The sequence below is a fragment of the Pseudarthrobacter phenanthrenivorans genome, from assembly GCF_000813845.1.
In the GTDB taxonomy this organism is placed as follows: Bacteria; Actinomycetota; Actinomycetes; order Actinomycetales; family Micrococcaceae; genus Arthrobacter; species Arthrobacter phenanthrenivorans_B.
Map to the genome: position 1 here is coordinate 53845 of NZ_JWTB01000013.1, position 50851 is coordinate 104695.

Genomic DNA, 50851 nt, shown 5'->3' on the forward strand with positions numbered 1-50851 from the left:
ACCTACCTGGTGCCCGGAACCACTGTCCTGATCTCCTGGCTGCTGCTCGGTGAAATCCCCACAGCCTGGGGACTCGTGGGTGGCCTAGTGTGCCTGGTGGGAGTAGGACTGACCCGGCGGAGGATCCGGGGCTGACGCTGCCGTGTGGGGCTAAAGTCGGAGTATGCCAGCCAGCCTGCCGCCGGGCCTGCCGATCATCCCCTCCGGGCCGGATGGGCCTGCCGCTAAGAAACCTGTGCCCTCCCAGGGAACATCCCGCTTCACCATGTCCCCGGACGACTTTGAGGCGGCCGTCCAGGATGCCCTGGACAGCATCCCGGACAGCCTGGCCCAGGCCATGGACAACGTGGCGGTCTTTATCGACGACGACTACACGCCAGGCCCCCGGGAAGACCCGGACACCGTGCTTTTGGGGTTGTATGAGGAGGTTCCCCTGACCGAACGCGATTCGTGGTGGGACGCCGGCTCCCTGCCGGACCGGATCACCATCTTCCGCGAACCCATCCTGGAAATCTGCGCCTCGCGGGACGACGTCATCCACGAGGTCGCTGTCACGATAGTGCACGAAATCGCGCATCATTTCGGCATCCCGGATGACCGGCTGCACGAGCTGGGCTGGGGCTAGCCTGTAGCCATGGGACACGACCATAGCCACGGAATCACCGGTACCAGGCGGCACCGGAAACGCCTCGTGGCCGTCCTGGGCATCACGCTTGGTGTGGTTGTCATCCAGACGGTGGGCGCAATACTTTCCGGATCGCTGTCGCTGCTGGCAGATGCCGGCCACATGCTGTCCGATGCCGCCGGCGTCACCATCGCCCTCATGGCGGCCTGGATCGCGGGACGCCCGGCGAGCGACCAGCGGACCTACGGCTTCCAGCGCGCCGAAGTGCTGGCGGCGCTGGCCAATGCCCTGATCCTGATCGTGATCTCCGCGGTGATCTTTACCGAGGCGGTCCGCCGGTTCAGCGCACCGCCGCTGGTGCAAACGGACATCATGCTGTTTGCCGCCATCCTGGGTGCCGCGGCCAACCTCGCCTCGCTCCTGGTCCTGCGAACGGCGCAGGAGGAAAGCCTCAACATCCGGGGCGCCTACCTGGAAGTCCTTGGCGACCTCCTGGGCTCCCTTGCCGTGATCGCCGCAGCGGCAGTCATCAAGCTCACGGGTTTCCAGGCGGCGGACACGATCGCCTCGGTCCTGATCGCCCTGATGATCCTGCCCCGGGCCTGGAGCCTGCTGCGCGACGTGGTGGACGTCCTGCTGGAAGCCACCCCCAAAGGGGTGGAGGTGCAGATGATCCGCGAACACATCCTGTCAGTGGCGGGCGTGACCGACGTACACGACATCCATATCTGGACCATCACCTCGGGTGTTCCCGTCTTTTCCGCCCACGTTGTGGTGGATGACGGCGTCCTCAACGCCCGTGGCGCGGACCAGCTGCTGGACAAGCTCATCAGCTGCCTGGGCTCCCACTTTGACACCGACCACTGCACCTTCCAGCTGGAACCGGCAAGCCACTCCGAGCATGAAGCCAACCAGCATGCCTGAATCCGACACGCGCCGGTCAGTTCCCACGAAAATGACACAGTTGTGGTTTATGTTATTGATGTGACTGCTGTTGCTTATGTGCATAACGTCACGTAACCTCGGACTGCTGGCGAGCAGCTGAGGGGCACCGTCGTGCCACATCCAGAACCTCACTCCCAGCCCGAATGTTGCGAGGTCTCTGCAGATGGCTTTATCCGGATCCGGCCGCAGGACGGCCGTGCTGTGCGCCGCCGTCGTCCTTTTTGCTTCCGTTGCCACGCCTGCTGCCGCTGTCCCGGTGGCATCCTCGCCGCTGGCCGTTCCGGCGTCGCCTGAGATCCCATCGCCTGAAGACATCGCGGCAGCGAAGGCCAGCGAGTCCGCAACAGCGGACCAGGTGGCCTCCATCGAGCGCATCCTGGCTGATGCCTCCGCAGCCCAGCAGGCGGCATTCGCGGTGGCCATGCAGGCCAACAACTCTTACAGCGAAGCCCTGGTGGAGCTTCAGCAGCGCACCGACGCGGCTTCTGTCGCGGCCGCGAAGGCTTCGGCGGCCCGCGGACAGCAGGACAAGACCCGGAAGAAGGTGGGACAGCTTGCCGGGGATCTCTACCGCAACGGCGGCCTGAACCCCACCCTTGGAAGCCTGGCGGGCGGGGGCGACAGCCTGCAGCAGGCGGCCACCCTCGAGGCACTTTCTGCCAGCCGGAGCCGGGCATTTGAAGCGGCCGACGCCGCGGCCACCGCCTACCGTTCCCTGACCGCGGCCGCCGACGATGCCACAAAGGCCGCCGACGATGCGGCGAAGACCGCGGAACAGCGGAAGTCCGAGGCAGAACAGGCGAACGCCGCCCAGCTGAAGGCCGTCGCGGATGCCAAGGCGCAGCGGACCGTGCTGGTGGACCAGCTGGCACAGCTGCGCAACACCACCGTGGCGCTGGAATCGGCCCGCGTGGATGCGTTGGACCGGCAGCGCGAAGAGGCCCGCCTGGCCGCGCTGTCCGCCGCCGCCGACAAGGCGGCCCAGGACAAGGCGGCCCAGGACAAGGCGGCACAGGACAGCGCTGCCCGTGGGAATGCCGCTCAGGACCAGGCATCCCAAAACCAGCGGCCCGCGGCACCCGCCCCTGTCGCGCCGGCCCCGGCGGCACCTGCTCCCGCGCCTGCTGCACCCGCTCCGGCACCGGCACCGGCACCCGCTCCGGCCCCTGCACCCGCCCCCGCTCCGGCTCCGGCTCCGGCTCCGGCTCCAGTTATTCCTGCCCCGGCTCCCGGTCCGGTGGAGCCCGCTCCGGCGCCCACGCCTCCACCCGCGACCGGGGCAGGCACGTATGAGGCCGCCATTTCCGTCGCCATGGGCAAGGTGGGCGCGCCGTACTTCTACCAGTGGGGCGGCACCGGGCCGTACGGTTTTGACTGCTCCGGCCTGGTCCAGAATGCGTTCGCCGCAGCCGGGAAGTACCTGCCGCGCACTGCCTCGCAGCAGTATGCCGCCGCCCCGGTCCACGTCCCCATTTCGCAGGCCCGCCGCGGCGACCTGCTGGTCTGGGGTTCGGCGCCGAACTTCTACCATGTGGCCATCTACCTCGGTAACGGCCAGGTGGTCCAGGCACTGAATCCGCAGGAAGGGATTACGGTCTCCACCATCAGCTCCATGGTCGGCATGGACCTGTGGCCCTACGCGGCACGGTTCTAATCAGCCCCGCATCAGCCCGGCCGGTTCCAGGCACCCATGCTGGGGCCGCCGTCGTCAGCTCAGGATGTCCTTGGTGACGAACCGGCCATAAGCGAGCGCCCCGAACACCGCCACGTAGCCTGCCTGGAGCAGGGCATTGCTGGCGAAGGAATCCCAGACCAGGGGCTGGCGCAGCATGTCCCCGAAGCCAAGCCAGTAGTGGCTGAAGAGCCAGGGGTGCAGCCACTCCAGCTGGGGAAGCTGGTCCAGGACCTGCGAAACCACGGAGACGACCACGGTGGCAGCCATCGCCCCCACCGGGACCACGGTCAGCGTGGACAGGAACAGCCCGATCGCCGACAAGCCCGCAAGGGACACGGCCAGGTAGCCGGCGATCAGCACGATGCGCAGGGCCGCCTCCCACGGTTGGACCACCCCGCCCGAAAGCAGGGTCACCGGACCAACCGGGAACAACGCCGCGCCGATGGCTGCGCCGGCGGCGCCCACGGTCAACGGGGCAACAATGCAGAACGCCAGGGCGCCGGCGTACTTGACCAGGAGCAGGCGCACCCGGCCGGCCGGGGCCACCAGGAGGTAGCGGAGGGTCCCCAGGCCCGCCTCCCCGGCAATGGTGTCCCCCGCGACCACGCCCACCGCGAGTGGCATGAACAACGGAACGGAGACCAGCATTGCGGTAAAGGCCACGAACAGGCCATTCTGCGTGATCCGGTCCAGGAACGCCGGCCCCCGGCCCGGCGGCACCGTGGAAGAGACCCGCACGGCGATGGCAATAAGCACCGGAATGGCGGCCAGCGCCACCAGCAGCGCCCAGGTCCGGCGGCGCCCGAAGAGGACCTTGAGTTCCGAACCCAGCAGGGACAGCCCGGACGTTCGCGGCGCGGCGGCCGGCTGGGCGGTTCCGGCTGCTCCGGCTGCTCCGGGCAGCCCGGCGGGGACACTACTGGGCAACGTCGAATCCTTCCCCGGTGAGGGCAACAAAGCGGTCTTCAAGGCTTTCACGTTCGACGGCGAAGCCCCGGACCCGGACGCCGGCCTGGACCAGGTGCGCCACAACATCCTCGGGAAGCACCGCTTGTTGCCCGGCAGCGGCCGCCAGCGCGGCGACCAGCGTTTCGCCGTCCGGCTGCGGGCGCGCCTGCCCGGTGTGGCCCGGTTCCAGTGCCAGCCCGAGCCCGGCCAGGACCTGCCGGGCCACGCCGGCGTCGGGCGTGAGCAGCCTGAGGCGGGCGCTGCCGGCCTGCCGCAACTCGGCCAGCGGCCCCTGTGCCACGAGCTTTCCGGCGCTCATGACTGCCGCATGGCTGCACATCTGGTCCACCTCCGCCAGCAGGTGGCTCGAGACAAAGATGGTGGTGCCCTCGCCGGCCAAGGACCGGACCAGGTTCCGGACTTCCCGGGTGCCCTGCGGGTCCAGCCCGTTGGTGGGTTCATCCAGCACCAGCAGGTCCCGTGGCGACAGCAGGGCGTTGGCAATGCCCAGCCTCTGCTTCATGCCCAGGGAGTACGCGTGCACCCGCTTGCCTGCCGCATGCTCCAGTCCGACGCGTTCCAGGGCCCGATCAACCCTGGCCTTGCGGGTGGAGGGGACGGTGTGCGGGCCGGCGGCGTCAAGCCGGTGCAGATTCGCCGCGCCCGATAGGAAAGGGTAGAAGGCCGGCCCCTCCACCAGGGCGCCCACGCGGGGCAGGACGTCATGCAGCTTCTCCGGCATCTCCTGCCCCAGCAGCCGGACCGTTCCGGCGGACGCGGCGGCCAGGCCCAGCAGCATACGGATGGTGGTGGTCTTTCCGGAGCCGTTGGGCCCCAGGAAGCCGAAGACCGTTCCGTGCGGCACGGCCAGGTCTACGCCGTCGACGGCGGCCTGCCGGCCAAAGTGCTTGCTGAGGCCCCGGGTTTCGATGGCCAGGGCGGCGTTGCCCGGGCCGGCCCCGGCTTCCCCCGCACTCCCCCGTTCAGCCACTGGCTTGAGCCGCCATTTACTGGGCCGCTGCTGCTGCCGACTGCAGTTTCTCCGCCGGCACCATCCCCGCGAAGACCCGGCCGTCGTCGGTGATCAGGACGTTGAGCAGGGCGGTCGAAAGCAGCCGTCCGCCTGGCACGGCGACGGCAGCCTGGGCCAGCAGCGGGTCCTGCAGCAGCTGCCCGGCGGCCGACGCTGATCCACGCGGCGTGCCCACCACGGTCTCCCAGCCGGTTCCGGTCACGGAAACGTCCGGATGGTGGTCCATGGCGGCCGGGTCATGGCCCGGAACGGGCTGGTGCGGTTTGTCAGGGACCGGGAGTTCCTTGATGGTGCTGCCCGGCGGCGGGGTGAAGCTGAAGACCGACGCGTCCGGGGCGTCCAGCGAGAGGCTGGTGAACCTGGAGACGAAAGCGGGCCCGCCCGCACCGCGGGCGGTGACCTGGACGGACAGGGGCAGGCCGTTTTCACCGTCGACGGCGATGGCCACCTTGCCCACCAGGGTTGCGTCCGTGCGGGGCTCAATCAGCAGGTTATAGGCGGCCCGCCCGGCCACCGAAACATCCGGGCCAACGGAAACGGCGGTACTGGCGTCGACCTTGGCCAGCAGTTGCCGGGCCAGTTCGTCCGGGCTGTGCATGCCCGGTTCACCCTGCCGGTCCCGGGAATGGGGCGGGTCCTGCGTGTCCGCCGGCAGCGCCAGGTGCGCAGCGGTGTTGTCCTTTGAGGAATAGAACCAGACGTCGCTGCCATGGCGGACGATGTCCCGTTCGGCCAGCTGATCCATCACCTGCACCCGGGCGTTGTCCTTGCCGTCGAGGTAGATCCGCGCCGTGTGCTTGCCTGTCAGCAGTTCAATGGCGGATGCCACGCTGCCCGCGGAGGCAGGCGCCGACGGCTTTCCGGCGGCCGGCAGCTCCGGCAGCCCGAGATCCGCGGACTGCTCAATGGTCCCCGAGAGTCTGTCCACCTTGTGGCTGGCCACCAGTTCCAGGACCTGGGCGGGAGTCTTGGCGGGCAGTGGGTTGCTGGCCCCCGCCGGCAGGGACCCAACCAGCGCGCCGGCGGCGATGACCACCGGAGCCGCGACGGCGGGCAGCCATCCCAGCCATGGCCTGCGGCCTGGTGTGCTGGTTCGTTGCACCTGAAAATGGTGGAAGCGTCCGCTGGAATCCAGCCTGTTGGAGCCCATAGGTAAAGACTACGCCCGTGCAGCCGGGTCTGCGTCCGCGGGCACTTTTCCATCCCCGGCGCCCGGATGGTGCGGCACAACGGTGCCCGCACCGCCGTCGACCGTTATTGTCTGCCCGGTCTCTATCGCGATGGTGGCGTCCGGGACTCCGACAACGGCCGGAATGCCGTACTCCCTGGCCACGACCGCACCGTGCGAGTTGGCCCCGCCCATTTCCATGACCAGGCCGCCGGCGGTCAGGAACAACGGTGTCCAGCCGGGGTCCGTTGACGGGGCTACCAGGATCTCCCCCGGTTCGAGGCGGGCGCCGACGGGATCCCGGATGACCCGCGCAGCCGCCGTGACCGTTCCTGCCGATGCAGGGCTCCCGGCAAGGGTTCCTTCCGGGACATGCCCGACGGCGGTGCGCACCGCCTCGGGTTCGGTACCGTCAGAGAGCAGCACCCGGGGGATGTGGCGGCGTCCGAGCTCACGCTCATATTCCTCCCGCCGCTCCGCCACGCGTGCCCGCAGGTCCAGGGCGTGGCCGTCACCGGCACCGTTCGCGGTCAAGGCCTGGCGCGTCTCGGCGAAATCCAGGAAGAACACGTCATCCCGCCGTTCGATGCTGCCCGCGCGGGCAAGTTCCCCGCCCACCATCAGCAGCTGCCGGCGGACTTCCGCCAGCCCGTTAACCAGGTGGTATTTGGGCAGTTCCCTCAGGCCGGCGTACAGCCGCGCGCGGCGGAGGGCGGCCCGCACCAGGAGTCCGCGGAGCCTGCCGTGCGCGGCAGCGCGGGCAACCAGGAGGTCGACCTGCGCTTCCGCGTCCTCGGCGGCCCTGCTGAACTGGATGTCGGGGGCGAGGGCAGGGTTGTCCAGCCGCAGGTAGTTTGCCAGGATGCCCAGGATATGGGCCGGCTCCTCCGACCATCGGGGCTGCCCGACGTCGATCTCCGCCACCGCCCGGTGGCCGTACCGGTCCAGGAACCGGGTCAGCCCGGCCTCCAGGCGCGCCGGCAACTGGCCGGCCTCGAAAGCCACCGCCAGGCCGGAGGGGTCGCCGGCCAGCAGCGCTGTCCGCGACTGGGCGTCGTCCCTGATCGATTCGGCCAACTGCCACAGTTCCAGGTCCATCTGGGTGGTGATGTTGTTGGGCAGGCCGCGGATCACGGGCTGCAATTCATTCCACGCATTACTGCCCAGGAGTTTTCCCGCTGCCGCCAGCATGGCGAAACCCAGGGCTGGAAGGGGCAGGATGGCCGGGACAATCTGGAACAGCCGCGAGCCCAGCAGGGATTCGGCATGGTCAAGACGGGCCAGGGGGCCGGCCGGGGCAGCCGGTGCCAGGGATGCCTCGAATTCCCGTGTGAAACGGTCCATCCTGCGGAGGGCCGCGGCGGGACGGACCAGCGCCACTATCAGGGCAGCGGGGACCTTGGCCCGGGCCGCCACCGGCACGACATGGCGGAGCAGACCGAACGGCGTCCTGGTGGTGACCGAAAACGCGGGATCGTCGAAGAGTTGGCGCATGACGGCGGCCGTCCGCGCTTCCATGACGTCGAACACCCTGGGAACGAACCGGCGGCCTATGGCACTGCGGAGGGGGGTGGTGAAATCGATGTAGATCCGTTGCCCCGCCTCTGCGTACGGTGATGGTCCGCGCCGGGGATCGGGGACCGGGAAGCCGGCGGCCGTGGCCACCGACGAGGCGATGAGGCGAACGGCCGCGAGGCCCATGGGCGTGAGTGGCCGGGTGAGCCCCTGGGCCAGGCTGAAGCAGAGGTATGCCCTGGTGCCGGAAACGGGATACCTGCCCGGCGGGACGGTGCCTGCGGCGCCGTTGCTTTTTGGGACGGGGTACAGCGTGGTGATCGGCCTGGACTGGGTGAGCCACATGGTGCCCGCGGGGTCGATGGCCCATTCGAGGTCCTGCGGAGCGCCGAAATGCGCTTCCGCCTGCAGGCCCAGCCGGGCCAGGGCCGCCACCTGCACGTCTGTGAGGCAGGCGGCGCCGCCCCCTTGTCCCCCGCGAAGGGGTGCCGTTACCTCCCGGGTTTCTGTTCCGCCGCCGGGCAGTGGCCGCACCTCCATGCCTGTACCGCCGGTTTTCCGTTCCAGGACCCTGCCGGTCAGCCCATCCACCACGAAATGGTCCGGATTGACCGTCCCCGAGACCACGGCTTCCCCGAGGCCCCGGGCGGCATCGATCACCACCTGCCGCCGCCTGCCGGTCAGGGGATTCGCCGTAAACATCACGCCCGCGGTCTCCGCTTCAACCAGCCGCTGGACCACCACCGCAAGCGCCACGCCTGCCGGTGCGATGCCCAGGGTTGCCCGGTAGGCGGTGGCCCGGTCTGTCCAGAGCGACGCCCAGCAGCGCCGGACCGCGTCAAGGACCGCGGGAACCCCCACCACGTTCAGGTAGGTGTCCTGCTGGCCGGCGAAGCTGGCGAACAGCAGGTCCTCCGCGGTGGCCGAGGAGCGGACCGCCACCGGGACGCCGGGGCCCAGGGCCGTGTAGGCCTGTTCCACCGCGGTCGCCACTGGCCCGGGTATCGGGGCTGCCAGGATCGCGGCCCGTGCCGTTGCCGCAAGTTCGTTGAGCCGGCCGGGTTCCAGGGCGGGACCGCCGGCGGCGAGGGCGGCGCTGGCCTCGGCAAGCCCGGGAAGGAGGGAACCCGGGACGCCGACGGACTGCCGGTAGGCGTCCGTGGAGAGGCAGAAACCGCCGGGGACCGGCAGCCCGGCGGACAGCAGTTCACCGAGGTTGGCTGCCTTGCCGCCCACCAGTGGGAGCATCGCGGCGTCGAGCCGGCGCAGATCCAGGACCAGGCCGGTTTCCGTGCCGGCGGCTTCTGATGCAGATCCCTGCCGTTCCATGTCCCGGGCGCCTTATGTCCTGTCTGCCTTGGCCGGCCGGCGGGTCAGGCGGCGTCGCCGAGGATCGGGCCGAACCGCGCCCGGTCGGCCAGGCGGGGGTCCTCCCGGTCCGGGACCACCATGACGGGGCCCTTGGCATGGTGGAGAACGCCGTCGGAGGTTGACCCCAGGAGCATCCCGGTGAAGCCGCCCCGGCCCCGGGTGCCCACCACGACGAGTTCCACGTGCCGGCTTTCCTCGACGAGCACGTCCACGGGGGATCCGTCCTTGAGCTCGTAGTCGGCCTGCAAGTGGGGATAGTGGCTGCGGAGCCAGGCCATGCCGGCGTCCAGGGTCACCCGGATGTCCTCGAACAGGGCTTTCCGGTCCATGGGCGCAGGGACCCATGCCAGGGAGCCGCTGTACTGCGGCACTGCGCAGACCACACGAAGCGCCGCGCCCAGCCGTTGCGCCTGGTCGGCTGCTTCCAGGACCGCGACCCGCGCCTGCTCAGAGCCGTCCACGCCAACCACCACCACGTTCTCCACCGACCGGTGGCCGGATTTGGCCTGCTCCGCCCTGATCCGGCGGTCCTCGATGGTCTCGCCCAGCCGGTCCGAGCAGAACAGGGGCACGGTCACGGTGGGGCATTTCGCGTGGGCGGGCAGGGCACTGCTCACCGATCCCAGGAGCCGGCCGACAAAGCCGCCGCGGCCGCGCGTACCGACCACCAGGAGCTCAGCGGTTTCGGAGATCTCCAGCAGGACTCCGGCGGCGTCGCCGTTCTCGACAGAGGAAGTGACGTCGACGTCGTAGGTGGCAACCTTTTCCAGGGCCTGCCGGACGATCGCCTCTGCACCTTCGCGGATGACGGAATCATCAACGGTTGCATAGCCGCCGTCGAGGCCGGACGCGGCAAAGATCGGCACGGAGTAGGCGGTGACGATATGGAGCGGACGGCCGCGGCGCTGGGCTTCCCGCGCAGCCCACACCAGGGCGCACTGGCCGTGTTCCGAGCCGTCGACACCAACCACGATGCCCTGCGGACCGGCAGGCGCATCACCGCCGTCCCATGCCGGGTCGGGGTGCAACTCTCGTGAGCCCATGGGGGCCGCCTCCTCGCGATACGCCTGATGTTGCGGCTATTCTGCCAGAAAACGGGCTGCTCCCCGTGCACCCCGGCCACCGGCGTTACGGCCAGGAAGCACCATCTTCCGTTTTCAACTATTCTCCGTCCACCAGGCCTTAGCAAGCCTGTTCAACGCCCTCCCGCCGCGGTTATCCACAGGCACTTCCGGGGGCAGCGGAAACCGCGTTCAGGCGCTCCGGAATGTTTTCTTCTTTGGGCTATCCACGGCCGCATTTGTTCTGTAGTCTTCAGGACATTGTTGGTCCGGGACGCCGACTGCATCTTCCTGCAAGGACGCTCCCGGGCCATGCTCTGCGTCCGTTCCTGGGGTAACGGGACGCGGGCCCGGCGAGGACGCCGGCACCTGCCAAAAGCTCCGAAGGAGGGAAAACTGTAGTGTCACGCATGCCTGGGGATGCCGGAACCGAACAGACCACCACTGTCATCATTGGCACCGGCCTGTCCGGACTCGCCGTGGCCGCGGAATTGCGCCGCTACGGGGTGGACTCCATCGTGGTGGACGGGCTGGACGTCCTTGGCGCCGGCCAGCCCGCGAACACGTCGTCGCTGCAGCGCTGCGACGCGGCTGACAGCGGCAGCCTCCGGGAACGGAACGAAATCCTGCGCCACCTGCGCAATTACGCGGCAAGCCACAGCGTTGACGTCCGCAACACCACGCGGGCCGTCCAGCTGACCATGCTGGAAGGCCCGGGTCGCGACGCCGCACCGCAATGGCAGGTGCACACCCCCACAGGCATCCTGGTGGCCGACCATATTGTCCTCACCCGGTGCGCGCACAGCCAGCTGCGCCGGATGCTGAACGACTTCGGCATCGCCGTCGGGCGGAACGTGGCCGCGGCCATGCGGGCCATCGGCATCTACCTGGTGGGAGTGGGCGAGCTGATCACTCCCTCGCCCAAGGAAGTGCTGCGCCAGGCCAAAACCGTGGGCCAGGCGATCTCCGCGAAGGTCAACCCGGACAGGCCTTACCCCTCCATCACGGCTTTCCCGGCAACGGGAAGCCTGGCGGCCCTGGGCTGCTGACGGACGTCCCGCTGCCCGGCGCCGGCCTGGACCAGGCAGGTCCTCGCCGCGGCTGCTATTCCCCGTCGTTGTCTGTGGTTTCCCCGTCGCCCGTCAGGCGGCGGCGCGCCAGGACGGCAAGTGCCACGAGCAGCCCCACGGCGACGGCAGCAAAGATCACGATGCTCCACTGGAAGGGCTGGCCCGCGTTGGCCGGCTCGCCCGGCTCCTCCGTCACCCCGGGCTTTGCCGTACCGATGCCCGGAACTGCGGCGGCCGGCGTCGAACTTACCGTCGACGATGTTCCGGGAGTGGAGGTTCCTGACGGACTGGCGCCGGCCGCGCCGGAGGCAGCGGTGAAAGTGAACGTGCCCTCAATGGGATGCGAGTCGGCGCTGACCACCCGCCAGGTCACCGTGTATCCGCCGGCAGGTCCGCCTGGACGCAGCTTCTGCGTGGCAACCGCGTCCACGATCTGCACGGCACCATCTGCCCACTCGGTGCCGGCGGCATCCTTGACGGAGAACGAGGAGCCGATCCCCAACGGCGTGTTGCTGAAAGTCACCGAGACCTCGGCCGGCGGGGCCGGCACGGTGGCACCCTGGGCTGGGCTGGTGGACTCCGCAGCATCATGGGCCGACGCCGGACCGGCCAGGCCCAGGACCACGGCTGCAAGGACAAAGGAACCGAGCACAAGGCGCGGCAACTGGCGGCGGACTGGGCGCATATCTGGGCTGCTCCTCGTGTTGGATTCCTTACAGACTAGGCGATTTTGCCCGCCCCGGACCTGCTCTCCCCTTAGGATGCAGGTATTCCCACACACTTCCCCGGAGGACTAATGCTTAAGCAAGGCTCTGCCCTGGACCGGTATTTCAGGGTCACCGAGCGCGGTTCCAACCTGTCCCGCGAGATCCGCGGCGGGTTCGCCACGTTCTTCGCCATGAGCTACATCGTGGTGCTGAACCCGCTGATCCTGTCCGGTCCGGACTCGAACGGAACCACGCTGGGCTTCACTGCGGTGGCCGCCGTGACCGCGTTCGTGGCAGGCATCCTGACCATCCTCATGGGGGCGTGGGGGCGGCATCCGTTCGCCCTGGCCACCGGCCTTGGCGTGAACGCCTTCGTGGCCGTCACCGTGGCAACCAATCCCGGGCTCACCTGGCCGGACATGATGGGCCTGGTGGTCCTCTCCGGCGTCACCATGCTGATCCTGGTCCTTACCGGGTTCCGGACCGCGGTGTTCAAGGCCGTGCCGGACGGGCTCAAGACGGCGATCGTGGTCGGCATCGGCCTATTCATCGCACTCATCGGACTGGTGAACGCAGGCTTCGTGCGCCGCATCCCGGACGTCGCCGGTACCACCGTCCCCGTGGGCCTGGGCTTCGAAGGCAAACTGCTCGGCTGGCCCACCGCCGTGTTCGTGTTCGGCCTGATCCTGACCATCGCCCTGGTGGTGCGCAAGGTCAAGGGCGCCATCCTGATCGGCATCATCACCTCAACCGTGCTGGCCGTCATCCTGGAGATGACCCTGCACATCGGCCCCAGCTTCGACGGCAAGAACTTCAACCCCCAGGGCTGGTCACTGGTGGCACCAGCGTTCTCCGGCTGGGCCGCGCCCGACCTGTCCCTGATCGGCAAAGCCAATCCCTTCGGCGCCTTTGAACACCTCGGCTTCGTGGCGGCCACGCTGCTGGCCTTCGTGATCCTGTTGAGCATCTTCTTCGACGCCATGGGCACCATGGTGGGCCTGGCCAACGAGGCCGGCACGGTGGACGAACACGGCAACATTCCCGACGTCGACCGCGTCCTGCAGGTCGACGCCCTCGGAGCCATCATCGGCGGCGGCGCCTCGGTGTCCTCCAACCAGATCTACGTCGAGGCCGGCGCCGGCATCGGCGAGGGCGCCCGGACCGGTGTGGCATCGATCGTCACCGGCCTGCTGTTCCTGGTGGCCATGTTCTTCACCCCGCTGATCAACCTGGTCCCGTTCGAGGCCGTGGCCCCCGCACTGGTGGTGGTGGGCTTCATGATGGTGTCCCAGGTGGGCAAGATCGACTGGCAGGACTGGGGCATCGCCATTCCGGCATTCCTCACCTTCACCCTGATGCCGTTCACGTACTCCATTGCCAACGGCCTGGGCGCCGGATTCATCGCCTACGTCCTGATCCGCACCGTCCAGGGGCGCATCAAGGACATCCACCCCTTGATGTGGGCCGTGGCGGCGGCGTTCCTGCTGTTCTTCGCCATTGGACCGATCGAGGCCGCGCTGGGCATGTAGCTACACCGGGGTGTTCGGCGCGAGTCCTTCGTCGCCGGACACCGCCAGCGCCTTCCTTTGCCGCAGCCGGTCAAGCCGGTTCATCAGCGGCGAGGTGGTGGCCCCGTGGATCACGATCGACAGGGCCACCACCAGCCCCACGAAGGACCACAGCCACTTCGCCTGGCCCGCGAAGTGGCCTTCGCCCAGCGCGAAGGCCAGGTAGAAGATCGAGCCGATGCCGCGGATCCCGAAGAAGGACAGGGCGATCCGTTCCCGGGGCCCGGTCTTCCCGCCCAGCAGGCCCAGCCAGCCGGCGAGCGGACGGACCACGAGCAGGAACGCCAGCGCCACCAGCAGTTCCGCCAGTCCCACGCCGGCCAGCAGCCCCCTGGCGATGGCCCCGCCGAGCAGGACCAGGATGACCACCGTCAGGAGCCGCTCGAGCTGCTCCACATAGGAGTGCAGGACCCGGTGGTACCCGTGGCTGCGTTCTGCGGCACGGATGGTCACGGCGCACACGAACACCGCAACGAACCCGTAGCCTTCCACCATCTCGGTGAGCCCGTAGGCCAGGAACGTTGCCGCAAGGGCCACGAACCCCTCCGAGTGGTTGGAAAGGCGCAGGCTCTCGCGCCGCGCCGAGAAGAACAGCGCAGCCAGCAACTTTCCGGTCAGGAAACCCAGCAGCAGCCCCAGGGCGAGGCGCCACAGCACGTCCATCCCGAACCACCCGGCCAACCAGCCGGACGACGAATCGCCCGCGGCGCTGATGGCGATGGCCAGGTACACGAACGGGAAAGCCAAACCGTCGTTGAGGCCGGCTTCCGAGGTGAGGCCGAACCGCACCTCGTCTTCCTTGTCGGTGCTGCCATCCTCATCCGCGGGTTCGCCCACCTGCACCTCGGAGGCCAGGACAGGGTCCGTGGGGGCCAGGCTGGAGGCCACCAGCAGCGCCGCCCCAAGGCCAAGGCCCAGGAACCACATCCCCAGCAGGGTCAGCCCCAGGATGCACAGCGGCATGGCAATGCCGAGCAACCGCCAGGTGGTTGACCAGCGCTTGCGGCCCACCGGCCGGTCCAGGGCCAGTCCGGCACCCATCAGCGAGATGATCACGCAGATCTCGGCAAGATGCATCACGAAGTCGGTGTGCTCCACCGGATTGGGGTCCGGCAGCGACGGAATCAGCGCGAATGCCCCCATCCCCGCGCCAAGGAAGACCATGGGCATGGACAGGGGCATGTCGCGCAGGAGCTTGGGCAGGACTGCGGCGGAGAACACCGCCAACCCGGCTGCGGCAAAGAGGATATCGGGGGCTTCGAACATGGGTGGCCCTCCAGCCTGGGTGGTTGGTGGTCCGCGGGCAGGTCACGCTGCTGCCCTGCGGATCGGTCTCACCATAACCCCTACCCAGCCCGGCTGCCCTTTCCCGCACGCCGGCCCCGGCGCGGGGTTCTTGGATCCCGGACAGCACGACGGCGGCGGCGCTGGTTTTCCTGTCCGGCATGCGGTGAGCTTGAGGCATGTCCCTCCAGCTCCCCGCCGTCGACGTCCCGCCCCAGCCCTGGACCGGAAGGGACGACGGCGACGGGCCCGGCCACCGCCGCTGGTGGCAGGCCGTGAACGCCGCCGGTGCGCCGGCCGTGGGCGGAACGGCAGCCGCAGCAGACACGGCAACAAGCACGGCCGCTTCTGTCCGGAAGCTGGCCGTGCTGCTCGGTTTTGCCAGCGACGAGGGAGTGCGCCGCAATAAGGGGCGCACCGGGGCGGCCGCCGCGCCGGCGGCCCTGCGGAAGGCGCTGGGCCCCTTGGCTTTCCACCTGGACCGGGCGGTGGCTGACGCCGGCGACGTCGCGGTGTCCGGCGGAGACCTGGAGGCCGGCCAGGAACGGCTCGGCCAGGCGCTCGCAGCGCTGCTGGCTGCCGGGCACCGGACCGTCGTCCTGGGCGGCGGCCACGAAACCGCATACGCCAGCTACCTGGGCGTCAGCGCCTCCCCCGCGGTCCGCAGCGGGCAGCGCCTGGGTGTTTTGAACCTTGACGCCCACTTCGATCTCCGGGACGAGCCAGTGCCCAGCTCGGGCACCCCGTTCCTGCAGATGGCGCGGGCGGAAGCGGATGCCGGGCGGGAATTCCGGTACGCCGTCCTGGGCATCTCCGAGCCGAACAACACCCGGGTCCTGTTCGACACTGCCGGCACGCTGGGTGTCCGTTACCTGCTGGACGAGGAATGCGACGCCGACCGGGCCCGGGACTTCGTGGCCGGCTTCCTGGCGGATATTGACGTGCTCTACCTGACCATCGACCTGGACGTCCTGCCCGCCGCGGTGGCCCCGGGAGTCAGCGCACCCGCAGCCTACGGCGTGCCGCTGCCGGTCATTTCCGCCGTGTGCCGGCAGGTGGCGCAAAGCGGCAAGCTAATGCACGTTGACGTTGCGGAACTGAACCCGGAGTTCGACGTCGATGGCCGGACCGCCAAAACCGCTGCCCGGCTGGTGGACACCCTGCTGCGCTGACCGGCACTGCTGAAGAGCCTTACGCACCCTTCAGCACATACCGCCGTTCTGGCCGCCCCACCCCGTACTTGAGCCGCACATCCAGTGTCCCTTCGTCGTGCAGGTACTCGAGGTAGCGGCGGGCACTGACGCGGGAGGTACCCAGTGCCTCCGCGACTTCGGCCGCGGACACATCGCCCGGAGCAGCATTGAGGGCCGCCTCCACCAGCTTCAGGGTTTCGATGCTGCAGCCCTTAGGCAGCGGCCGCTCCGAACGGTCCAGGCCGAAGACCCGGTTCACGTCCGATTGCTCCGCCACGTCCTTGGCGGCATCCAGGCCCTGGTAGGCACTGCGGTAGTGTTCCAGCCGTTCCTGCAGGTCCGTCTGCGAAAAGGGCTTGATCAGGTAGTGGACAATGCCGCCCCGGAGCGCCCTCCGCACGGTCTCCACCTCGCGGGCGGCACTGATCACCAGCACGTCCAGTTCCGGCGCCACCGCCCGCAGCCGCTGCATCAGGTCCAGGCCGTTGATGTCCGGCAGGTGGATGTCCAGCAGGACCAGGTCCGGCTGAAGCCGTTCCGTTTCGGCCACCGCCTGCGCGCCGGTATGCGCCGCGCCCACCACGGAAAAGCCCGGTGTGCGCTGGATGAAGCCGGCATGCACCTTGGCCACCATGAAGTCGTCGTCGACGATCAGGACCTTGATCATGGCTGGGCACTCCCTCGTTTCAGCACGGCGGTAAAGACAGCCCCATTATCGTTGGCCACCGCCAGATCCCCGCCACTGCGGCGGCAGACCACCCGGGACAGCGCCAGCCCAAAGCCGCGGCTGCCCGCCGGCCCCGGTTCCTTGGTGGTGAATCCCTGGCGGAAGATGTGGTCGGTGGCGCCGCCGGGGATGCCCGGGCCGTTGTCGCGGACCGTCACCACAACGTCGTCCCCCGCTTTGCCCTCCACCAGCACGCTGACGGCTGCCTGCGGAAGCCCCGTGACGGCGTCGAACGCGTTGTCCACCAGGTTCCCCACCACGGTGGTGAGGTCCCGGGACAACCCGTCATCAACCCTGTCCAGCACGGAGGCCGGGTCCAGCTGCAGGGCCGCACCCCGTTCCGTGGCGAGGCTCGACTTGGCGATCAGCAGGGCGGCGAGCGCGGGGTCCTTGATCCGGCCGGTCACCTCATCGTTGAGCCGTGTCCTGTCCACGGTGGCGCCGTTGACGAACTGGACCACGGAATCGTATTCGCCGATCTGGATCAGGCCGGAGATGACGTGCAGCTGGTTCGCGAACTCATGCGCCTGGGCGCGGAGGGTGTCCGTGGCCGTGCGGGTGGTGCCCAGTTCCTGCTCGAGCTCTGAAAGTTCGGTGCGGTCGCGGAGGGTGGTCACCGAGCCGATGACCTTGCCGCGGGACTGGATCGGCACCCGGTTCATCACCACCAGCCTGTCGCCCACCAGCACCAGCTGGTCCGGTCCGGGCTGCTCGCGCGTGAGGACCTGCTTCAGGGCGGGCTCGACGGCGAGGCCCGCCACGCGCTTGCCCACACAGTCAGGCGGCAGGCCCAGCAGGGCACGGGCACTGTGGTTGGCCACCGTAATGCGGTCATGCAGGTCCAGTGCAACCACGCCCTCCTTGAGTCCGTGCAGCATGGCTTCCCGGTTCTCCACCAGGCTGGTGATTTCGCTGGGTTCCATGCCCAGGGTCTGCCGCTTGACCCGGCGCGAGAGCAGCAGGGAGCCGGCGATCCCCAACACGCTGGCGACGCCCAGGTAGGTGAGGAGGTTGGGGACGGCGTCGCCGAGCCGCTCCAGCACGGTGGGGTAGTTCCGGCTGATGGAGGCGATCCCGATCATGCGTCCGGTGTCGTCAAGGACGGGGACATGGGCGGACAGCAGCGGGGCCGGACTGCCGCCCACCACCCCCGTCCAGGCCCGGCCTTCCATCACCCTGCTGGGCCCGAGCTCCAGCGGCTCGCCCACCATGCTGGGGTCCGAGGACGCCACCACGGTCCGGTCCACCCTCGCCAGCGCCACCCGCGATGAGCCGGAGACGATCCGCACTGACTCCGCCACGGACGGCAGCACGGCCCCGCCGCGCGGTTCAGCATCCGGCAGGAGTTCGCGCACCACGGGATTGCCGCCCAGGGCCTCCGCCGCGGAGAGGGCACGGCGGCCCTCCGTCCGTTCGAAGGCCGCGGCGGACTGGGCCAGCGAGATGGCCACCACGCCCACCAGGACGGCCAGGACGATGAGCAACTGCAGCAGAAGGTACTGCCCCGCAAGGGACATTCCTCGTCGTCGAGTCACGATGGTCTTCCTGGTGTTGGGGTGCAGGCCGGGCTGCGGCGGTTTTGGCCGGCTGCCACTGCGCGCACAAGGATGGGACGCAAGGCCGGGGTGGTACGGGGAACTATATCCCAAAGCCTCCAGCGGGGCCGTTGTGGGGTTTTCGAAACGTGAACGCAATGAACACAACTTTCTCTGCGTACACAAGAGTGATCGCCGTCACGGCCGCCCCTAGCATCGGAACCACAAGGCACCGGAACCACACGTCAGCCGGTGCTGGTCGGATTTGTTTTTGAGAGAAGAGGAACACATGCGCCAGATCCGCGCATTGCGAGTTGCCGCCGTCGCCGCCGGCATCGCCCTGATGGCCACCGGCTGCGGTGCCACCGGCAAGAGCTCCACGGGTTCGGAAAGCTCCGGCGCTGCTGCCGGACCCATCACCGGCCTGCAGATCATGGTCCCCAACACCCCGGGCGGCGGCTACGACACCACCGCCCGCGCCGCTGCGAAGGTCCTCGACGACGAGAAGATCTCCACCAACACCGAGGTCTTCAACCTCGCAGGTGCCGGCGGCACGGTGGGCCTGGCCCGCGTGGTCAATGAAAAAGGCAACGGCGACCTCGCCATGCTGATGGGCCTGGGCGTTGTGGGTGCCAGCTACACCAACAAGTCAGAGTCGAAGCTGACCGACACCACGCCGCTGGCCCGCCTCATCGAGGAGCCCGGCGCCATCATGGTCAGCAAGGACTCCCCGTACAAGACCATCGATGACCTGGTGAAGGCGTGGAAGGCCGATCCCGGCTCCATCGCCGTAGGCGGCGGCTCCTCCCCCGGCGGCCCTGACCACCTGCTGCCCATGCAGCTGGCAGGCGCCGTGGGCATCGACGCCACCAAGGTCAACTACGTTGCCTACGACGGCGGCGGCGACCTCCTGCCCGCGATCCTCGGCAACAAGCTCGGTTTTGCCGCCTCCGGTGCCGGCGAGTACCTGAAGCAGATCGAATCCGGTGAGGTCCGCGTGCTGGCCACCAGCGGCGAGAAGCGCCTGGACGGCGTGGATGCGCCCACGCTGAAGGAATCCAACATCGACCTGGTCTTCACCAACTGGCGCGGCGTTGTGGCCCCTCCGGGCATCAGCGACAAGGACAAGGCTGCCCTGATCGCGGCACTGGAAAAGATGCACGGCACGGACGGCTGGAAGGAAGCGCTGAAGACCCACAGCTGGACCGATGCCTTCATCACCGGTGACCAGTTCAAGTCCTTCCTGACCGAGCAGGACAAGCGCGTGGCGGATGTCCTCACCAAGCTTGGGCTGGCGTGACCTCCCTGACCACAGGTCTCAAAGGCCGCTCCGAGCTGGGAGTTGCACTCCTGCTCGGGGCGGCCGGCGTCATGGTCTTCCTGGACGCCAACGGCCTGGCAACCCCGTATTCGAAGTCCGATCCGGTCGGACCCAAAACCGTTCCGTTCATCGTGGCCGGAATGCTCGTGGTCTGCGCCGTACTGCTGGCCATCAACGTGCTGCGCGGCGGCAAGGGTGAAGCTGAAGGCGGCGAGGACGTTGACCTCACGCACCCCGCCGACTGGAAGACCGTCCTGCCACTGGCCGGGGCCTTCATCCTGAACATCCTGCTGATCGACTGGGCCGGCTGGGTGATCTCCGGAACCGTCCTGTTCTGGGGCAGCGTCCTGGCTCTCGGCAGCCGCCGCTACGTCCGGGACGGCCTGATCTCCGTCGCCCTGTCCCTGCTGACCTTCTACGGCTTCTACCTCGGCCTGGGCATCGCACTGCCGGCCGGCCTCCTGGAAGGAATCCTCTAAATGGACGTCTGGTCCTCCCTGATGGACGGCTTCGCCACCGCCCTCACCCCCATGAATTTCCTCTACGCCGTGATCGGCGTCATCCTGGGCACCGCCGTCGGTGTCCTGCCCGGCCTTGGCCCGGCCATGACGGTCGCCCTGCTGCTTCCCGTCACCTATGCCCTGGAACCCACCAGCGCCTTCATCATGTTCGCCGGCATCTACTACGGCGGCATGTACGGAGGCTCCACCACGTCCATCCTCCTGAACACCCCCGGTGAATCCTCCTCGGTGGTCACCGCCATTGAGGGCAACAAGATGGCCAAGGCGGGGCGGGCGGCGCAGGCGCTTGCGACGGCGGCCATCGGCTCCTTCGTCGCCGGCACCATAGGCACGGCGCTGCTGGCCGTCTGCGCACCGATCGTCGTGAAGTTCGCCGTCAGCCTCGGCGCGCCCAGCTACTTCGCCATCATGGTCCTTGCCCTGCTGGCCGTGACCGCCGTGCTGGGGTCCTCCCGGTTGCGCGGTTTCGCGTCCCTGGGCCTCGGCCTGGCGATTGGCCTGGTGGGCATGGACTCGGTCACCGGCCAGCGCCGCCTCACCTTCGGCCAGCCGCTCCTGGCGGACGGCCTGGACATCGTCGTGGTGGCCGTGGCCATCTTCGCGGTGGGCGAAGCACTCTGGGTTGCAGCACACCTGCGCCGCACTCCCCTGCATGCCATTCCCGTGGGCCAGCCCTGGATGGGCAAGTCCGACTGGAAGCGCTCCTGGAAGCCGTGGCTGCGCGGCACGGCCTTCGGCTTCCCGTTTGGCGCGCTGCCCGCCGGTGGAGCCGAGATCCCCACGTTCCTCTCCTATGTGACGGAAAAGCGCCTCAGCAAGCACCCCGAAGAGTTCGGCAAGGGCGCCATCGAAGGCGTGGCCGGGCCGGAAGCAGCCAACAACGCTGCGGCCGCCGGCACGCTGACCCCGATGCTGGCCCTGGGACTGCCCACCAACGCCACCGCGGCCGTGATGCTTGCCGCCTTCACCTCGTACGGCATCCAGCCGGGTCCGCAGCTCTTCGAGAGCCAGGGACCCCTGGTGTGGGCGCTGATTGCCAGCCTGTTCATCGGCAACTTCCTGCTCCTGATCATCAACCTGCCGCTGGCGCCCCTGTGGGCCAAGCTGCTGCAGCTGCCCCGGCCCTACCTGTACGCGGGCATCCTGTTCTTCGCGACGCTGGGCGCCTACTCGGTGAACCTGCAGGCGTTCGACCTGGTGATCCTGCTGATCCTCGGCGCGCTCGGGTTCATGATGCGGCGCTTCGGACTCCCCGTGCTGCCGTTGATCCTCGGCGTCATCCTGGGACCGCGGATCGAGGGCCAGCTCCGCAAGACCCTCCAGCTGAGCGCGGGCGACCCGGCCGGGCTCCTGGGCGAGCCGATCGCCGTCGGCATTTACGTCATCATTGGCCTCATCCTGCTCTGGCCCTTTGCCTACAGGCTGTTCCGCCGGAACCGTCCGGAGCGCAAGCCGCTGGTTCCGGCCAATTCCGGCGCGGCGGACTACAGTGACTGAACAGCCGCCCCACTCATCTCCAGCAGAACAGGAAACAACATGACCGTCGTTGTGGGATACGTCCCGACCCCCGAGGGCGAAGCTGCCCTGACGCAGGCCATCGCTGAAGCACGGAAGAGCAACAGCACCCTGGTATTGATCAACTCCTCCAAGGGCGAAGCCGCCGTGGACAGCCGGTTTGCGCCGGAGGGTGAAATCCAGGACATCGAGCAGCGGCTGGCAGGCCAGGGCATCCAGTACCAGATCAAGCGCCCGGTCCGCGGCCACGACGCCGCCGCGGAGGTCCTGGACGCTGCCGAGGAGCACAACGCCGACCTGATCGTGATCGGCCTGCGCCGCCGCACCCCGGTGGGCAAGCTCATAATGGGCAGCACGTCCCAGCGCATCCTGCTGGAGGCGGACTGCCCGGTGCTGGCAGTAAAGGCCGGCTAGGCGCGGGGAGTGCCTGATGCTGCAGCGGCCGCCGGCGCCCGGAACAGTTCCTGGCGCTGGCGGCCCAGGCCTTCCACTTCCACCTCCACCACGTCGCCCGGCTGGAGGTAGGGGAACCGGCCGCTGAGGGCCACACCCTGCGGAGTGCCAGTGAGGATCACGTCGCCCGGTTCCAGCCGCATGTACTGGCTGCAGTGGTGGACCAGTGTGGGCGCATCAAAGATGAGTTCGGACGACGACGAATCCTGGCGCGGTTCACCGTTGACCCAGCTGCGCAGCGGAAGGGCGCCGCCGTCGATATCCTGCGCCGGAACCAGCCACGGGCCCAGCGGCGTTGACCCCGGGAGCGACTTCCCCTTGGTCCACTGGCCCGCAGCACCGGGCAACTGGTATTCACGCTCGGAGAGATCGTTCGCCGTGACGTATCCGGCGATGCAGGCCGCGGCGTCGCCAACGGAATCCAGGTAGCTGGCCTCCCGGCCGATCACGATGCCCAGTTCCACTTCCCAGTCGTACCGGGTGGACCGCGGCGGGAGCGGAGCGGGGTCATAGGGCCCGGTGACCGTATTGCTCGGTTTGAGGAAGACCACCGGAATGGTGGGCGGCTCGGCGCCGGATTCCGCCGCATGTGCGGCATAGTTCATTCCGATGCCCACCACGGTGCCGGGCCTGGCCACCGGCGAACCTACACGCAGTCCCGCGGCCTCCTCCAGCAGCGGCAACGCCCCTATCGCCAGGGCCTCCCGGACCTTCGCCAGGCCGCCGGCGGCAAGGAACCGGCTGTCAATGTCATTGGTCAGGGGCAGCAGGCTGAAGCAACGGGATGCACCCCCTGCCGCATCAACCAGCACTGCCGGCTGCTCCCTGCCGGGTTCGCCCAGGCGCATGATCTTCATACCGAATACTCCTCCAGCTGTACTAAGGGGGCCGCACGACCAAGGGGCGGGCGCGGACCCGAGGGGCCCCTTCCATGGTGGTCGATTCCCTGCGGAGCCGCGAACGGACGGTTTGTGACTGCCCGCCAAGCCCGCAAATAGGGCAGTCATCTGACATCCGGCAGGAGCAGTCGGTAGAATAACGGAGCCATCCTGGCACGAAACACAGAAAGTTCAGTACATGACTACAGCCACTTTGGAGCGGATCCCCGCCGCTGCCGGGGCCACCGAGGGGCCGTCCCCGCGGTCCATCGACCTTGAGTTCTCCAGCGCCAGCGAGGTCCACGCGGGGCTGGAAGGGGCGGTCGCAGAACTGATCGCGGTAGCAGCAAAAGACGCCACCTGCGGCATCCTGGTCACCAGGCTGCACCCGGGACGCTACACGGTAGCCCTGGATGAATCGGTACCGTTCGGCGAGACCTACGAGTCCATCGCCGCCTGACCGCCACCGGCCGGCCAGCCGTCCGCCCTTGGACGCGACAACGGCCGGCGCCGCCAACAGAAAACCCCGCACGCCATAAAGGCAATGCGGGGTTTTGTGTTGCCGCAGCAGGGCTCCTAGGCGCGGCGGACCTGAACGCCGTCGGACTTCAGGAAGAGCTGCTTCTCGGCGGGGCCTGACGGACCGGCCGGAACCAGCCACAGGACGTTCCCGCTCTGGGACACCTCTTCCACCTCCCCGGCAGCCACCACATGCGCATGCTTGATGATCTCGACCCGGTCCCCGGCCTGGAGGGCTTTCCAGTTGGACACCGCAGCGGAATGGGCATTGCGCCTCGACAGGACTGCCCCACGTGCTTTCATTTGAACTTCTACCCCTTTGTATCGTTCTGCCGCCACAGCTTCATTGATGTGACTTTCACTACATCTTCAGTTCTACTACAGTCCCGGCGCCGCGGTGGGCCGCGGCGCCGGAAATTCCGTCCTTTGGACAGAAGAACCGCAGCAACTGAAGATTCTTCGGTGTCAGGCGAGGGGCCCGACGGCGGATTCCGCCGCCCGGCGCACGTCACCCGAGGCAACCAGCCGGTCCGCCGCTTCCAGTTCCGGAGACAGGAAACGGTCCGTCCCCGGCCCGTCCACCACACCGCGGAGGGCAGCCACGACGGCGGCCCCGGCCGGGCCGGGCGTCAGCGCGCCGCCTGAGAGCTGGGTGCGGATGTCCAGGGCCCGCGCAGAGGTCACCAGTTCGATGGCCAGGACCCGGCGGAGGTTCTCCACCGCCTTGCGCAGCTTCCGCGCAGCGTGCCAGCCCATGGACACATGGTCCTCCTGCATGGCCGAGCTGGGAATCGAGTCCACGGACGCGGGAACGGCGAGCCGCTTGTTGTCCGACACCAGGCCGGCCTGGGTGTACTGGGCGATCATCAGGCCGGAGTCCACCCCGGGGTCTGCTGCCAGGAACGCGGGCAGGCCGTGGGAACGGGCGGGGTCCAGCATCCGGTCGGTCCGGCGTTCGGCGATGGAGCTGAGGTCGGCGACGGCGATGGCCAGGTAGTCCAGCACGTAAGCCACCGGAGCGCCGTGGAAGTTGCCGTTGGAGCTGACCCGGCCGTCGGGAAGGACCACGGGGTTGTCGATGGCGGCCGCCAGTTCCCGGGTCGCCACCAGCTCGGCGTGGTCAACGGTGTCGCGGACCGCGCCGGCAACCTGCGGGGCGCAGCGCAGCGAGTACGCATCCTGGACCCGGGAATCCCCTACCCGGTGCGACGCGACAATGGGCGAATCCGACAGCACGCGCAGCATGTTGTCGGCACTGGCCGCCTGGCCGGGGTGGGGACGAAGTGCGGCGTGCAGTTCGGGGAGGAACACCTGGTCCGTCCCCAGCAGTGCCTCGACGCTGAGCGCGGCGGTGATATCCGCCGTCGCCAGCAGCTGGCGGAGGTCGGCAATGGCCATCAGGAGCATGCCCAGCATGCCCTCCGTGCCGTTGACCAGCGCAAGCCCTTCCTTCTCAGCGAGGATGACCGGCTCGATGCCGTGCGCTGCCAGCAGCTCGGCGACAGGCCGCTCTCCCCGCCCGCCGTATGTGACGCCGTCGGGCCCTTCCGCCTCTCCCTCGCCCATCAGGACCAGGGCGCAGTGCGACAAGGGGGCAAGGTCACCCGAGCAGCCCAGCGACCCGAACTCGCGGACCACCGGGGTGATGCCGGCGTTGAGGACATCCACCATGGTCTGCAGGACCACGGGGCGGACGCCGGTGCGGCCGGAGGCCAGGGTCTTGGCGCGCAGGAACATGATGCCGCGCACCACTTCCCGCTCCACGGCCGGCCCCATGCCCGCGGCGTGGCTGCGGATCAGGGACTTCTGCAGCTGCGTGCGCAGTTCGTTGGGGATATGGCGGTTGGCCAGGGCACCGAAGCCGGTGGAGATGCCGTAGGCGGGGGTGTCGCTGGCGGCAAGGTCATCGATATGGGCCCGGACCTTGGCGACGGTCTCCAGGGCGTCCGGAGCGATGGCCACGGTGGCGCCGTGGCGCGCGACGGCGAGCACGTCCTCCGCAGTGACGCCGACGGAGCCGAGGGTGACGGTCAGCGGTTCGTGGGTTGTTTCGTGGGTTACGAGAGTCATGGAAGTTCCTTGTTGTATTCCCATCGACTGCTCCGTACTTGTCGTTTTCAGGGTTCTAAACGACAAGTACGGAGCAATCGATGTGGGGAGCCTGGGTTAGCGGGCCTGGGCGGGGTTCTCTTGCATGGGGATGCGGACGCCGCGTTCCTTCGCGACCTCAAGGGCACGGTCGTAGCCGGCGTCGGCGTGGCGGATAACGCCCATGCCGGGGTCGTTGGTCAGCAGGCGTTCGAGCTTCTGGGCGGCGAGATCGGTGCCGTCGGCGACGGAGACCTGGCCGGCGTGGATGGAGCGGCCGATGCCCACGCCGCCGCCGTGGTGCAGGGATACCCAGGTGGCGCCGGAGGCAGTGTTGAGCAGGGCGTTCAGCAACGGCCAGTCGGCGATGGCGTCGGAGCCGTCCGCCATGGCTTCGGTTTCACGGTACGGGGAGGCGACGGAGCCCGAGTCCAGGTGGTCACGGCCGATCACGATCGGGGCCTTGACCTTGCCCTCCTTGACGAGCTGGTTGAAGAGCAGCCCGGCCTTGGCACGTTCGCCGTAGCCCAGCCAGCAGATGCGGGCGGGCAGGCCCTCGAACTCGACGCGCTCCTGGGCGGCGTCGATCCACCGGTGCAGGTGCTTGTTCTCGGGGAAGAGTTCCTTGATGGCTTCGTCCGTGACGCGGATGTCTTCGGGATCGCCGGACAGGGCCACCCAGCGGAACGGGCCCAGGCCTTCGCAGAAGAGCGGGCGGATGTAGGCCGGAACGAAGCCGGGGAACTCGAAGGCGCGTTCGTAGCCGCCCTTGCGGGCCTCGTCGCGGATGGAGTTGCCGTAATCGAAGACTTCGGCGCCGGCGTCCTGGAATTCCACCATGGCCTGCACGTGCCGGGCCATGGAGGCCTGCGACTTCTTGGTGAAGCCTTCCGGGTCCGCCTCGGCTTCACGGTGCCACTCGTCCACCGAGATGCCCTCGGGCAGGTAGGACAGGGGGTCGTGGGCGGAGGTCTGGTCGGTGACGATGTCCACGGTGAGTTCACCGGCCTTATGGCGGCGGAGGATCTCGGGGAAGACTTCGGCCGCGTTGCCCACGTAGCCCACGGACCAGCCGCGGCGCTCCTCCTTGGCCTTGAGCACCTTGGCGATGGCGGCGTCGAGGTCGGTTTCCACCTCGTCCAGGTAGCGCTTGCCGGCGCGGCGGCGCAGGCGGGTCTCGTCGACATCGACAATCAGGCAGGCGCCATCGTTCAGGGTGACGGCGAGCGGCTGGGCGCCGCCCATGCCGCCGCAGCCGCCGGTCAGGGTCAGTGTGCCGGCGAGGGTGCCGTTCTCGTCGCCCGTGAGCTTGCGGGCGATGGCGGCGAAGGTTTCGAAGGTACCCTGCAGGATGCCCTGGGTGCCGATGTAGATCCAGGAGCCGGCGGTCATCTGGCCGTACATCATCAGGCCCTCGGCCTCGAGCCGGCGGAACTCGGGCCAGTTTGCCCAGTCGCCGACGAGGTTGGAGTTGGCCAGCAGGACCCGGGGCGCCCATTCGTTGGTGCGGAAGATGCCGACCGGCTTGCCGGACTGGACCAGCAGCGTCTCATCCTTTTCCATGGTTTCCAGGGTGCGGATGATGGCGTCGAACGCGGCCCAGGAGCGGACGGCGCGGCCGGTGCCGCCGTAGACCACCAGGTCGTCCGGGCGTTCGGCGACCTCGGGGTCCAGGTTGTTCATCAGCATGCGCAGCGGCGCTTCGGTCTGCCAGGACTTGGCGGTGAGCTCGGTGCCGCGGGCTGCTTTGACCGGGCGGGCACCGGTGGTGAAATCGGCGGGTGCCATGATGGGCTCCTTCGTGTGGTGTCTGTTGGAGGAAAGAAGTTCTGTATCAACTAAAGCCCTTGGCGGACGGGCTTCACAGGGGTTTTGCCGGGGTGCTGTCCGGTATTCCAGACGTGCCCGGCTTGCCAGGTTGCTCTATCACTTACGGCTCCCATTCCAGGGTTTTAGCAGCCGTAAGTGATGGGGCAACGATGGTTATTTGACCGGCCGCCCGTGGATGCGGACGGAGAGTTCGTCAGCCACCTTCTGGACGCGGGCAGCCAGCACAGGCCACTCCTCCGAGGGCAGCTTGTCCTCGAGGAAAGTGACTGCGACGGCGGCCGTGGGCCAGCCCAGGTGGTCGGTCACAGCGGCGGCGATGGAACCAAAGCCCGGCGTCACCTCGCCGTGTTCGGTGGCATACCCGCGCTGGCGCACCTGGTCCAGGTGCGAGGACAGCGCCGAGTACTTCATGATCGCGCCTTCCACCTCGTGCCGGGCCGTAAAGGCGGCGGCGTTCGGGTACAGCGCCCGCACCTGGGACTTGGGCAGGGCGGCCAGGATGGCGCGGCCGCTGGCGGTGAGGTGGCTGGGAAGCCGGACTCCGACGTCGGTTACCAGGGAGGGGCGGTTCTTGGCCCGCTCCTCGACGATGTACAGGACATCGCGGCCGTGGAGGACGGCAAGGTGGGCACTCTCCCCAATTGCGTCCACGAGCGAGGCAAGCAGCGGCCGGCCCAGCCGGGACAGCGGTTCCTGCCGCGAGTAGGCGGAACTGAGTTCGAAGGCGCTGATGCCCAGCCCGTAGCGCTGTTCCTCGTGCAGATGGAGGACGAATCCATTGGCCTCCATGACGCCCAGCAGGTGGTAGACGCTGGACCGGGGCAGGTCCAGGCTGGAAGCGATCTGGGAGGCGGCCATCGGCCCCCTGCGGGAGGCCAGCAGCTTGAGGATGCGCAGGGTGTTCTCAGCGGCAGGAACTTTTGACGACGCCTTGACGGACGCGCGGGGCGTCCGGGGTTCGGCACCTGCTGGATCGGTGCCGCGCGTTTCGGCGCTTAGTGCAGTGCTCATGGGTTCGAAGGGTCTTTCTGGTTGGCTCTGTCCGGAATCCCGTACTTAAGCTTGCGCCCTCGGCGCCCACAATCGCTGCTCCCCCAAGCCCAAGGTGTCTCGAATCCCAGACGCGCGGCGGTCCTGTCGGCCGACCCTCGGCGACATATCAGTCAGCCGCAGTGTTCCGGCCCCCATTGCCGATAAGTGCCATGTCGCAGACAGTCTGAGATGAAAGACACCAAGGCGCCGTGAGCCTCATCACGGTGCCGTGGAAAATGGTCTGCTGGTTAGCGGCTCCCCTCCCAATGACGAGAAGGTATTTCCATGCAACCAGCTCCAACCCCCACCCGGACCGACAGTCCGGCGGACCGGCAGAAGCCGGCCGACGCCGTCGGACGCGTCCTCAACCGCGGCCTGAACGTGCGGCACATCCGCTTCATGGCACTGGGCTCCGCGATCGGCACGGGCCTCTTCTATGGCTCCGCGTCCGCGATCCAGAAGGCTGGCCCCGCCGTCCTGCTGGCTTACATCATCGGCGGCGCCGCGGTGTTCATGGTCATGCGGGCCCTCGGCGAGATGGCAGTGCGGCATCCGGTCTCCGGTTCCTTCAGCCAATACGCGGGCCGCTACCTCGGCCCCCTGGCCGGCTTCGTGACCGGATGGACGTACGTGTTCGAGATGGCCATCGTGGCCATTGCCGATGTCACTGCCTTCAGTATCTACATGGGCTTCTGGTTCCCCCAGGTGGACCGCTGGATCTGGGTCCTCGTCGTGATCTGTTTCCTGGCCGCGCTGAACCTCCTGAGCGTCAAGGTCTTCGGCGAGCTGGAGTTCTGGTTCTCGCTGATCAAGGTCGCGGCCATCATCGCCATGATCGCCGGCGGCGCAGCCATCATTGCCTTCGGCTTCCAGGCCGGCGATTCAAGCGTGGCGCCCGGACTGGGCAACCTGGTGGAGCACGGCGGCCTGTTCCCCAACGGGTTCGAAGGCCTCCTGGCCTCCTTTGCTGTGGTGATGTTTGCCTTCGGCGGGATCGAAACCCTGGGCATCACGGCCGGCGAAGCCGCAGACCCCAAGAAGGTCATCCCCAAAGCCGTCAACACTGTCCCCGTCCGCGTCCTGCTGTTCTATGTCCTGACCCTGGGCGTGCTCATGAGCCTCTTCCCCTGGAACGAGGTGGGCAGCAACGGCAGCCCGTTCGTGCAGATCTTCAGCAGCCTCGGCATCCCGGCCGCACCGCACATCCTGAACGCCGTGGTGATCACGGCCGCGCTCTCCGCCATCAACAGCGACATCTTCGGTGCGGGCCGCATCCTCTTCGGGCTGTCCAACCAGGGCCACGCCCCCGCCGCGTTCGGCAAGGTTTCCCGGCACGGGGTTCCGTGGATGACCGTGGTGATGATGGCCGGAATCCTGCTGGTGGGCGTGGTCCTCAACGCCGTGATTCCGGAAGACGTGTTCCTGGTGATTGCCTCGATCGCCACCTTTGCCACGGTCTGGGTGTGGGTCATGATCCTGGCCTCCCACGTGGCAATGAAGCGCGAAATCGCGCGCAAGGGCCTGCCGGCGTCGGAATTCCCGTCTCCGTGGTGGCCGGCAGCGTCCGTCCTCACCATCGCCTTCATGGCGCTGGTGATCGCGGTCCTCGGCGCCTTCGAGGACACCCGGATCGCCCTGTACGTCGGGGCGGTGTGGCTGGGCCTGCTGGTCCTGGCGTACCGCCTGTGGGTCAAGGGTGATGGACGACGGCGGGCCCACCTTGAGGATGAAACCTCGCCGCTGCCCGTGGTCGCCCCCGGCCCGGGCAGCTAGGCCGAAAACACCCGGCGCCGGACACCAGTTCGCGGGGCTAAAATCAGCCATGGTTCCCGTGTCCAGCCTGGTGGCATTCGCCGTGGCATCCGTCGTCCTGATCGCCGTCCCCGGCCCCAGCGTGCTGTTCGTCATTGGGCGTTCCCTTGCGCTGGGGTGGCGGGGCGGCGTCCTCACGGTCCTCGGAAATGCGACCGGCCAGCTGGTCCAGGTCATCGCCGTGGCCCTCGGCGTGGGCGTGGTGGTGGCTGAATCCGTGGTCCTGTTCAGCATCGTGAAGTTTGCAGGTGCCGCCTACCTGGTCTTCCTGGGGATCCGGACCATCCTCCGACGGGGGCATGCTGCCCGCCAGCCCGCGCCGGCTCCGCCCTCCAGCCGCTGGACTTTGGTCCGGCAGGGGGCGCTGGTGGGCGCCACCAACCCCAAGTCGGTGGTGTTCTTCGTGGCAATCCTGCCCCAGTTCGTCGACTACCACGCCGGCAACATTCCGTTCCAGCTGGCCCTGCTCGGTGCGGTCTTCCTGCTGATCGCGCTGGTCTCGGACAGCCTGTGGGCCATCGCGGCGGGGTGGGCCCGGCTGTGGTTCGTCCGTTCGCCCCGGCGCGTCCCGGCGGTGGAGGCCGTGGGCGGGGCCATGATGATCGGCCTCGGCGGAACCCTGGCGTTGGCGGGATCGAAATCCTGAGACAGCGGCTGCAGAACAGGAGGTGCCCGGACCCCAGGGGACCGGGCACTTCCTTAAGTCCGTCCTGTCAGGCCCCGGCAGCGGCTGACCGAACCGCCTGGCCGAGGGGCGTCGTCGGCCGGCCAATCAGCCGGCGAAGGTCCCCGCTGCTGACCAGCAGGTCACCCCGGGCAATGCCGAGGTCCGAATCCGCCAGGATCTCCGCGAAAGCGCCCGGCACGCCCACTCCGGTGAGCAGCCCGGCGTACTCCCTGGCCGGCAGGTCGTTGTAGCTGATGTCCCGGCCGGTGGCGGCACTGATTTCAGCCGCGAGGTCCGCCATGCTGAACGCGTCGTCACCGCCCAGTTCGTAGACTTTGCCGGCCTGTCCATCCGCAACGAGGACGGCGGCCGCAGCGTGGGCGTAGTCGGACCGCGCGGCCCCGCTGACCCTGCCCTCCCCGGCGCTGCCCGCCAGTGCGCCCTGGGCCAGGGTGCCCGGCAGCTGCTCTGTGTAATTCTCCAGGTACCAGCCGTTGCGCAGCAGGACAAAAGGAACACCGGACTCCCGCAGCAGCGCCTCGGTGGCCTTGTGCTCATCCGCCAGCTTCATACCGGTGGTATCGGCATTGGCAATGCTGGTGTAGGCCAGCAGCTCCACGCCCTCGGCTTTGGCAGCTTCGATCACGGTGCGGTGCTGCTCCACCCGCTTGCCCACTTCGCTGCCGGAGATCAGCAGCACCCGCCGGGCGCCTTTGAGCGCTGCGGCCACGGAGACGGCGTCGGCATAGTCCATCTGCTTCACCTGCACCCCTTGGGCGGCGAGGTCTGCCAGCTTTTCAACCGACCGGCCGGCAGCCACGATCTCCGCCGCGGGGACGCCCCGCTCCAGGAGGGCTTCCAGGACATGGCGGCCCAACTGGCCGGTGGCGCCCGTAACAACAATGCTCACGATGATTCCTTTCGGGTTTTTGCTCTGTCACGGGCATAACCCAGGACGGGTCACCATGCTTCCCGAAAGTTAGTACGCACTTTGAGGTAAGGTACTGACCTTTAGGTAAGCTTGACGGTATGGAAGCCCCTGCACATGCCGCTCCCCTCCCCCAGGCCTTTGCCGACGGCGTGTTCCCGTCCGGGTGCCCCAGCCGGACGCTGCTTGACCACATCACCAGCAAATGGGGTGTCCTGATCCTGCTTTCACTCTCCGAAGGGGAACAGCGGTGGAGCGACCTGCGGCGGCGGGCCGAGGGCATCAGCGAGAAGATGCTGGCACAAACGCTGAAGACCCTGGAGCGGGACGGCCTGGTGAGCAGGAAGGCCCAGGCTGTGATTCCGCCGCGCGTGGACTACAGCCTGACGGACCGGGGGTATGAATTGAGCACATTGCTGGTGCCGCTGGTCGCCTGGGCCTTCGAGAACGCGGAGGAGATCATCAACGGCAAGTAGCGCCTGCACCAAAGACAGGTACCTGTTACTGGTGTGGCTGGTGTGAATAGCGCATAGCGTGTGCGTACGGTGGCGGCCGGAATGGGAGGACGATCCTCCGCTGGGAGCATTCCGCCAACCAGCACCGTTAGCAGGCGGCAGGACGCCGCTTGGAGGAGTTGGTCTTATGGCCAAGGGCTACGCACAGGATCTTTCCGGCATGGGCCGGCCCATCAGCCTCGGCGCTTTCCTGGCCAAGGCATGGGGCGGGGTGGCAGGGGCTTTGGGGCCCCGCTGCCCTTACCGCGTGGGTGACACCGTCATAGGCGACGACCCCTTCAGCGGCAGGCGCGAAGGGGTCGTCGTATGGCAGGACCGGCGGTCGGTGGGCGTGAAGACCGCGTACGGCATCTTCTTCTTCGACCACCGCCTGGTCAGGCCCCTGGATTAGCGCCAGGCGTGGCCGGCGTCAGCGCGCGGACCAGCCGCCGTCCATCGTGTAGCTGGCACCGGTGACCATGCCGGCGTCCGGTGAAGCGAGCCAGGCGACCAGGGACGCCACCTCCTCCGGTTCCACCAGGCGCTTGATGGCCGCTTCGGTCAGCATCACCTTGGCCAGGACCTCGGATTCTGGAATTCCGTGCACCTTTGCCTGGTCGGCCAACTGGCTTTCCACCAGGGGCGTCCGCACGTAGCCGGGGTTGATGCAGTTGGACGTGACACCATGTTCCCCGCCTTCGAGCGCGGTCACCTTGCTCAGCCCTTCCAAACCGTGCTTCGCGGAAACATACGCGCTCTTGAACGGCGAGGCGCGGAGGCCGTGCACGGAGGAGACGTTGATGATGCGGCCGAACTTGTTGGCGTACATGTGGGGCAGTGCGGCACGGATGAGCAGGAACGGCGCCTCCAGCATCAGGGTGATGAGCCTGCGGAAATCGGCGGGGTCGAAATCCTGGATCGGGCTGATGCGCTGGATCCCGGCGTTGTTGACCAGGATGTCGCAGTCCAGGCCCAGGCCGGCCAGCGCCTCAGTGTCCAGCAGGTCCACGCCCCAGGCTGTGCCGTGCACCTCCCCGGCGAGCTTCTCCGCGGCAGAGGCGTCGACGTCGGCCACCACCACTTTCGCGCCCTGGGCGGCAAGTGCGCGCACGCACGCGGCTCCAATGCCGCTGGCGCCGCCGGTGACCAGTGCCTTGCGTCCATTCAACGTGTTGTCCATTGCGGTTCTCCTTCTGCGCTTATGGGGTCCAGGGGTTCCATCACTGCCTGGTCAGCGCTGCCCGGCCAGCAGCCCTTCGCGGGCCGCATCCTCCCGGTCCACGTCTTCCAGGGCCACGCCCTTGGTTTCCCGCAGGCTCAGGACGGCGACGGCGGTGATGGCACACGCGACCACCAGGTAGATGGCGGTGGGCACCCACGACCCCGTGTCCTTCAGCCATTGGGTGGCCAGCAGCGGTGCCAGTGAACCGGCAAAGATGGAGGTCACCTGCGAGCCGAGGGACGCTCCGGAGTACCGCATGCGGGTGGGGAACATCTCGGCCATGATGGCGGGCTGCCCGGCGTACATGAGGCCGTGCAGGCACAGCCCGATGGTCACGGCCAGGACGATGACCACGGCGTTCCGGGTATCGAACATCGGGAAGGCGAAGAACGGCCAAGTGGCACCGAGGATGGCGCCGGCCAGATACACGGGCTTGCGGCCAATCCGGTCAGCCAGGCGGCCGTACTGCGGAATGATGGCGAAGTGGATGACGTGGGCGATCAGCAGCGCCAGCAGGAGTGACGAGGTGTCGTACTTATGCACGCTCTTGAGGTACACAATCGCGAAGCTGACCACCAGGTAGTACATGATGTTTTCCGCGAACCGCAGCCCCATGGCCTGGAAGATGCCCTTGGGGTACTTGCGCAGGACCTCGAAGACGCCGTAGCTGACGGCCTGTTCCTTCTCCACCAGTTCCTTGGCTTCGAGGAAGATGGGCGACTCGCTGACGTTGGTGCGGATGTAGTAGCCCACGAAGACGATCACGGCGGAAAGCCAGAACGCCACGCGCCAGCCCCAGCCGAGGAACGCCTCGCTGCTGAGGGTGGTGGACATGATGTACAGCACCAGGTGGCCAGGAGGTTGCCCACCGGAACGGCGGCCTGGGGCCAGCTGGACCAGAAGGCGCGGGTCTTGTTGGGGCTGTGTTCGGCCACGAGGAGCACGGCGCCGCCCCATTCGCCGCCCAGCGCGAAGCCCTGGATGAAGCGCAGGGCCACCAGCAGGGCGGGGGCCAGGTAGCCGATGTCGGCGAAGCCGGGCAGGCAGCCCATCAGGAACGTGGAGATGCCGATGATCACGATGGTGAGCTGCAGGGTGGGCTTGCGGCCCAGTTTGTCGCCGATCTGGCCGAACACGATGCCGCCCAGCGGGCGGGCGATGAAGCCCACGGCGTAGGTGAGGAAGGCCTGGATGATCCCGTCCAGCTCGTTGCCGGTGGAAGGGAAAAAGTATTTGCCGAAGACCAGGGTGGCGGCGGTGGCGTACAGGAAGAACTCGTACCACTCCACCACCGTTCCCACCATGGACGCGGCAACAATCCTCTTCAGTCCTGATCCTTCGGGTGCATGCCCGGCGTTGTTGGCCGGGCGCTGCTCTACGCTCATGGTTTCTCCTAGTGTCCACATTGACACGTGCTGTGATCCCCAGCACAAGTGACTCAGATGAGTATTACTGCACAAATCCTGCACTTCAATGCCCAAAGGGGCACCAAGTGTGTGCACAATTGCAGACATGAATGCGAACCCCGATGACCTCCTGGTCCTCCTGGCGGTGTCACGCTCGGCGAAGTTCACGACGGCGGCCCAGGCGCTGGGCATGAACCACACCACGGTCTCGCGCCGGATCGCCGCGCTGGAAAAGGCGCTGGGCGGCAGGGTCCTGTCCCGGGCAGCGGGCGGCTGGGAACTGACCGAGCTGGGTGCACGGGCCGTGCGGGCGGCCGAACAGGTCGAGGCCGTCATGGGCACCCTGGGCCCGGCCGGCCAGGCACCGGACCCCGTCGCGGGCGTGGTCCGGATGACCGCGACGGACGGGTTCAGCGCCTACATTGCCGCCCCGGCGGTGGCGCGGCTGCGGCGGGACCATCCCGGCCTCAGTGTCGAAGTGGTGACCATGACCCGGCGGGCGCTGCAGCAGCGGTCCGGGCTGGACATCGAGGTGGTGGTGGGCGAGCCGCAGGTGCACCGGGCGGAGGCCATCCGGCTCGGCGAATACCGGCTGGGAATGTACGCCTCCCGCGCCTACCTCGCGGAGCACGGGACACCGGCCACCGTGGCCGAACTGAACGCCCACCCGCTGGTCTACTTCGTGGATTCGATGCTGCAGGTCGATGACCTGGACGCACCGCGCCGGCTGGTTCCGGCGATGCGGGACGGGCTGACCTCCACCAATGTGTTCGTCCATGTGGAGGCCACCCGGGCAGGCGCAGGCGTCGGGTTCCTGCCGTGCTTCATGGCGGACCTCCACGACGACCTGGTCCGGCTGCTGCCCGACGAAATTGGTGAACTGCTTCCCTACTGGATGGTCCTGCGCCCGGACTCGCTGCGCCGCCCGGCCGTTGCCGCCGTCGTGCAGGCCCTGCGGGACCGGATGGCCGAACACCGCGGCGCACTCCTGGGCAAGGGTTAGCCCATCGATTGCTGAGTAAATGCCGTTTTGACCGCTGAAAACGACGATTACTCAGCAATCGATGGGGGTGAATCGTGGCGGACCGGGGTGCCGGCCGCGAACGCCCGGACCTGCGCATCATCCCAGAGGTGTGCCGGGACGGCGCCGCCGAGGAGCCTGCGGCGCAGCTGGGGGTCGTCGGCAAAGGGCACGTCGCTGCCGGCCATCACCATGTTCCCGTACCGGCGGCCCTTGAGCATGGCGGGATCGGCGATGATGACCGTGTGCTTGAAGCTTGCCGCGATGGTGGCCGCGTCTTCCCGGGCATTCTTCAGGTCCGGGGCATCACCGGAGTTCGCCACATAGAGGCCTCCCGGGGCCAGGACCCGTTTGACGTGCTGGTTGAATTCCGCCGTGGTGAGCGGCCGCGGGGTCAGGGCGCCGGCGAAGACGTCGCGGATGATGAAGTCCCGGGTCTGGGCGGTAAGGGTCTCCGTGACGGCCCGGGCCTCGCCCACCCGGATGCGCAGCAGCGGCGCCTTGGGCAGGTCGAACCAGCCGCGGACGTATTCGGCGAGCTTCCCGTCCAGTTCCACCACCACCTGGCGGGCATCCGGGTAGGCGGCGGCGAGGTACCGGGCCATTGAGCAGGCCCCGCCACCCAAATGCAGTCCGCGCAGCTTGTGTTCCTGCGGCCCGCGCAGCTTGGCGGAGGACTGGTCCCGCGGCGGCCAGCGGGACTCGATGAGTGCCGCCATCCAGCGCATGTACTCGAAGTCCAGGAACAGTGGATCGGCAAGGTCGATGTGCGAGCTCATCACGCCGTTGATTTTCAGGAGCCAGCCGGTGGAGTTGTCCTGGTCCGCGATCAGCTCGCAGTCGCCGGTGTCGATGTAGTAGACGCCCTCCACCGGGCCGTCGACAGCTGCCCCCTTGGGGACCTCCACCACGCCTGCGACCGCCCGCATGCTGTTCCTGGCCCCCGACCGTCCGCGTTTTGCCATTACCCGTGCCACGCCTCAGTCATGCTTCAACCTTAGTTGGTTGGGACTGCCCCTTTCAGTTGGTTGGCACTGCCCCTTCGCCGTCCCGGATGCGCTTGACCACGGCAGTGGTGGACCGTTCAGCCACGTAGTCAAGGATGGCCACGCGGCCGCCGTACTCCTCCACGGCGGGGGTCTCCTCCAGCATCTCCGGGGTGTAGTCCCCGCCTTTGGCATATACCTCAGGGCGGAGCCGCCGGATCAGTGGCGTTGCCGTGGGGGTGTCAAACACGGTGACGTAATCCACGCAGCTCAGGGCGGCCACCACCGCCGCCCGGTCTGCCATGGAATTGATGGGCCTGCCGGCGCCCTTGAGCCGGCGCACCGAGTCATCGCTGTTCAGCGCCACCACCAGGATGTCCCCAAGCTGCTTGGCCTGGTTGAGGTACCGGGTGTGGCCGCTGTGCAGGACGTCGAAGCATCCGTTTGTCAGCACGATCCGCTGCCCTTGGGCGCGGTGCATTTCCATCTGCCGCTCCAGTTCCTCTTCAGTGAGGGCAGTGTCCGCGAAGGCCTCCAGGTACCGGCTGAGCTGGGCTGTACTGCAGACGGACGTGCCCGGCTGGTGCACCACCACATCCGCTGCCGATTGGGCCAGGTCCAGGCTGGCGGTCAGCGGCAGCCCGGCAGCGCGGGCCAGCGTCAGGGCCGCGACGAACGTGTCACCTGCCCCGGACGCCTGTTTCTCGGCAGCCGGCCGTGCCCACGTCCGGTGCCGCACGCCGTCGGGCGTCAACAGCACGGTGCCGTCACGGTCCAGGGTAACCACTACGGCGCGCGCTCCGGTGGCCGCCAGCAACGCCGCCGACTCCGCCCCAACGGCGTCCACCCGTTCCTGGCCGTCGGGCAGTTTGTGGTCCAGCAGCCGCGCGGTTTCCTGGGCGTTCGGGGTCACCAGGTCAGGCTGCAGGGCGGCCCAGGGCCGCGGATCGTGCGCGTCAACCACCACCAGCGGGCGCTCCCCGGCGTCACGGCGGCTGCCGAGGGCGTCGGCGAGCGCCGTCCGGACGGGCTCCGCGAGCACGCCGGTGCCGTAGTCGCAGACCAGGACGGCGTCCCGGCCGGCGACGGCGGCACGCACCGAGGCGGCGAGCGCATCGAGGGCGTCGGCCGGGACGGTCTTGGCGGCGTCATCGAGGCGCAGCATCACCTGGCCGCCGCTGCTGATCCGGATCTTGGTGGTGGTGACCATGTCCGGGTGGGTCTGCAGGTCCCGGACGTCGATGGCCGCGGCGGCAAGCTGGGTGCGCAGGTCCCCGCCGGCGTCGTCGGAGCCGATGATTCCGGCCACCGACACTTTCGCGCCCAGGGCGGCGAGGTTCATCGCAGTGTTGGCCGCGCCGCCGGGGACCGATTCACGGGACTGGATATCCACCACCGGGGCCGGGGCTTCCCGGCAGAGCCGTTCAATGCTGCCGCTCCACCAGCCATCCAGCATCACATCCCCGATCACCAGGATGGACAGCTGTTCCGCTGCCAGCCGGCCCGGCAGCCAGTCGGACAATGCCCGCTGGGTGGAGAGGTCGATCGGTTCCCGGGAGGCGCTCATGGCAGGTCCTGCCCACCGCTGCCGTCCACTGGTCCGGCGGCGGAGCCCGCGCGCGCCGGCGGTGCGCTGATGTGCACCACCTTGACCTGCGTGAACTCGTCCAGCAGCTCGGGACCATAACCGAAACCTGCACCGCTTTCGCCGCGCGGCTGGGCTGCGCCTCCGGGGGCGCCGCCGAAGACCGCGTTGACCTTGACGGTTCCCACCGGCAGCGCCGCCACGGCCTGCTGGATGTGGGCGATGTTGCTGCTCAGGACGGTAGCGGCAAGCCCGTACCTGCCGCTGCAGGCAAGGCGCAGGCCGTCGTCGAACGAGTCCACTACCTGCACCGGGGCCACGGGCCCGAACGTTTCCTCCGTCATGACCTGCATCCCGTCGGTGCAGTCGAGCAGGACGGTGGCGGGGTAGAACGAGCCCGGCCCGTCCGGCAGGGCGCCGCCTTCCACCGCCCGCGCCCCCTGCTTCAGGGCTTCTGCCACCTGCGCGTGCACGGCGTCGCGCATCCGCAGGTCCACCAGCGGCGCAACCGTGCCCTTGCTGTTCCGAAGGGCGGCCTCGGCTTCGAGGGCCTTGCAGAATTCGGCGGCGATGTCGCGATGGACGTAGATGCGCTCCACGGCCGTGCAGATCTGGCCGCTGTTGCTGAAGGCACCTACGGCGGCTTGTTCGGCAGCCCATCCCGGATCCACGTCGCGGTCCACCAGGAGGGGGTCATTGCCGCCGTTTTCCCTGATCACATGGGCGCCGGTCAGGGCCCCGGCGCCGGCAATCCGGGCCCCGGAGGCGCTGGACCCCACGTGGGCGATCACATCGACCTCCGCCTGAGACAACGCGGCCCCCACCGCGGCGCCGCCGGAGACGGTCAGGAAGACGCCGGGTGGAAAGGCAGGTGCCAGGACCTCGCCCAGCGCCTCCCCCAGCCGGGGGCAGCGCTCGCTCGGTTTATGGATAACGGTGTTGCCGGTGACCAGGGCCGCGCCGATCAAGCCGCAGGCCACGGCAACGGGGTCGTTCCACGGGGTCAGCAGGACCGCCACGCCGCGCGGCTCAGCCAGCGTGTAGTCGGTGGCGAGCCGGTTGCCGCGGAGGCTATGGCCGCGGTGGACGGGCCCCAGCTCTGCGTACTGCTCGAGGGTGGAAACGGCGGCACCGATTCCTGCCAGTGCCTCGTCCTCCGGGCGGCCGGTTTCGCTGGCGTTCAGCCCGGCGAGTTCCCGGGCGGCCGCGTCGAGGGCCTTGGCGGCAGCCCGGAGTGCGGCGCCGCGCTCCGCGGGAGCCGTTGCTGCCCAGGCGGGTGCCGCCCTGCGGGCTACGCGGACGGCATCCTGCACGGCGTCCGGTTCCGCTTCGGGCACGGTCCAGAGCACTTCACCGGTCCGCGGGTCCTGGATGGTGATGCCGGAACCGTCGGTTGTCCCGGTGCCTGCGGCTGTTTCGGTGACTGTGGTGGGCATGGTGTTCCTCCCGCCTTTCAGGGCTGGTGTGTCAGTGCTGGTGGTCCTGCTGCGGCCACCAGGAGTGGCCGGCGCTTCCGGTTTAGGGCCAGGAGCCCTCTTCCTCGTGGCAGATCAGCATTTCGCGGACCTCGCAGCCGGTGGGCTGGTTCAGGGCGAACAGAATGGCCTGCGCCGTGTTGGCGGGGTCGTTGAGCCTGGAATCGTCCTGCGGCTTGTACTGCTCGGTACGGTCGTCGAAGAAGCGGGTCTTCATGCCGCCGGGGATCATGGTGGTCACGCCGATTTCGCCGCCCGTTTCCGCGGCCAGCGCGTGGCTGAATCCCACCACGCCGAACTTGGAGGCGCAGTAGGCGGTGGCGTCGGCAACGGCGCGCTTGCCCAGGGTGGACGCGACGGTCACCACGCGGCCGTGGGTTTCCTTGAGGTAGGGCAGGGCTGCGCGCACTACGGACACGGTGCCCATGAGGTTGACCCCGATGACCTTTTCCCACTCCGTGGCTTCGACGTCGGCCAGTTTGCCGCAGCGGTCGATGCCGGCCGCGGTGACCACGGCATCGAGGCCGCCCAGGGTGTCAGCAGCCTCGCGGACCGCATGCTCCACGGCTGCGCGGTCCGCGACGTCCACCTCAAAGGCTTTCACGCCGGAGACGCTGCTGATGTCGCGGTCCAGCACCACCGGGGTGCCGCCGGAGCGGAGGACGGCCTCGACGACGGCGGCGCCCAGTCCGGAGGCGCCTCCCGTCACCAGGACGCGGCCGGGCGTGGTGGAGGCAGGTGCAGTTGATTCTGCGGTCATTGGTGTTCCTTTCAGTGGGGAGAACAAGTCAGGGTCACAGGCGGGGTCAGCTCACCTTGGCGAGCGCATCCGCGAGGCCGGTGGTGGAACGGGCGGGGTGGAACGGGACGGTGAGGCAGCGGCCGCCCCAGCTTTCCACGAGGTCTGCTTCGGGCAGGCGGGCGCCCTTGTAGTCCCCGCCCTTGACCCAGATGTCGGGCCGCAGGCGATCCAGGGCGGCTTCGGGCGTGTCCTCGTCAAAGACCATGACCGCGTCCACGCATTCCATAGCCAGGAGCAGTTCGGCCCTGTCGTGCTGGCCGATGATGGGCCGCTCGGGTCCTTTCAGGCGCCGCACGGAGTCGTCGGAGTTGAGGCAGACGATCAGGCAGTCGCCCAGTTCCCTGGCGGCGGCGAGGGACCGGATGTGACCGGCATGGATCAGGTCGAAGCAGCCGCCGGTGGCCACCACTTTTCCGCCGCTTTCGCGGATCGCGCGGGCCAGCAGCAGCGGTTCGGTAGTGGTGCGGGGCCGCAAGGCCGGTCCAGGCTTGCGGCCTTCGGCGGCGTCAGCACTGCCGGCATCGGGCAGGGCCGAGACTCCCCCGGCGGCGAGGAAATCTGCGGCGTCGTGTACCGCGAGGGCGGCAGCGTCCGGCAGGTCGCGTCCTGCGAGCAAGTGCACCGCCAGGCTGGCTGCCAGGCGGTCGCCGGCTCCGCAGGGGTCCCCCGCCTCCACCCGCGGGGCCGGGACGGACGTGGCGGATGCGCCGCCCTGCTGCAGCAGGACAGCTCCCTCTTCGCCCCTGGTGACCATGACGGCCTGGCTGCGCCACCGCTCCAGCAGGATGCCGGCAATGGCAGCGGGGTCTGCGGAGGGTAAATTTCCGGCGGACTGGACAGCCTTCGTGGCCTCGGAAATATTCGGTGTCACCACGGCAACCCCGGGCACGGGTTCCGGGCCGGAAGGGTGCGGGTCCCAGATGACGGGCACCTGGCGGGCGAGCCGCGCCAGCAGGTCCCGCAGGTGCGGGTTGGCTGCCAGGCCCCGGCCGTAATCGGCAACGATGACCACCCCGGCCTGCTCGACGGCGCGGAGCATCGCCGGACTCACCTCGGGGACGGGCGTCTTTTCGCAGCCCTGGTCGAAACGGACCACGGGGTGGGAGCCTGCGCGGACCCGGGTCTTCACCGGCGAGGGGTGGCCGCTGCTGCCCGCCACAAGACGCACTCCGGCGAGCTGCCTGCGCAACTGGCTGCCGGCGTCGTCATCCCCGATGACTGTTACCAGCGTGACCGGCCAGCCGTCCTGCGCCAGCATCCGCGCCACCAGGCCCGCTCCGCCGGCGCGGCGGCGCACGCCGGACACGTCGACCACGGGGACGGGGGCGTCCGGGCTGAGCCGGGTGGCTTCACCGAAGAGGTCGACGTCGAGCATCACGTCGCCCACCACAACGATCCTCATGGCCGGCCGCCGTTCGCGAGCCCCGGGACAAGGGACGGGGTGTGCCGGGCGACCTCAAGGTCGAAGGCGCGGCACACCGCGTGCAGGGCGATCAGGTGCCCCTCCTGGGCGTTGGCGTTCAGGGCGTCGATCATGACGGCCTCGTCGCAGGCGTCGGAGAGCGGGTTGGGACCCGTGCCGGTGAGCGCCCAGGTGGTGACGTTGAGCCGGGCGGCCGCTTCCGCGGCGCGCAGCAGGTTGGGGCTTTTGCCGCTGGTGGACAGCAGCATGAGCACGTCACCGGAGCGGCCGTGGGCCCGCACCTGCCGGGCGAAGACGTCGTCGTAGCCGTAGTCGTTGGCAATGGCTGTCACGGCGGACGATTCTGCGTGCAGCGAGATGGCGGAGAACGGGACCCGCTCGGAATCGAACCGGCCCACCAGCTCAGCCGTCAGGTGCTGGGCTTCGGCGGCCGACCCGCCGTTGCCGGCAGCAAGGAGCCGCTGGCCGCGCAGCAGGCGCTGGGCCAGCTCCACGCCCCAGGCGGCGAGCCGGCCGGACTGGCTGCGCAGGCTGTCCAGGGCCGGCAGCACGTTGTCCAGGTGGGTCCGGACGGCATCGGCACTGGCCTTATCAACGAAGGTGGCGCCCGGGAGCACGGCCGGCAGTGCCGGCGGAGTGGTCAGGGTGCGCAGGTCTGCTTCGCGCAGGGACCATTCGGCAGTCACAGTGCTGCTCCTTCCATGGGTACAACACCCGCCGGGACGCCGGCGATGGCGAGCTGGTAGGCCTTCTCGGTTTCCGCGGCCACCCGGTCCCAGGAGTAGCGGGTGCGGGCACGGCGCTCGCCGGCCTGGCCAAGTTTCTTCCTCAGGGTGGGGTTTTCGAGCAGCAGAGACAGCGCGGACGCGATGGCCTCCGGGTCCCGGGGCGGCACGTGCAGGCCGGTGGCGTGGTCCACCACCGTGTCCCGCAGCCCGCCAACGGCGGCTGCGACCACCGGCACTCCGCAGGCCGTGGCCTCCAGCGGCACGATGCCGAAGGGCTCGTACCATGGGGCGCACACCACTACGTCGGCGCTGCGGAAGATGCCGGGCATTTCGGCCCGCGACACCTGCCCCTGCAGCGTGACGTGGCTGTCCACGCCAAGTTCCGCGGCAAGGCCCAGGAGGCGGCGGATTTCCGGGTCGGCATGCATTTCGGCCGAGTCGGCGCCGCCGCCCACGATCAGGAGTTCGACGTCGTCGATCCCTGCCGCCTTGAGGTAGGGAAGAGCGCGGATCACCAGGTCCACGCCCTTGCGCGGAACCAGGCGGCCCACGGAGAGGATGCGGTAGCGGCGCCTCCGTGGCGCCACCGGCCCGTCGGGCGAGAAGAAGCCCAGGTCCACGCCGCAGGGCGCGATGGAGATCTTGCCGGTGGCGATGCCCATGGCCTTGAGTTCGAAGACCTCGTCGGAGCAGGTGGCGATGATCCGGTCGGCTGCCCGCCCTACGCCCGGTTCCAGCCAGCGGCGCGCTTCCGGGCTGGTGTCCTCCGCGCCCTGGTGCCTGCGCTTGACGGTCCCCAGCGCGTGGAAGGTCTGGAGCATGGGCACCCGGTAGCCGGTGTCGGTGCGCCGGGCGGCGTCCAGGGCAGCGAGGCCGGACATCCAGAAGTGGCCGTGCACCACGTCCGGGGGCTGCTGTCCCCAGTCCCTGGCCACGCCGTCGGCGAGTTCCCCCATATAGGGCAGCAGTTCGTCCTTTGGCACATGCCGGGCGGGGCCGGCGTCCACATGGACCACCTCGAAGCGGCGTCCCACCCTGACCCGTTCGGGAAGCTCCGTTGCGTCCCTGCGGGTGTAGACGGTGACGTGGTGGCCGCGCTTGGCGAGGGCCTCGGAGAGCGCCGCGACATGCACGTTCTGCCCGCCGGCATCCACCCCGCCCAAGGCTGCCAGCGGACTGGCGTGCTCAGAAATCATGGCGATTTTCATGGAGTCTTCCTCTCCCGCGCCGGAACGAGGATCCGCTCGTCCGGCCGTTCGTTGACGGAGTGCCGGGGCCTGGTGCGCAGATCTGCCAGCAACTCATCCCAGCGGTCCTGGAACCTGCCCAGGCCATAACGCTCCAGCGCCGCCTCGCGGGCGGCGAGCCCGCGCCGTCGGGCCTCATCCGGATTGGCGATCAGCCGCTCCGCGCAGCGGAGCAGTTCGTCGACATCGGCGGAGACGATGCCGGCCTCCTGGGGCACCGCCCTGGGGGCCTCCGTGGTGGCAAGCACCACCACCGGCATGCCCAGGTGCATGGCTTCAAGGAGGGACAGCCCCAGCGAGGTCCAGCGCATGGGGTGTACATAGACCCGGCAGCGTGCCAGCTCCCGGTGCATGTCCCGGGTTTTCAGGTCGCCCCGGGACGTCAGCCGTGCGGCGTCGATGCCGGTGGCTGCCGCCAACCCGTCCGTCTTCATGCCGAACACGTGCAGGGGCGCCACCGAGGCGAAGGCCGGCAACAGGTCTGTTCCCGTGACGCGGCCCCTGCGGACCGGCTCATTGACCACCACGCCCAGTTCGGGAAGTTCACCGGTGTAGAGCCGCCCCGGGTCCGGGATTCCATGCTCGATCACGGTGGTGGGCGCGGACCCGTTGTCCCAGGCCAGCCGGTTGAAGTGGGTGACATGGACAACGGGGATGCTGGCTTGCTCCGCGAGCGGGTGGCTGGTGTTCGGGAAGTTGCCCTTGGGCGTGTTGTGCTCGACGAAGACTGCCGGCAGGTCGACGCCGGGCATCCGGCCGAGGGTGCGGACCACTTCGTCGATTTCTTCCGGCCGTTGGAGGACGACGGCGTCCACGGCGTCGGCGTCGAGCGTCGCCAGGTCCACCTCCCGCACTGATTCCGGCCAGTCCCTGCCGGCGCGGCCCAGCCCCCAGGCCCCGCCTTCGGGCAGGACGGGAAGCAGGTACTCGTGGCGGCCGCGCACAAAGGCGTCCGTCCAGGAACCGTGGACATGCCAGAGCAGGATTCTCATCTGTTGCGGGCCTTTCTACGGGTGCTGACGTGGGTGCTGAAGGAGCTCACTCCGCTGATAAGGCGTTCCACCGCCGCCACCACTTCCTCCGGCGAAACCGAATCCAGGCAGGGGTGGCCGGGGACCGGGCACACCCGGGCGCGGGACATGCGGCAGGGTGCGTTCTGGTCGCCGAGCAGTTCCAGGGACACCCCGTAGGGTGCCCAGCGGATGGCGGGAACAACGGGGGAAAACAGGCACGCCACGGGCGTTCCCACCGCGGCGGCGAGGTGGGCGGGCCCGGTGTTGCCGCTGACGACGGCATCGGCGCCTGCCATGACGCCGGCCATGGTGGGGAGGTCGGTGCGTCCGCCAAGGTCCAGGGCCGAGGGACCGGCCACGGTGGCGGTCAGCGACTTTTCGCCCGGTCCGCCGGTCACCACCACCCGGTGTCCGGCACCTTGGAGGAGTTCGACGGCGGCGGCGTGGTGCAGTGGGGGCCAGGCCCGGGCAGGGACAGCGGCTCCAGGATGGACCACAATGTACGGTTCCCCACCCACCAGGTCCGTCACGTCGGGAACGGAGCCGACGCGCAGCTTTCCGTCGTCACCTGCAGGCAGCCGGAAACCTGCGGCCTCGGCGATACCCAGGGCCCGTTCCGCCTCCGGTTGGTCTTCGGGAAAGTCCTCGCCCGGCTTGAGGCGCACATCCAGCAGCGAGCCGGCGTAGTCCGTTGAGGCACCCGTGATCCGTTCCACGCCGGCAAGCCGCAGCAGCAGGGCCAGCGGCAGCGGTGACTGGTGGAAGGACGTGAGGATGACGGCCTCGGTAATGCGCGAATTGCGGACGTAATCGATCAGCCTGTCAGCGTGCGGCCCGGTCATCTTCGGCGCAGGATTCATGATCCAGGGGCTGTCCCAGGTGTATACCTCGGCAACGCCCGGGAGCATGGCGGCCGCAGCTTCGCCCTGGCGTCCGCAGAGCATCACCACGTGGCTGGAGCTGCCGCCGTACTGGTGACGGCCATTCGCCACGGCGCGCACTGCAGGGCCTGCCAGCAGGACATCGCCCATGCTGTCCAGCCGGGCTACAAGGACGCGGCCCATCAAGGCGTCTCCTGCAGCAGGCCTACAGCGGACGCCAGATCCGGGGCGACCAGCCGCGCCGCGGCCACCTCCTCGGCACGTGTCACCGGTGTGGGCACCAGCACGCCGGTGGAACCGGCAGCTTCCGCCGCCCCCATGTCGGCACCGATGTCCCCGATCAGGGCAGCCTCCGATTCGTGGATCCCCAGCTTCCGGCAGGCGCTGTGGACCATTCCGGGAGCCGGTTTGCGGCAGGAACAGCCGTCCTGCTCCGCATGGGGACACACTTCCCACACGTCGAATGGTCCCAGCAGTTCCTCCACCCGGGCATTGACTGCCGCCACATCCTCCGCGGTGATGAGGCCACGGGCCACACCGGACTGGTTGCTGATGACTCCGGTGGCAATGCCGTCCGCGCGCAGGCTGTCCAGCACTTTCTTCGCGCCGGCCATGGGCCGTACTTTGCCCGGGTCGCCGTTGTAAGGCACATCGACCACAAGGGTCCCGTCCCGGTCGAACAGGACAGCGCGGAGCTTGGAGGTTTCAGAGCTTCCCATAACGAACCTGTTCCCTCCTGCTGTTGCTCCCAAACACGGTCATCGTCAATTTCGGCTGCCGGGGCAGCTTCCGCCGGCCCGCTGAACAGGCAAGACAGGAGTTTCGCCGGCACAGGCACTCCTCCCGGACTTACCTGCGGCCTGCCGGCGCAGGCGTCGCCGGCGCTGGTGCGCCTGTGCTGGTACGCCTGCGGCCGCCGTCGTCGAATCCCGGCCTGGCGCCGGAAGCCGCGTTCTGGTTGGCGAAAGAGCGGTGTGCTACCTGGTCCGTGTGCCGCTGATGCGGCGCCCGGCACCGCTGCCGGCAGTGCCGGCATGCCCGCCGCCGCGGACCTGCCGGAAGGGTTCGCCATGGCTGGAAACTGCATCGCCCGGCGTCATGCGGGACCGTGTCCCGTTGCCGGTTTCGGTGCTGCAGGGCTGGTTTCCCGGCTCCAGCCGCCGCTGCAGCTCCACCAGCACCTTGGCCAGGCGCCGGGATACCTGCATCTGGGACATGCCCAGCCGCTTCCCCAGCTGGACCTGCGTTTCCTCGCAGAAGTAGCGGCGGTACAGAAGCTCCCGGTCCGACTCACTGAGGTCCTGCATCGCCTCCCGCAGGCAGGCGAGCTCTTCAAGCCGCTCCAGCGGCGTGTCCGGGCAGGCAAGCACGTCACCGATCGAGGGTGCGTCCGAGTTGGGGTTCGCGGCGTCAAGGGAATCCGGGTGCATGCTGCTGGACGCCGAAATGGCCTCCTGAACCTCTGCCGGGTCAGTTCCCAGCTCACCAGCGAGTTCGGCAACGCTGGGATTGCGGCCCAGTGACTGGGTCAGTTCCGGCTCCGCCCGGAACAGCCGTGTCCTCAAGTCCTGGATATGCCGCGGTGGACGGACAACCCACGTCCGGTCGCGGAGGTATCTCTTGAGCTCGCCGGTGATGGTGGGCGCCGCATAGGCGGGAAAACTTTCGCCTTTGGCCTGGTCGAAGCCCCGTGCGGCCTTCACCAGGCCCAGATAGGCCACCTGGTTTAGGTCCGCCCGTTCCCGGCCGCGGGCCTCAAACCGTGCGGCAAGGGCTTCCGCCAAGTCAAGATACCTCAGGACCAGGTCGTTTTCGAAGGTCTCGCGCAGCCGTCCCGAGGGGGCTGGCGGGTTTTGTTGTTGCGCCGTTCCCGGCTCCGTAGGGTGGGCAGGGGCGGCGTGCACGGCAAGGGCGGCAAAGGATTCGGGCATGGATTTTGGTTTCCCTCGGTCTGGTTCCGAAAGCCTGCGGCAAGACTTAGAAGTAGGAAATCATAAGCTTGCTTATAAAACAACACTCCTCCGCTGTACGCTCGGAATGTAGGGGACACCCAATCCAATCTGCCAAGGAGTCCTTGCCATGCGCATCGCCATCACCGGGGCCAGTGGAAATGCCGGAACTGCACTGCTGCGCAACCTGCAGCGCCAGGAAGCCCGGAAACCCGGCACCCTGCAGCTTGTGGGAATCAGCCGCAGGCTGCCCGACACCACCCGGCAGCCCTACAGCGGCGTCGATTGGCACACCCTGGACGTGGGCCTGGAGCAGGACAGGCCACTGCTGGCGAAGTCGCTTTCCGGCGTCGATGCCGTAGTCCACCTGGCGTGGCAAATCCAGCCGAACCGCAACCTGGACCTCCTGCACCGTACGAATGTCACCGGCACCCGCAACGTCCTGGAGGCCGCAGCCGCAGCGGGCGTCAAGCAGGTGGTGTGCGCGTCCAGCGTGGGCGCCTACGCCAAGGCAGGCAAGGACCAGCGACGTGACGAGTCGTGGCCCGCCACGGGGATGGCAGGCTCGCATTACAGCCGCCACAAGGCGGAGCAGGAGCGGTTGCTGGATGACTTCGCCGCAGCGGAACCGGGCATAGCCGTTGCCAGGCTGCGGCCCGGGCTGATCTTCCAGGGAAATGCGGGCAGTGAAATCGGCCGGTACTTCCTGGGCCGCGTCCTGGCGCGGTTCGTTCCGCGGAAGCCCTGGCTTCCGCTGCTGCCGGTTCCGGACAACCTGGTATTCCAGGCGGTCCACGCAGACGACGTGGCGGAGGCCTACTGGCGGGTAGTGGACCAACGGGCCAGCGGCGCATTCAACATCGCGGCCGAACCGGTCCTCGATCCGCAGGAACTTGCCCGGATCCTGGGGGCCAAGCGGATCCTTCCCATCCCCATGCGGCTGCTGCACGCCGTCGTTGACCTCACCTGGCGGGCGCGGATCCAGCCCACTGATTCAGGCTGGGTGGAGATGGCGGCCGGGGCGCCCATCATGGACACGGGCCGCGCCCGGCGGATCCTCGGCTGGGAGCCGCAGGTGTCCTCGATTGCCGCCGTCCAGGAGGTCCTCGCGGGCATGGGAACGGGGGAAGGCGTAAACCCTTCCCCCGTCCTCAAGCCACGCAGCGGGCCGGCCGGCAGCGACTGACGAAGCAGCCTGGACAGGCAGGCGTGCCGCCACCCCGCGGACTCCGGACCGGCTTCCGCCGAAACGGTTTCCGCAGGGTTTGACTTTGGCCGCGGGGTTCTGGAGGCCTGTTCCTGGATGCCCCTGTTCCTAGATACCCGTGTTCCTAGATACCCGTGCGGGGGCTTCCGTCCTCCCGCGCATCCTGTGCGGCGGAAGCGTCCGCCGCGCGTGCTTCGCGCCGCCGGCCGGGTTCAGCCTCCGGAGCACCCGGGCGTTCGTCCCCGGCGGGAATGCCCTGATGCAGGCCGTTGCCCTGACCGGCCCCGACACCCTCGACGTCCCTATCGCCCTGCCTTGCTGCATCGCCGCGCCGAACTTCCTCGTTCCGCAGAGTTGCATCATTCGATCCAACTGCATCGCTGCTGTAGGCGTCGCGGTCACGACCCGCAACGTCCGGACCGTGCCCGTCCCGGCTAACCGCCCGATCCCGGGCAAGGCCGCCGCCCACTCCGGCGTCGCGTTCCGTCCGGCCAGCCATCCCGCCGTCATGCTCCACGCGGCGGTCCCGCTCGTCCCGGCCAGCCATCCCGCCGTCATGCCCGTCCCGGCCAGCCATCCCGCCGTCATGCTCCACGCGGCGGTCCCGCCGGCTGTCGTCGGTTCCGACATCGGGATCGAGCTCGTCAGCCTTCCGGGTACGGCTGGCAACGTCTCCGCGCAGTGACTGGGCTTCCTGGCTGCGCTTCTCGGCTTCCTGCCGCAGCCTCGCGGCATCCACCTGAGCCTGCTCGGCATCAGCCCGGGCCCGGATGGCTTTCGCCTCCCGTTCGCGGGCGTCGATTTCCATGTTCTGGGCCTCGCGCCGGATTTCGGCAGCCTTTTCCCGGTGCTCCTGGTCCCGCTTTTCCTGCATCGCCTTCCGGCGCCGTCCGCCGGCCAACAGCAGCACCACAATCAGCACCACCACGACGACGGCAACCAATACCCATACCCATGGAGCTGTGTCCACGTTTCCCACCACTTTCCACTTCGTTGTGACCGGGCAGGCCCTCGCCATTCCGGCTGACATTTTTTGGAACCGTTATAACTCGTTTAGCAAGGGTACTTACCTTTTATTGGTAATCATGCTTACTATTTTACGGCCAGTATTGCTGGTTCTTGATCAACAACCGGCCTTCTTGGAAAGAGAGCGAAGATGACAGAGAACCAATGGCCCGAGGACCCCGCTTACACGGCACCTCCGGCCAATACAGGAATTCCAGGTGAGCGGGAACCCGCCACCTTCCCATCAGCCGCTACTCCCCTCACCGGCGAGAGCCAGTCCGGCTACACCCAAACGACCGGTGTCCAGACTGCAGACACGTCGGGCACGTCCCGCAAGGATGCCGCCAAGGAAGAGGCAGCCGATGTGGCCCGTACGGCCGCAGGATCCGCGCAGAACGTTGCGGAGACTGCCAAGAGC

Annotated in this window: 46 protein-coding genes and 2 pseudogenes (1 of these 48 cut by a window edge); 19 read left to right on the forward strand and 29 right to left on the reverse strand. The window is 68.4% G+C overall.

The features are described from left to right. The 4 genes from RM50_RS07145 to RM50_RS07160 all read left to right on the forward strand — a co-directional run. Window positions 1-135 carry the 3' end of a DMT family transporter gene (locus tag RM50_RS07145; protein WP_156133853.1) on the forward strand. Its footprint begins 786 nt before the window's first position, so 135 of the gene's 921 nt are visible here — the last part of the coding sequence; its start codon lies off the left edge, out of view; it ends in the stop codon at window positions 133-135. Between the two features lie 28 nt (window positions 136-163). Then, window positions 164-625, forward strand: a complete 462-nt coding sequence (locus RM50_RS07150; RefSeq protein WP_043451267.1) for a metallopeptidase family protein — start codon at window positions 164-166, stop codon at window positions 623-625. 9 nt (window positions 626-634) lie between these two features. After that, the gene (locus RM50_RS07155; protein ID WP_043451268.1) at window positions 635-1549 is read left to right on the forward strand and encodes a cation diffusion facilitator family transporter; all 915 of its coding nucleotides are present in this window, start codon (window positions 635-637) and stop codon (window positions 1547-1549) included. Between the two features lie 184 nt (window positions 1550-1733). Continuing rightward, entirely contained in the window at window positions 1734-3224 is a 1491-nt protein-coding gene (locus RM50_RS07160) for a C40 family peptidase (protein ID WP_043451270.1), read from the forward strand. A gap of 54 nt (window positions 3225-3278) precedes the next feature. On the opposite strand, the gene RM50_RS07165 is transcribed toward RM50_RS07160, so the two are convergent. The 5 genes from RM50_RS07165 to RM50_RS07185 are packed head-to-tail and all read right to left on the reverse strand — an operon-like array spanning window position 3279 to window position 10323. Beyond that, complete coding sequence (locus RM50_RS07165) at window positions 3279-4172, reverse strand: ABC transporter permease (RefSeq protein WP_052260024.1); 894 nt, start codon at window positions 4170-4172, stop codon at window positions 3279-3281. After that, window positions 4162-5184 (reverse strand): ABC transporter ATP-binding protein, encoded by a 1023-nt coding sequence (locus tag RM50_RS07170; RefSeq protein WP_043451272.1) that lies wholly within the window; start codon window positions 5182-5184, stop codon window positions 4162-4164. Before RM50_RS07170 ends, RM50_RS07165 begins: the two co-directional genes overlap by 11 nt. A 16-nt stretch (window positions 5185-5200) precedes the next feature. Then, the gene (locus RM50_RS07175) at window positions 5201-6328 is read right to left on the reverse strand and encodes a LolA family protein (protein ID WP_052260035.1); all 1128 of its coding nucleotides are present in this window, start codon (window positions 6326-6328) and stop codon (window positions 5201-5203) included. A gap of 57 nt (window positions 6329-6385) precedes the next feature. Further along, window positions 6386-9238: a PEP/pyruvate-binding domain-containing protein gene (locus RM50_RS07180; RefSeq protein ID WP_043451274.1), complete on the reverse strand. Its 2853-nt coding sequence runs from the start codon at window positions 9236-9238 to the stop codon at window positions 6386-6388. A gap of 44 nt (window positions 9239-9282) precedes the next feature. Further along, on the reverse strand, window positions 9283-10323 hold the full coding sequence (locus tag RM50_RS07185; protein ID WP_043451277.1) for a universal stress protein: 1041 nt from the start codon (window positions 10321-10323) through the stop codon (window positions 9283-9285). A gap of 428 nt (window positions 10324-10751) precedes the next feature. On the opposite strand from RM50_RS07185, the gene RM50_RS07190 reads away from it, so the two are divergent. Beyond that, window positions 10752-11390 carry an FAD-dependent monooxygenase gene (locus tag RM50_RS07190; RefSeq protein WP_043451278.1) on the forward strand — a complete coding sequence of 213 codons (639 nt, stop codon included), beginning with the start codon at window positions 10752-10754 and terminating at the stop codon, window positions 11388-11390. Window positions 11391-11445: 55 nt separating this feature from the next. Here the strand turns inward: RM50_RS07190 and RM50_RS07195 are convergent, their stop codons facing one another. Beyond that, on the reverse strand, window positions 11446-12096 hold the full coding sequence (locus RM50_RS07195; RefSeq protein WP_043451280.1) for a copper resistance CopC family protein: 651 nt from the start codon (window positions 12094-12096) through the stop codon (window positions 11446-11448). 111 nt (window positions 12097-12207) lie between these two features. On the opposite strand from RM50_RS07195, the gene RM50_RS07200 reads away from it, so the two are divergent. Further along, the gene (locus tag RM50_RS07200) at window positions 12208-13647 is read left to right on the forward strand and encodes an NCS2 family permease (protein WP_043451281.1); all 1440 of its coding nucleotides are present in this window, start codon (window positions 12208-12210) and stop codon (window positions 13645-13647) included. Here the strand turns inward: RM50_RS07200 and RM50_RS07205 are convergent, their stop codons facing one another. Then, window positions 13648-14952 (reverse strand): cation:proton antiporter, encoded by a 1305-nt coding sequence (locus tag RM50_RS07205; protein ID WP_043451283.1) that lies wholly within the window; start codon window positions 14950-14952, stop codon window positions 13648-13650. 197 nt (window positions 14953-15149) lie between these two features. Between RM50_RS07205 and hutG the strand changes: the two genes are divergently transcribed. Next, a complete protein-coding gene (gene hutG / locus RM50_RS07210) occupies window positions 15150-16142 on the forward strand; it encodes a formimidoylglutamase (RefSeq protein WP_043451285.1) in 993 nt (330 codons plus the stop codon). Window positions 16143-16161: 19 nt separating this feature from the next. On the opposite strand, the gene RM50_RS07215 is transcribed toward hutG, so the two are convergent. Then, on the reverse strand, window positions 16162-16830 hold the full coding sequence (locus tag RM50_RS07215) for a response regulator (protein WP_043451286.1): 669 nt from the start codon (window positions 16828-16830) through the stop codon (window positions 16162-16164). Beyond that, window positions 16827-18407 (reverse strand): sensor histidine kinase, encoded by a 1581-nt coding sequence (locus tag RM50_RS07220; RefSeq protein WP_043451288.1) that lies wholly within the window; start codon window positions 18405-18407, stop codon window positions 16827-16829. The genes RM50_RS07215 and RM50_RS07220 overlap by 4 nt, the downstream gene beginning before the upstream one ends. Before the next feature lie 307 nt (window positions 18408-18714). Here RM50_RS07220 and RM50_RS07225 point away from each other — a divergent pair, with 307 nt between their 5' ends. Genes RM50_RS07225 through RM50_RS07240 form a run of 4 tightly spaced genes read left to right on the forward strand, consistent with a single transcriptional unit; the run spans window position 18715 to window position 22196 of the window. Continuing rightward, window positions 18715-19725, forward strand: a complete 1011-nt coding sequence (locus tag RM50_RS07225) for a Bug family tripartite tricarboxylate transporter substrate binding protein (protein ID WP_043451290.1) — start codon at window positions 18715-18717, stop codon at window positions 19723-19725. Beyond that, window positions 19722-20225 carry a tripartite tricarboxylate transporter TctB family protein gene (locus RM50_RS07230; RefSeq protein WP_043451292.1) on the forward strand — a complete coding sequence of 168 codons (504 nt, stop codon included), beginning with the start codon at window positions 19722-19724 and terminating at the stop codon, window positions 20223-20225. Before RM50_RS07225 ends, RM50_RS07230 begins: the two co-directional genes overlap by 4 nt. Further along, window positions 20226-21764: a tripartite tricarboxylate transporter permease gene (locus RM50_RS07235; RefSeq protein WP_043451293.1), complete on the forward strand. Its 1539-nt coding sequence runs from the start codon at window positions 20226-20228 to the stop codon at window positions 21762-21764. A 39-nt stretch (window positions 21765-21803) separates the two neighbouring features. Further along, the gene (locus tag RM50_RS07240) at window positions 21804-22196 is read left to right on the forward strand and encodes a universal stress protein (RefSeq protein WP_043451295.1); all 393 of its coding nucleotides are present in this window, start codon (window positions 21804-21806) and stop codon (window positions 22194-22196) included. On the opposite strand, the gene RM50_RS07245 is transcribed toward RM50_RS07240, so the two are convergent. Then, window positions 22193-23092, reverse strand: coding sequence for a fumarylacetoacetate hydrolase family protein (locus RM50_RS07245; protein WP_043451297.1), 900 nt, complete (start codon window positions 23090-23092; stop codon window positions 22193-22195). The two genes, RM50_RS07240 and RM50_RS07245, sit on opposite strands and share 4 nt — an antisense overlap. Window positions 23093-23312: 220 nt before the next feature. Between RM50_RS07245 and RM50_RS07250 the strand changes: the two genes are divergently transcribed. Further along, window positions 23313-23573, forward strand: a complete 261-nt coding sequence (locus RM50_RS07250; protein WP_052260025.1) for a hypothetical protein — start codon at window positions 23313-23315, stop codon at window positions 23571-23573. A 116-nt stretch (window positions 23574-23689) separates the two neighbouring features. On the opposite strand, the gene RM50_RS07255 is transcribed toward RM50_RS07250, so the two are convergent. From RM50_RS07255 to RM50_RS07270, 4 genes are all read right to left on the reverse strand, one after another. Then, window positions 23690-23935: a hypothetical protein gene (locus RM50_RS07255; protein ID WP_043451299.1), complete on the reverse strand. Its 246-nt coding sequence runs from the start codon at window positions 23933-23935 to the stop codon at window positions 23690-23692. Between the two features lie 162 nt (window positions 23936-24097). Further along, on the reverse strand, window positions 24098-25702 hold the full coding sequence (hutH, locus tag RM50_RS07260; protein WP_043451300.1) for a histidine ammonia-lyase: 1605 nt from the start codon (window positions 25700-25702) through the stop codon (window positions 24098-24100). Between the two features lie 96 nt (window positions 25703-25798). Beyond that, entirely contained in the window at window positions 25799-27508 is a 1710-nt protein-coding gene (gene hutU, locus RM50_RS07265) for a urocanate hydratase (protein ID WP_043451302.1), read from the reverse strand. 195 nt (window positions 27509-27703) lie between these two features. Further along, window positions 27704-28561, reverse strand: coding sequence for an IclR family transcriptional regulator (locus RM50_RS07270; protein WP_043451303.1), 858 nt, complete (start codon window positions 28559-28561; stop codon window positions 27704-27706). Window positions 28562-28867: 306 nt separating this feature from the next. On the opposite strand from RM50_RS07270, the gene RM50_RS07275 reads away from it, so the two are divergent. Together RM50_RS07275 and RM50_RS07280 are read left to right on the forward strand one after the other, a co-directional pair. Then, a complete protein-coding gene (locus RM50_RS07275) occupies window positions 28868-30355 on the forward strand; it encodes an amino acid permease (protein ID WP_043451304.1) in 1488 nt (495 codons plus the stop codon). A 49-nt stretch (window positions 30356-30404) separates the two neighbouring features. Then, window positions 30405-31040 (forward strand): LysE family translocator, encoded by a 636-nt coding sequence (locus RM50_RS07280; protein ID WP_043451305.1) that lies wholly within the window; start codon window positions 30405-30407, stop codon window positions 31038-31040. 67 nt (window positions 31041-31107) lie between these two features. Here RM50_RS07280 and RM50_RS07285 read toward each other — a convergent pair whose 3' ends face one another. After that, complete coding sequence (locus tag RM50_RS07285) at window positions 31108-31971, reverse strand: SDR family oxidoreductase (RefSeq protein WP_043451306.1); 864 nt, start codon at window positions 31969-31971, stop codon at window positions 31108-31110. A gap of 119 nt (window positions 31972-32090) precedes the next feature. Here RM50_RS07285 and RM50_RS07290 point away from each other — a divergent pair, with 119 nt between their 5' ends. Both RM50_RS07290 and RM50_RS07295 read left to right on the forward strand, forming a co-directional pair. After that, complete coding sequence (locus tag RM50_RS07290) at window positions 32091-32465, forward strand: winged helix-turn-helix transcriptional regulator (RefSeq protein ID WP_043451307.1); 375 nt, start codon at window positions 32091-32093, stop codon at window positions 32463-32465. A 166-nt stretch (window positions 32466-32631) separates the two neighbouring features. Further along, complete coding sequence (locus RM50_RS07295; protein WP_043451308.1) at window positions 32632-32895, forward strand: hypothetical protein; 264 nt, start codon at window positions 32632-32634, stop codon at window positions 32893-32895. An 18-nt stretch (window positions 32896-32913) separates the two neighbouring features. On the opposite strand, the gene RM50_RS07300 is transcribed toward RM50_RS07295, so the two are convergent. After that, window positions 32914-33663, reverse strand: a complete 750-nt coding sequence (locus RM50_RS07300; RefSeq protein ID WP_043451309.1) for a 3-hydroxybutyrate dehydrogenase — start codon at window positions 33661-33663, stop codon at window positions 32914-32916. 51 nt (window positions 33664-33714) lie between these two features. Further along, window positions 33715-35090, reverse strand: a pseudogene (locus RM50_RS07305) (MFS transporter). A gap of 127 nt (window positions 35091-35217) precedes the next feature. Between RM50_RS07305 and RM50_RS07310 the strand changes: the two are divergent. Continuing rightward, window positions 35218-36114: a LysR family transcriptional regulator gene (locus RM50_RS07310; RefSeq protein WP_043451310.1), complete on the forward strand. Its 897-nt coding sequence runs from the start codon at window positions 35218-35220 to the stop codon at window positions 36112-36114. 47 nt (window positions 36115-36161) lie between these two features. On the opposite strand, the gene RM50_RS07315 is transcribed toward RM50_RS07310, so the two are convergent. The 11 genes from RM50_RS07315 to RM50_RS07365 form a co-directional block, all read right to left on the reverse strand. Next, entirely contained in the window at window positions 36162-37097 is a 936-nt protein-coding gene (locus RM50_RS07315) for a spermidine synthase (RefSeq protein ID WP_043451311.1), read from the reverse strand. Window positions 37098-37152: 55 nt separating this feature from the next. Further along, window positions 37153-38685: a D-glycero-beta-D-manno-heptose 1-phosphate adenylyltransferase gene (gene rfaE2 / locus RM50_RS07320; RefSeq protein WP_043451314.1), complete on the reverse strand. Its 1533-nt coding sequence runs from the start codon at window positions 38683-38685 to the stop codon at window positions 37153-37155. After that, the gene (locus RM50_RS07325; protein ID WP_043451316.1) at window positions 38682-40139 is read right to left on the reverse strand and encodes an aldehyde dehydrogenase family protein; all 1458 of its coding nucleotides are present in this window, start codon (window positions 40137-40139) and stop codon (window positions 38682-38684) included. The genes rfaE2 and RM50_RS07325 overlap by 4 nt, the downstream gene beginning before the upstream one ends. Before the next feature lie 82 nt (window positions 40140-40221). After that, the gene (locus RM50_RS07330; RefSeq protein ID WP_043451317.1) at window positions 40222-40938 is read right to left on the reverse strand and encodes an SDR family oxidoreductase; all 717 of its coding nucleotides are present in this window, start codon (window positions 40936-40938) and stop codon (window positions 40222-40224) included. A gap of 46 nt (window positions 40939-40984) precedes the next feature. Then, complete coding sequence (locus tag RM50_RS07335) at window positions 40985-42382, reverse strand: PfkB family carbohydrate kinase (protein ID WP_043451319.1); 1398 nt, start codon at window positions 42380-42382, stop codon at window positions 40985-40987. After that, a complete protein-coding gene (locus tag RM50_RS07340) occupies window positions 42379-43089 on the reverse strand; it encodes a D-sedoheptulose-7-phosphate isomerase (RefSeq protein ID WP_043451320.1) in 711 nt (236 codons plus the stop codon). Before RM50_RS07340 ends, RM50_RS07335 begins: the two co-directional genes overlap by 4 nt. Beyond that, window positions 43086-44339, reverse strand: coding sequence for a glycosyltransferase (locus RM50_RS07345; RefSeq protein ID WP_043451322.1), 1254 nt, complete (start codon window positions 44337-44339; stop codon window positions 43086-43088). Before RM50_RS07345 ends, RM50_RS07340 begins: the two co-directional genes overlap by 4 nt. After that, entirely contained in the window at window positions 44336-45370 is a 1035-nt protein-coding gene (locus RM50_RS07350; RefSeq protein ID WP_043451324.1) for a glycosyltransferase, read from the reverse strand. The genes RM50_RS07345 and RM50_RS07350 overlap by 4 nt, the downstream gene beginning before the upstream one ends. Then, window positions 45367-46455, reverse strand: a complete 1089-nt coding sequence (locus RM50_RS07355; protein WP_043451325.1) for a glycosyltransferase family 9 protein — start codon at window positions 46453-46455, stop codon at window positions 45367-45369. The genes RM50_RS07350 and RM50_RS07355 overlap by 4 nt, the downstream gene beginning before the upstream one ends. After that, on the reverse strand, window positions 46455-46991 hold the full coding sequence (locus tag RM50_RS07360; protein WP_043451326.1) for a D-glycero-alpha-D-manno-heptose-1,7-bisphosphate 7-phosphatase: 537 nt from the start codon (window positions 46989-46991) through the stop codon (window positions 46455-46457). Before RM50_RS07360 ends, RM50_RS07355 begins: the two co-directional genes overlap by 1 nt. Before the next feature lie 258 nt (window positions 46992-47249). Next, on the reverse strand, window positions 47250-48203 hold the full coding sequence (locus tag RM50_RS07365) for a sigma-70 family RNA polymerase sigma factor (RefSeq protein WP_052260026.1): 954 nt from the start codon (window positions 48201-48203) through the stop codon (window positions 47250-47252). A 148-nt stretch (window positions 48204-48351) separates the two neighbouring features. Between RM50_RS07365 and RM50_RS07370 the strand changes: the two genes are divergently transcribed. Next, the gene (locus tag RM50_RS07370; protein ID WP_043451328.1) at window positions 48352-49407 is read left to right on the forward strand and encodes an NAD-dependent epimerase/dehydratase family protein; all 1056 of its coding nucleotides are present in this window, start codon (window positions 48352-48354) and stop codon (window positions 49405-49407) included. Window positions 49408-49552: 145 nt separating this feature from the next. Here RM50_RS07370 and RM50_RS20195 read toward each other — a convergent pair whose 3' ends face one another. After that, window positions 49553-50398 (reverse strand): hypothetical protein, encoded by an 846-nt coding sequence (locus RM50_RS20195; RefSeq protein ID WP_156133852.1) that lies wholly within the window; start codon window positions 50396-50398, stop codon window positions 49553-49555. Window positions 50399-50584: 186 nt separating this feature from the next. On the opposite strand from RM50_RS20195, the pseudogene RM50_RS07380 reads away from it, so the two are divergent. Then, window positions 50585-50851: pseudogene (locus RM50_RS07380) on the forward strand (hypothetical protein); the annotation flags it as partial.

Excerpts from the sequence above, each read along its gene's own strand:
- RM50_RS07220 (WP_043451288.1), bottom strand. The coding sequence starts at position 18,407 with ATGTCCCTTGCGGGGCAGTACCTTCTGCTGCAGTTGCTCATCGTCCTG.
- RM50_RS07370 (WP_043451328.1), top strand. The coding sequence starts at position 48,352 with ATGCGCATCGCCATCACCGGGGCCAGTGGAAATGCCGGAACTGCACTG.
- RM50_RS07290 (WP_043451307.1), top strand. The coding sequence starts at position 32,091 with ATGGAAGCCCCTGCACATGCCGCTCCCCTCCCCCAGGCCTTTGCCGAC.
- RM50_RS07350 (WP_043451324.1), bottom strand. The coding sequence starts at position 45,370 with ATGAGAATCCTGCTCTGGCATGTCCACGGTTCCTGGACGGACGCCTTT.
- RM50_RS07335 (WP_043451319.1), bottom strand. The coding sequence starts at position 42,382 with ATGAGGATCGTTGTGGTGGGCGACGTGATGCTCGACGTCGACCTCTTC.
- RM50_RS07275 (WP_043451304.1), top strand. The coding sequence starts at position 28,868 with ATGCAACCAGCTCCAACCCCCACCCGGACCGACAGTCCGGCGGACCGG.
- RM50_RS07310 (WP_043451310.1), top strand. The coding sequence starts at position 35,218 with ATGAATGCGAACCCCGATGACCTCCTGGTCCTCCTGGCGGTGTCACGC.
- RM50_RS07185 (WP_043451277.1), bottom strand. The coding sequence starts at position 10,323 with ATGGGCTCACGAGAGTTGCACCCCGACCCGGCATGGGACGGCGGTGAT.
- RM50_RS07300 (WP_043451309.1), bottom strand. The coding sequence starts at position 33,663 with ATGGACAACACGTTGAATGGACGCAAGGCACTGGTCACCGGCGGCGCC.
- RM50_RS07315 (WP_043451311.1), bottom strand. The coding sequence starts at position 37,097 with ATGGCAAAACGCGGACGGTCGGGGGCCAGGAACAGCATGCGGGCGGTC.
- RM50_RS07345 (WP_043451322.1), bottom strand. The coding sequence starts at position 44,339 with ATGAAAATCGCCATGATTTCTGAGCACGCCAGTCCGCTGGCAGCCTTG.
- RM50_RS07200 (WP_043451281.1), top strand. The coding sequence starts at position 12,208 with ATGCTTAAGCAAGGCTCTGCCCTGGACCGGTATTTCAGGGTCACCGAG.
- RM50_RS07255 (WP_043451299.1), bottom strand. The coding sequence starts at position 23,935 with ATGAAAGCACGTGGGGCAGTCCTGTCGAGGCGCAATGCCCATTCCGCT.
- hutG (WP_043451285.1), top strand. The coding sequence starts at position 15,150 with ATGTCCCTCCAGCTCCCCGCCGTCGACGTCCCGCCCCAGCCCTGGACC.
- RM50_RS07330 (WP_043451317.1), bottom strand. The coding sequence starts at position 40,938 with ATGACCGCAGAATCAACTGCACCTGCCTCCACCACGCCCGGCCGCGTC.
- RM50_RS07180 (WP_043451274.1), bottom strand. The coding sequence starts at position 9,238 with ATGGAACGGCAGGGATCTGCATCAGAAGCCGCCGGCACGGAAACCGGC.
- RM50_RS07215 (WP_043451286.1), bottom strand. The coding sequence starts at position 16,830 with ATGATCAAGGTCCTGATCGTCGACGACGACTTCATGGTGGCCAAGGTG.
- RM50_RS07205 (WP_043451283.1), bottom strand. The coding sequence starts at position 14,952 with ATGTTCGAAGCCCCCGATATCCTCTTTGCCGCAGCCGGGTTGGCGGTG.
- RM50_RS07160 (WP_043451270.1), top strand. The coding sequence starts at position 1,734 with ATGGCTTTATCCGGATCCGGCCGCAGGACGGCCGTGCTGTGCGCCGCC.
- rfaE2 (WP_043451314.1), bottom strand. The coding sequence starts at position 38,685 with ATGAGCGCCTCCCGGGAACCGATCGACCTCTCCACCCAGCGGGCATTG.
- RM50_RS07325 (WP_043451316.1), bottom strand. The coding sequence starts at position 40,139 with ATGCCCACCACAGTCACCGAAACAGCCGCAGGCACCGGGACAACCGAC.
- RM50_RS07365 (WP_052260026.1), bottom strand. The coding sequence starts at position 48,203 with ATGCCCGAATCCTTTGCCGCCCTTGCCGTGCACGCCGCCCCTGCCCAC.
- RM50_RS07295 (WP_043451308.1), top strand. The coding sequence starts at position 32,632 with ATGGCCAAGGGCTACGCACAGGATCTTTCCGGCATGGGCCGGCCCATC.
- RM50_RS07150 (WP_043451267.1), top strand. The coding sequence starts at position 164 with ATGCCAGCCAGCCTGCCGCCGGGCCTGCCGATCATCCCCTCCGGGCCG.
- RM50_RS07250 (WP_052260025.1), top strand. The coding sequence starts at position 23,313 with ATGACTACAGCCACTTTGGAGCGGATCCCCGCCGCTGCCGGGGCCACC.
- hutU (WP_043451302.1), bottom strand. The coding sequence starts at position 27,508 with ATGGCACCCGCCGATTTCACCACCGGTGCCCGCCCGGTCAAAGCAGCC.
- RM50_RS07270 (WP_043451303.1), bottom strand. The coding sequence starts at position 28,561 with ATGAGCACTGCACTAAGCGCCGAAACGCGCGGCACCGATCCAGCAGGT.
- RM50_RS07155 (WP_043451268.1), top strand. The coding sequence starts at position 635 with ATGGGACACGACCATAGCCACGGAATCACCGGTACCAGGCGGCACCGG.
- RM50_RS07225 (WP_043451290.1), top strand. The coding sequence starts at position 18,715 with ATGCGCCAGATCCGCGCATTGCGAGTTGCCGCCGTCGCCGCCGGCATC.
- RM50_RS07355 (WP_043451325.1), bottom strand. The coding sequence starts at position 46,455 with ATGGGCCGCGTCCTTGTAGCCCGGCTGGACAGCATGGGCGATGTCCTG.
- RM50_RS07360 (WP_043451326.1), bottom strand. The coding sequence starts at position 46,991 with ATGGGAAGCTCTGAAACCTCCAAGCTCCGCGCTGTCCTGTTCGACCGG.
- hutH (WP_043451300.1), bottom strand. The coding sequence starts at position 25,702 with ATGACTCTCGTAACCCACGAAACAACCCACGAACCGCTGACCGTCACC.
- RM50_RS07240 (WP_043451295.1), top strand. The coding sequence starts at position 21,804 with ATGACCGTCGTTGTGGGATACGTCCCGACCCCCGAGGGCGAAGCTGCC.
- RM50_RS07235 (WP_043451293.1), top strand. The coding sequence starts at position 20,226 with ATGGACGTCTGGTCCTCCCTGATGGACGGCTTCGCCACCGCCCTCACC.
- RM50_RS07190 (WP_043451278.1), top strand. The coding sequence starts at position 10,752 with ATGCCTGGGGATGCCGGAACCGAACAGACCACCACTGTCATCATTGGC.
- RM50_RS07195 (WP_043451280.1), bottom strand. The coding sequence starts at position 12,096 with ATGCGCCCAGTCCGCCGCCAGTTGCCGCGCCTTGTGCTCGGTTCCTTT.
- RM50_RS07245 (WP_043451297.1), bottom strand. The coding sequence starts at position 23,092 with ATGAAGATCATGCGCCTGGGCGAACCCGGCAGGGAGCAGCCGGCAGTG.
- RM50_RS07280 (WP_043451305.1), top strand. The coding sequence starts at position 30,405 with ATGGTTCCCGTGTCCAGCCTGGTGGCATTCGCCGTGGCATCCGTCGTC.